Source organism: Scytonema hofmannii PCC 7110, assembly GCF_000346485.2.
GTDB lineage: Bacteria > Cyanobacteriota > Cyanobacteriia > Cyanobacteriales > Nostocaceae > Scytonema > Scytonema hofmannii.
The window spans coordinates 1-57,671 of sequence record NZ_KQ976355.1 but is presented as its reverse complement, the minus strand read 5'-3'; the positions used below and the strand labels follow the sequence as shown (position 1 = coordinate 57,671).

Here is a 57,671-nt window from a genome sequence, read left to right as displayed (position 1 = left end):
GATAAATTGTCTCAACTAGCTCGCCTTTCTCGTTGTAGACATACTCTGTCCTTCGAGCGAGCGCATCAATAACCGCAGTTTGCCGACCCTGCTTATCGTACTCGTAGGTCGTAGTCCGGTTTTCGGCATCGGTCATTGTTCTGAGGTGTCCCTCTTTATCATACGTCCACTGAGTTAGCAGTGTTTGCACGCCAGTCGGTGTTGTCCTTGTCCTGGTTTCAGTGAGTTTGTCTCCGTTGACGTTGTAGGTGTAGGCGGTGACCTTATTGAGTGCATCAGTTACAGTTTCAACATTTCCACTCAAGTCATACGTAAACCGAGTCGTTTGTTGAAGTGCATCTGTAACCGAGAGAAGCTGACCTTTTAAGTCATAGCTGTAGGTTGTGATTTTACCAGTTGCATCGGTAGTTGAGAGCAGATTGCCACTCTTACTGTAGGTATTAGTAGTTGTGCGACCCAAGGGATCGGTTTGGGTCAATAATCGACTGTTAGCACCATAGGTATAACGAGTGATATTACCTAATGAATCTTCTTCAGTGAGCTTGTTACCTTGATTGTCATAGGTAGATTTGGTGGTAAAGCCATTCGCACTAGAACGATCTGAGATGACTGTTTCTTCGTAAGCATAATTGTCATCATTGTATTTGCGATTGACCATCTTACCAAGCGCATCGATTTCAGTAACGATGTTGCCCCGTGTATCATATACGTATGTTGTGGGATTACCTAATTGATCCAGTACCGTCTGCTTGGAATTATCGGATTCGTATGTTATCTCCACTTGCTTGCCATTAACATCCACCATGGACTTCAAGCGACCTGTGAGTTCGTTGTAATTATTGCGAACTCCAGTCCTGCCAAGGGGATCAATGATATTATCGAGATAATGTTGCTTTTTGCTGCCGTACTCGAAACGAGTTGTATTGTTCTCCCTGTCAGTAACAGCAATCAAATCTCCTTTGGCATCATAGTCATACTTGATGAGGTAGCCCATCGGATCTTTAACTGACGCAATCCGCCCCTGTGCATCCCTCTCGAAGGTAATTTGCTTGCCAGTGGAGCTATAAATCCCCCCATCCGTATAGGTCAGTTTATTACCATTGGTATCCGTAACTGTCAACAAATCGCCCGTATTGGCATCTATTTCATAAACAATCCCCTCTTTAGTTGTCAACACATAAATGCCACCATAGTTGACATCAGCAGGGTTATAAGGCACTCCACCATTTAAACCAACGTACTCACTCGTACCAGCTTTATGAAGAATTTTGGCATCTTTCACTGTTAAAGTACTAGTGACACCTTTATCGCCAACAAAAGCAGGACGGTAAACAGCCGCATCCGGATTTCTAGCAATCGCCGCCGCGAGTTTAAAGATTGGGTCTAGAGTCGGTTTAAAGGTAAACGCCTCACGCTTGCCTCCTGGCAAGGTAATATACACACGAGTCCCATCTTTGAATGCGCTTTGATACCCTAACAACTGGTCTTCCTCACTAGGAGGTCTCAACGAAGTCCGCAAGTCGGTATCCCTAAACTCCATCCTCCAACCATAGCCAAAGTCGTCAGTGGTGTTGTCGGTCAGGGTATCGTAAGTACGGGTTAGAGTAATGGGGATGCCAGTCACAGGAACTGTGAGGTCAGTGAAAGACAAGCGGAAGTTACCGAGTTTCAATTCGCCCGCAACATCAATTGTTTCTTCGACAACTCTGCCATTGCCAGAAGCATCATAAGCACTGAGGCGCAGTCGGTAAGTGTCGTTTTGCAGCAGTGAGGGGTCAAATTTCCCCAAAACGTTGTTGCTAACTGTCGTGGTGCCGCTTCCAATTGTCTTAAATTCGCCCCCCGCAAGTGGTGCTACCTCTAGAATGTAATTGATGAGGTTATCATCGCTGACTGTACCGATGATGTTAGTCGGTGCAGTCACGATGCCGTTGGGAATGTTACTTAAGTTCAGGCTAATGTTGGGTGGGGGATTGTTGGGGTTGGGATTGGTAACCAAAACGTTCCATGTAGCCGATTGTCCCTCATTCAATGCCGTGTCAGTTGCTTTGGCTATGGCAGAAATATTTCCGGTTTGGGTCATTTTTACCTTTGCCATGCCGTTGGGATCGAGTTGGACAACTGTGCCGTTCACCAACAGTTGCAAGGAAGCAACTTTGATATTATCTGTTGCCTTAGCAAGGAATGTGACTTCTGACCCAACTTTAGCAGAGTCTGTATTGGCAATCAAAGTGGCTTGAGGTTTGATAGTATCGGCAGCAACAGTTATGTTAAACTCGTGCAGTTTGCTACCACCATTATCGTCACTGACGGTAACCGTCACCTTATGGGGAGTGGTGGTGGTGATTTGACCTAGTGTGGGAGTCCAGCGCAATCGACCGAATGCATCAATCTTCATGCCCCTGTCAAGGGATGCAGTGTCAAGGGAATAACTTAAGCTATCTCCCTCTGCATCCGTGGCTTTGATATCGTAGGCATACAAAGTATTTGGCGTTGCACTAGTAACAGGCGTCGAGGTCACATTTGGTGCAGTATTAGACCGTGAAATCAGGGGAAAGCGTTGTGCAGCACCCATTCCACCAGCATCCCGCACGCCAACAACCACGTCGTAGGTAGTAGAGAATGGACTCGCCCAAGTTATTAACCCAGTTGTTGGGTTAATTTTCATTTCAGTGCTGGGTCTGGATATCAGTTCGTATGTCAGTGTGTCGCCTGCATCTGGGTCAGTCGCTTGGACTTGATAGCTGTAAGGTTTGCCAACTCCCGCTTTAAAAATAGGTGTGGAAGTGATGCTTGGAGCATTGTTGATAGGTGATGTACCTACCATTATGCTGAAAGTTTGGCTGTTGGTCGCACCATAAATATCGGTGACGATCGCTTCAACAGAGACGGGTTGTGCGGCTCCTGGAGTCCATTGAATCACACCTGTGTTGCTGTCAATGGTCATGCCAGTTGGTTTGTTATTGCCCAAACTGAAAGTGAGAAAGTCATCTTCTGGGTCGGTGGCAACAACTTTGTAAGTGTAGGGTCGATTGATGGCAGCACGGGTGATGGGAGTAGAGATAATTTGCGGTGGTGCGTTAACTCCTCTTGTTGTGATGCTAAATTCTTGAATGGAGAAACCGCCAAGTGCATCAACAACTTGTACCACTACCTCGCGTTCTCCGACTTGGTCAAGTCTTGGCGTCCAAACCAGAATGCCGCGTTCTGAGTCAATGGACATTCCCTCTGGAGCTTTATCGAGTTTCCATGCCACGGAGTCGTTGTCGGGGTCAAGAGCGGTTAAGTTGTACCGATAGGTTGTGCCAACAGTTGCGTCTAATGGGGGGATGGAGGTGATGGTTGGTGCATTGTTGGTGCGGTTGGGAGTGCTGACGACATCAATACTAAAAGATTGGGTTTGGATACCACCACGCCCATCACCTATCTGAACCTTAACTGGGTTAGCACCAAGTGGGTTGACTTTGGGATCTGGAGTCCACAAAATTTTGCCCGTGCTGTCGATGGTCATCCCAACAGGGGCAGTTGCCAAGGTGTAGGTCAGTGGGTCATTGTTTGAATCGCTGGCTTTGACCGTGTAGAGGTAAGATTGTCCCAAAGCAACGCGATTTCTTGGCGTGGAGGTGATGATAGGAATTTGGTTAGAAGTGCTGGAGACGGCAGTGAGACTGAATTGATGCTTTGTGACTCCTCCTTTCCCATCGCTAGCAACAACAGTAAACGACTTTTGACCGAGCGCGGTTGGCTTCCAGGAGAAAACTCCCGTTTTTGAATCGATAGTAGCACCGTTAGGGCTTTCCAAGGTGTAAGTAATTGGGTCTCCTTGAGCATCGATAGCAGCGAACTGGTATTGGAAGAAATTGTTAACGGTTGCTGTCAGTTCTTGAGTGGGTGTCAATGTAAAGACTGGGGCGGTGTTAGCTGCAATGACCTGCAATTGGAATGCCTGCAGCACAACACCACCGTAGGGGTCTTTTGCTTGCAGCACAACATCCACAGTACTACCAATTAAAGCATGAGTCGGTTGCCAACTCACAATGCCAGTGCTCTTGTCTATCGTGATGCCTTGCTGATTCCCGACAACAACGTTGTAGGTTATGCCATCACTATCTGGGTCCTTTGCTGCAGCTTCATATTTGAAAACTTTGCCTGCTTCAACCTGAGTCACGGTCGGTTGAGTCGTAAAATAAGGATTTTGATTGAGGCTGCTGTCTTTCGCTTCAAGAGTGCCGATATGATTGTAGAGAATTTGCCCGCTACCCAAGATGACGGCTCCAATTCCTCCAGTGACATTCCAGCCATCTTTTGGTTCTATACCTATTTTGTAGCTGCCGGATGCAAGATTGGTAAACTTGTAGTTCCCGTATGCATCTGTAACAACAGAAACTTCTTCAATGTCACGGAAGTTATTTTGGTTTTCATCGATGTAAACCGTGCGACCGGATTGCGCCACTTCACCAGTGTTTTGAATTCCATTCGCATTGGCGTCGCGGTAAACAGTGCCTCTAATTTCTCCTGGATTGCTGGGAGTTATATTCAAGTTAAAACTTTGAGTCGTAACACCACCACGTCCATCTGTCACTTTGACCGTAACTTTATGAATCCCTTGCTGGCTGAGCTTGGGTCGCCATTCTATAACGCCATCCTTACTGACAGTCATGCCAAAGGGTCGTTCGATCAGTTCGTACTTTAAGGAGTCCTTATCTGCATCAGCGACATTGAGCTTGTAAGTGTATTTAGGACCAAAATCCAGGCTGGTCTGCATTGCGAAGCCCGAACCATATGTATGGCGTTCGGCAAAGAATAAGTCAAGAGTATAACTTTCACCTTTAATCAACCCAAGAGTATCTAGTGCTACTGATGCCGATGCTGGAGAATGAATTCCACCCAAGTCGATGACTAATTTGTCGTTGATAAATACCCAGACATCATCATCGCCAGTAAAGTTAAAGACTTCTCCTCCCTTGTATGTGAAGTTGACGTGACTTTCTAAGGTAAAAGCGTAGTTGTTAGAGTAACCTTGGTTTCCAAAGCCCAAGTTATCTATTGGGAAAAAGAAGTCGTTCGCATACTGCCAAACTCCCGAACCTGAGGCTGTTTCTGTCAGCGTCATCGGGATATCAATTCTAGAGTTTACCCCCGCGACATCGCGATACCACTGCTTAAAGGTTTCAGCGCTGGTTGCACCATATCCATTTGACCCAATGAAAACTGGTGTTCGGTCAGACCCAATGGTCTGACTGACCATATTTTGATAACTACTTGTAAAGGTTTCAAAGTCAGGGTGACCGCCATCAGTCCCATACATCCGAAAATCTCGGACTATAGTACTGACAGTAGAGTTTTTGACTGTATTCGTGTTTGTGATGCCAAATTGTGTAATCGGGTTGCCGATAATGATGGGCGCGTGATTACCCGGCTCCATCTGAGTCTTGACTTTAAAGACTTGCTGTGCTGTTCCAGACTTGCCATCCGTTACAGCTAAGGTCACGTCATAAGTGTCCAATTGATTGCCATTGGGAGTCCAACTCACCACTCCCGTGCTGGGGTTGACTGTCATCCCCTCTGGCTTGTTGACCAGTGAAAAGGTCAATGTGTCGCGATCGGCGTCAAAGGCGATCGCCTGATAAGTGTAGTTTGTATTAATTGCTGCATCGACTATAGGAGTGCTCGTAAAAACAGGGGGTCGGTTGGGAGGTGCATCGATGACCGAGAGCGTGAACTGTTGCGTTGTCACTTCACCACGACTGTCGTTGGCTTCTACCAATATCGTGTGGTTGCCTTTGTTGGTAGTGAGGGTGTTCCAGGTAATCAGCCCAGTTTTTGAGTCAATTGTGGTGCCAACAGGAGATGACAGCAGTTTGTAGGTCAAAACGTCGCTATTGGGGTCAGTGGCATCTACATCATAGCGGTATTGCTGACCACCAATAATTTCTGTTACGGGTTGGCTTTGAATTGAAGGTTTTTGATTTAACTGCGCCAGTACCACCAAGTCATAAGTAAATTGCTTGCCTTGAGGGTTGTAGAATGTTAGGGAACGTTGGTTAGTCAGTTCTAGGGGTTCTACTTTGCCATCACTAACCAGTTGGCTGAAATCATAGTAAGGAATCCCCTCTGGAGTAATTCCATCGGGTTTGTGTAGCGTTACAGTGGGGTCGCTAATGTGGGTCACGCCAACAAGCAACGGACCATCAACGCTGTATTTGCCAGTGTTGCGAAGGGCAATGTCTGTATGCAATAACTTGGTGTCAGCGTTAAAGCTCGTGCGATGGTATTCAGCTAGGAAGCTATTGGAGACATCTGCCAACACGTTAAAGTTAGGCGTTGTTGAAGTGCTGGGCAACGCCTGCGTATCAAAATCTTTCTGGACAGCTTTTAACGTGCCAACTGGTGCGGGGTTGATGGCAAAACTCGTGATGCTGACGTTTGTTGTCGTATCCTTATCGTCGTTGACCAAGCGGAATATCAGTTTGGCGTTGGTCAAAGGTTTAGTACCAGTTAAGTTCAAGCTAACAGTACGGGTTGTACTGTTGTAAGTCGTACCCACACCCAAGGCAACGGCTTCACCTTCCGTCCAGTTGAAGAAAGCATCTCTCCCACTAGAAACAGTATGCACCAAGGAATTGCCTGCTTCATCGACTAAAGCCACCTCAAAAGCATCTTTAATCGAATCTAAATCCTTGGTGTCGAATTGGGGATTGATGTTAAAGCTGATGAGGGAAGGATTGGTCGGGATTGTGAAGGGAATCGTGTGCGTGGTTGCAAAGTTCTTTCCTTCTGCCAGGGTGATGTTGGGAATCACCGAAATGGGGAACGATTGAATTGAGGAGGCTTTCCCAACGTCTTCTACTTTTAAATCAACATTAAAGATCCCATTGGTGGTAGGAGTGCCGCTTAAGGTGGCAGTGCCGTTGCCGTTATCCACTAACTTGAGCCAGCTTGGAGGGTTAATAGCGGTAATTTTGCGAGTATCTCCCGTATCTTGGTCGGTGGTGGTGATGCTGTATGAGTAGGCGCTACCCACAGCACCCGTGTATGTGGAAGGTTTGCTTGTAAAAGTGGGAGCTTCGTTAACGTTAGTGACGTTAATGGTAAAAATCTGACTTTTGGTTAACCCATCAAGATCGGTACTGCGAACTTCAATACTGTGCTGCTTGAGGTTTTCAAAATTGAGTAACGTATCGTTAGCGACTTGCAATTGATTCCCAACAATTTTAAAGCGCCTGCCCCCATCGTTGACCAAACTATAAATGTGGTTGTCTCCTACATCCGGGTCAGTGCTGCTCAATTGACCGATAACGGTTCCAATGGCACTATTTTCTGCTACCGTGTTACTGGTTAAGTTAATGGCAGTAGGTGGGCTAATACGTTTGATTGTGGTGGAGAAAGTTTGTTGGTTACCTGCTTTATCGGTTGCCCGTACCGTGAAGGGATTATCTCCTATTGTCAAGGAGACATTGGTGAAGGTAAATTTGCCAGTGCTATCGGCTGTGATTGTCGCTCCCGTTTGCTCCAACTTTACGCTCGCGCTGGCTTCGGTTTGACCGACTAACGTTACCGTACTAAAACTGGTTCTCTTGTCGCCAACCGTACCGGAATCAGACGCCGCATCTAGATTGAATGCTGGTTGAGGGGGAGGAGTCGTGTCTTGAGTAAAAGTAAAAGGTTCTTTAGATACTGAAACGAATTCTCCTTCGTCCCGTCTTGTTAAGAGATACAGGACGTGTGTGCCATCTGGTAAGGAACTGCCATAAATCGTATTGAGCGCTGTGCGGTCAAAGATTGTGACGCCGGTTGATTGCAGATACGGCAAAATATTGACGTAGTTGGCTTCAGGAGTGTTATTAAAACCTGCTTTCCACTCATAAATTTCTTCAGGATAGGGGACACTCACTCTGGTTGTTAGGTCAGAGGTAATCTTGTCAGTATTCGTAGTTCCACCAGGAGCAGTATCGTTAACCAAGGCAAACGAAGTGATCCTTGGTGGTTCAAAACTTAAGGAAGTGGAACCCGTGCTTTCATCGTATGCACCCGCGCTCGAAGTTGACTTCGACCGCTGGTTGGTATTGGTACTTGTTAGGGTATCCGCTTGCGAACTGCTGATGAGTGGGCTAGCGTTCTCACCACCCGTAAGAATATCTTTTTCCTTATGACTTTTAAACTTCTTACGTTGGGATGGAATGTGATAAATATATGGCTGTTGTTTGAATAGTAGCGGTTGGTCGAAGGGATTGAGAGCTTGAGTGTTGGAGTTAGTTATATCCTCTGTATTGTCGCTTGTCGTGTCTGCTTTCTTTTGGCGGTCTAATTGGGAGGTCAAGAGGTCTGCACCACTGGGAGTCTTAGGCGTTTTTTGCCAATCCAGTAAAAATGAATTGTCATCTAACGGTGCAACTAAAGATGCACTTTCTAGGAGAGATTGTGGCAGCAAACTATCATTATTGTGGGATGCACCGTTGGTGAAAAAGCTGACAGGACGAACCATAACTAACCCTTTGCTAGTAGGAAATGATTTTGTGTTAGTAGTTAGACTTAATATGAGATTTCCGCTTATTTATGAGCTGGAAGAGTCAAGCACGGGTGCTCTTTTCCTCAAGCCCAAACAGACAGCAATGATACCTGCTAATGAATCAATGCCTGATTTTTCAGCGTTCTTGTCTTTCTTAGCACGCAAATCTACACTGGATAACTGTAAAAGCTTATCCGATTTATCAGTTCCAAATGTTTGACACTTGAATCCGATCATGAGTATTATATTGCGGATACAGTTGGGTAAATAGCCAGAAAGCTTGAGATATTATCATTATTATTATTTATAAATTCAAAACGATTGAAGAGCAAGTGCAATTTCAAGAAATTCATTCAGATTCCAAAAATTCAGTAGAAAAACTGAAGTTAGTGAAGTTTTTTTTTAAACTTTTTAAACCCTTTATAATGTTTTTTAAATTTTAAAAATAGAGGTAATTTTGTCAAGAACGTGTAAAGCGACAGATGTTTTGACAGTCCGGCTTTTCTCCTGAGGAAGGCGTTTGCGATCTGCTCGCGTTTGTCTAGCGTGCTTTCGTTCTTACCTAATTTTAACTGTTAAACTAAAAAACCCCGGCTGAAGACCGAGGAAAGTTACTTTAATCAAGAGGGAAAAATGAACAGCAATCAAAACTTAGGGAGCAGGAGAACCAAACGGTGTCGCGAATAGACTAAGATCGTAGCTGCTGGCATTAGTTCCACTGGAAAAGACACGCACGTAATAAGTACCCGCAGTTAAGTCAGCTCCCGGAAACTCAATAGTATCCGCATCACGAACGCCGACACCCAGCACCTCACCATTGTCAACAATGCCGTTGGTATTTCTATCCGAAATCAACTGAAAGCCTAAGTTCTGTGTCACGTTGTGAAGGACCATATTGAAATCACGACTGTTAGCAACACTAAAGCGGTAGTAGTCATTGGTATCTTGGGGTCCCACCCAGTCACTATAGGTTCTAAAGGTAGAATCGACAGTAATGTCACGAGCACCAGACAAACTATTTCCTGCAGAATCTATAGGAACACCAATTATTGGATCTGCCGAAACTCTCAAGTTGTAGTAGGTGTTTTGAGTAGACGTATATGGAAAAACCTGAATAAAATAGGTTCCAGCATCTAAAGTGAACGAGATGGATTCAGACAAATTGCCAGATCGAATAGAACTAGCAGTAACCTCACTACTGTCAACTCGTCCGTTGTTATTGGCATCTCTGATTAATCGAACATCGGCGTCAGCGCTCAAGCCGTCTAATGTCAAGTTAAAACTGCTGCGTTCAGTCAAACTAAAACGATAGTAATCCCGATCGAGAGCACCCCCGGCAGAGCCTACCCAGTCTCTAACAGTTAGAGGATTGGGCGTAACTTTCAAAGCTGTGGCTGTACGTATGGTATTGCCTGCATCGATAGTCATAAATTCCTCAAAAACAATCAAGATGAAAAGTGAATAAAATAATTGCTCCTATGGAAGTGAAAAAGCCATCTGATTCGGGTTAGATTTTAGCCTCCCCAACAGGTCAGGGACAATCGCACAAACATGTAGCTTCAATAACGAATTCCATATATTTGTTGAGATCAGGAAAAAGAGCAAGTAAAGGCTTAATAAATATTCTTTGTTGCTCTAAGACCTCAGGCTTGTCAGATAAATTGCACATATAGTAATAAAGACTTTGGTCATCAATTCCTTGCTTAGATAGCGTTTTTACTAAGGATTTAGATAACAATCCCCTTAATTCTACAAACAGATAAAATAGAGTCTTAAACATTTGATAGGTTTTGCTGTCAGAACCGTACATCTCCTTAAAAATTTCAGAGAAAATAACACATTCTCTCATAAACCTCCTCAAATACTGTCCTAAGTATTGATGTTCCTCAAGCAAAAAGCCTTTATTTTTACGCTTTGGTTCTTGAGCAAGAACCATAAACTCTGAAGCATCGTGAAGAGTTTGAAAAAAATAAATGGCTATATCAACACTAGAATCTAAAAGAAAATCGTCATGATATAGATTAATCAGTTCTTTAATATGCTTAAGAATTTGATATAACTTACCGTATATCCTTGAGAAGCGACCATAAAGACGCTGAGAAATAATGGAGATGGAAGAAGTAAAAGAATAATATGTAGCTAAAGACTTGCATACATACTCATGTTGGATTTGCAATTGGATGTCTACTGTTAACATAAGCACCTCAAAGAAAATTTGAAAAAAGAGCGAAAAATAAAAATCTAATTTTTTGGAAGATAGTTATTGCGATAATTGGTTTTGATTAAAGCTCCAGCATATCTTTTAGACCATTGTTTTACTTTTGTGACAGGCTCTACATGAGCCAACTTAGACTGCAAGGAATAATTAAGAGTTAATCGTGCAATAGCATTAGCTATAAAGCGACAACAACGTTCAGGCTGACTCGACACCTGTTCTTCTGCAAATCGAATGACAACCCAACCTGCATCTACAAAACACTTGTTGCGGTAATCGTCATCCCCAATACAATGAGTGGGTTCACCAGTAGAAAAAGAATTGGGTTCGTCAACTTCAATATCAAAATGTAACCCTGTCGTCGGTTCGACAATCAAGAAGTCAGCAGTATAAGGTCTCTCATGGTTGGGAGGCAGCATTTCTTGCTGAGGTTTCACCCAATCGCCGAAATGATGCTTTAAAATATTGCCAAATCTTTCTTCTGATGCTCCAACAGGAGCAGTCCCACTGCCTGATGGATGTACTGAAGGCGAAAGATTACCTTCAGTAAGTTTTGGCAAGACAACAATAGGATAAACAGGGGTTGAACTTGAAGTTTTCTTTGCCATTAGAAGGAGATTCTACAAAAGTGATTTAATGTATTCTGTTGAGCTAGCCAACAAGCTGACTTTTACAGTAGTAAATGCTTGTATTAATTCTTTTCCCGATTTATCTCTTTCTCAGAACCAAATGCATGGTTGTTCAGTTGAAAAATAATCAACGGGATTGGTCAACTCAAAATTCATGAGATTAGTCTGAGTCTGTTCTTCAGGCTGAATCCATCTGTCCGTGATGCTCATTCCATACTCGCACTCTCCCTTAAGTACCGCAATCGAACAACCTGCTATATTTTGCGGTTTATACATACGAAAAAATTCTTAAGAAAGCGTATGTCCAAAGATAAGAAATTCGTTAGATGGCATCAACGAAAATCTAGATGTATTATTTACGCAACTCCCTTCGTTGAAATTGCTTGTTCCAAACCTGATTACAAGAGCCAACAACTTTATTGCAACTCCCTTCCACTCAAGAAGCCCTGTTTATTATGTACTGCAAAACTTTCGATACGCTAAAAGAACTCATTCAAGACAGCACGCCTCTTATCGCCTGCGAATCCCCACTGCAAGAACGATACCGACTCTTGCTCTATGTTACTCGTCTCTGTGCCTCAATCGGTCAAAAATGCTACATATGGAACCTAGGGGAAGACAGCGCCAAAGAAGTCACCTGTGATGAAACGGAGAACTTGGTTGTAAAAGAGTTCCAAGGATATCAGCCAAAAGCGACTAAAACCAAAAAAGAGGATTACTTCGATATACTTTCCTTTTGGAAGGAATATAACGAAAAAGGAGTGCTAATTATTGAAAACATTTATCCTTGGATTAAAGAAAATGCTGCAAAAGAAACAGAGTTCTTCTTACTATCAGAATGGATTAAATCCTCATTGTTAAATATCAAGCTGTACAACAAAAACACGAGTAAAATAGCTATTCTGCTTGGTCCCTCTGCCGAAATATCGAGTGATATGGCAGCAGAAATACCGCTGGTCGTTCAAGAGTTGCCAGATATACAGGAAATTATAGAATCCTTACAAAATACCAATACATTGCCAAAAGGCTTTGATGATGTCGATTGGTTGAATGTTGGCAAAGCTGGTATGGGATTGTACATATCTGATATTATTACAGGCTTAAATTCCATTAAAAATCGAGAAAAAATTGACGCTTCAGAAAAGTTAGTCCAATTTCTTTTAGAGTACAAAATTTCACTTCTTAACAGACTTTATGATATTGATTTTGTCTTACCTCCAAAAGTAAAATTGGGAGGACTCGAATTGATGCAAGAATCATTTAAGAAGTTCAAAAGGCTACTGACTCCCCTAGCTAAACAATATAACTTACGAGTTCCCAAAGGTATTATGCTAGTTGGTCCACCAGGGACGGGTAAATCCCACTCTGCAAAAGTGTGCTCTCAAATCATGGGAGTTCCCCTGATCGTGGTAGACTGGGGAAACGTTAGAAGCTTTGGAAACGAAGCAGAAGCTAAATTAAAAAGACTGCTAAGATTGGTAGACAGAATTAACCATCTGATTATCTATTTTGACGACTTTGACAAAGGTTTCGCTGGCGATGATGACTTGAGCAGAAGATTGGCAGGACAGTTGTTGACTTGGATGCAAGAAAGAACGAGCGATGTCGTTGTCATTGCCAGCGTCAACCGCATGGAATGGTTACCACCAGAACTAACCAGGGCAGGTCGTTTCGACTATCTTTATAAAGTGGATTTACCCAATAATGGCGAGCGTCACACTATCTTTAAGCTTCATGCTGCTAGGTTTGACAAACGCTTTCAAAATGGCGGTGACCCATTTAATGAAGAAGATTGGAGACGCCTGCTTAAAGCAACAAATCGCTGTGTTGGTGCAGAAATTCAAACAATAGTAGAAAGATCAGCCGCAACTACTTTCTGCAAGATGTTTGAAGAAGATACTTTTAGTGGAGAAGAACTACCACCACTAGAACTGTCAATTCCAATTCTCTTGGAAGAACGCAATCTAATAAACCCTTTAGCAATAAGAGAAGCCGATCGAGTTGAATCAATGCGAAATAAAGCCGATGCCCAAGCATCACCTTCATCCAAGACAGATGATTCTATATACGCACTTGGCAACGTAGACATTTTTGGTTAATCTTCATCAACAATTAAGTTTTTTACTGGCGCTTGGTAATAAATTACGATTCTTATCAAGTGCCAGTTTTTCATAAAATCCCACCCATATGAATGAACAACAAAAGTCATTTCCTACATTCCACCATAAAAGTATAGAAGAAAGAATACTCTATGTACTTAACAAAATAGGACCAATCGCAGCTATAGGAACTGTAGCTTTTCCGATAGCGATCGCCTTCATTCCACCTTCACCACAAAATTTGCCAATAGGTGCCATCATGAAGGTTCAAAATCAAGCTATAGAACTAGAAGTGGCTTCATCTCCAAACCAATTAGCCACAGGGCTAAAAGAAAGACATTACTTGCCACAAAATAGAGGCATGCTCTTTGTTATTGGCAAACCGCAGACTGTGAAAATGTGGATGAAAAACGTAAAAATTCCGTTAGATATGGTGTTCATCCAAGACAACACTGTGAAAACAGTTGTTGAGAATGTCCCACCTTGCGCCAAGATCGACAACTGCCCATATTACGATTCTGTTTATCCAGTCAACAGAATTGTTGAGCTAAGAGCAGGTCGTGCAAAGATACTGGGAATCAAACCAGGCATTCAGTTGGAAATAAACTTTATTTCGCAAAAATCACAGTAATTAAAGGCGGAAGCCCACGAAATTGAGTTTTTGCGCCGAGCTTCAAAACTCAATTGTCCTTAAGGCGTGGAAAGAGGAATTTGACTTGGATCTGGGCGAATTACGGGTTGGAGTCGGTCCTAGCCGTGGGCGTAAGGCTGACGAGTATTTGGTTGGTCGGGTAGACAAAGGATGCTTTCTTTACGCGTCTCAAGATCCGCCAGTTGCACAGAATCAACAGGTTGTAAAGCGTATCGAAATTGTCGCTCGCGTGAAGAAACCGTATGCAGTTCTCCTCAAGAATTAACTGGATGATACATATAGCAGAGTTCCAGTCACAGCACGCAAGTCCCTAATGTACGAAGCGAGCCCCTCTTGCACTGACTCGAAAGCGGCGGCAGCGGTTACGCCAAACACAATTCTCAGTGCTATATCGACATCCGGTTTGGATCTCACGCACTCTTGGACGTGAGCGTTCTTGTTGTTCAACTAAGTGTAAGAACAGTACTTCCATCGACACCACGCGACCGGCCAGCGCATTGGAGACTTGAGCAACAGAGTCATTAGTGCAAAGCGCTATCAGAGAGCGCTTGTCACCTGTGATTACGAGCGTGTCCCCGACAGTAGCGCCCACTGCGAGCAGCAGGGCTTCTCCAGCGTCGATATTCTGAACGGCGTTCAGCGCATCTAATAGATCCGGGTCGGCCAATCCAGCGTCCAGCGGCTCAGAGGTTCTGAGAAATGCTTCCAGCCTTGCTGCACTCTGCTCATCTTTACAGAAACGCAACCGATTCTTAGCGGGCAAGAGCGAATATTTCGCGGTCGCAAGTACGCGCACATTGGTGGGAACGCAACCGAATACAACTAAGGACTCATCAAGCAGGCTGTAACGCGCAAGTTTAAGTAAGGCATCGTTATCAATCAGAATCAGCCGAGCCACGAACGACCTCACTTACTATGTGAACCAGTGCTGTGTGAATCAGTAACCCTACTAAGGAATTCTACAGTGTCCGGTGGTAGTACTTCAGAATCGATGCCGCCCCACATCGCTGAGTTGATGACCATCGGTGCAGGCGGATTCTCACCCTGCAGAACCTTGGCCGCAGCATAACCAACTTTCCAGTTTCCGGACTGATTCGCAAAATTCAACACAATGTGCCCAGGATCTATATGGTGTGCCTTACCAAACTGAAATGCCGACTCTGCTAGCTCTCTAAAGTTGACCTGATTGTCTGATGAGGTGTAAGTCGCGTTTGGTTTACCGTTTAACAGCTCGAGCGCGAACATATCTGCCGCACGCTCGTCCAAGTCGATATCTTTCGATGCGTAGGAATCTTCACTCAGTTTCTCATCGACCAATATTTCGTCGGGAGCCACATGCCCAAGGGCCACGTGGGCGACTTCGTGGGCCAAGATAAAGAGTTGCCATGCCCAAAGCGACGATACTTTTGACAAAATGATGACTGGCCGACTGTTTGTATAAACCACCATGCCATCCATTTTCGCCACACCTTTGCCAAGCTCTGCCAGATAAACTACGGGTACACCGTGTGACCAGCAGGCCATTAACAAATTCCTCAGTCCTAGCCAATTACCTGGAAAAGAAGCAAGCACCTCTGTGCGGAGAGCATCAGCACTGCCTACAAACGACTTGAATTCTACTAGAGTTGCCGATGCAATAGATTCGGCAACGCTAACAGCAATTGATGTCGCGGCTGTTAAGTTCCTCGACAAGTTCGGAATCGAGCGTTTGTACTTTATGTCACGTCGCCGAAGCGATTCAACTCGCGGGCTAGCAGCGAAAAGAGGACTCGCACGAAGACCCAATCGCTTTGCAAGAATTGTCGCGAGTTCCGATGACGCGGCAGCATCCGATAGCACTTCCGGGGTGACCCACTCTGGCAGCAACATACTTTGCAAGCTGCGCGGGAAGCCAGCAGACTCCAGTGACCCAAAGATCATGTCAATCTGGCGATTGGGTGTAGTCAAGTCAATCTCCTACTAAGTTATCTGGTTTTCGGTTTAGCTCTTTCACCTACCTCCGTCTCATACCTCAATAATAACGTCCCGCCGCAACTTACGCCGTATCTCTAGAGGGACAAGCAACATACCTCTGAGTTTCAACAGCTTGATAAGCAACTGCCATTAATGCTAAAGAAGATTTTAAAGTCTTAACATATTCCTCGCAAAAAGGAGCAACCCTCAGCCATGTAATACATCGCTAAGGATACACAGCTTTATGAATCACATAAACGCAATTTTGTCAAGACAACACTTTGCTAAAAAAATACTGATTTTTGAGCCAAAAAATAAGAAACGTTGGAGCTTCAAAAATCAGAAATTTGTTAGGTGCTATTTCGAGGGTACTTAAGTAAAAATAGTGTTCAAGGAAATTACGCAACCAACTGATTTCAAAGTCTCACTACAGAATAAACCAAAATGAGAACTCATTACGAACCCGGATATGATAGAGACCCCGTTTCCACATATGAGCAAGAATACGGTTATCCAGTTGCATCCAAAAGAGGCAAAAGCATAAAAGAAAAAGGTTCTATCGCTATGTTAATGGTAAGTGCGGCAGGGCTGTTAATCGTGGATATCTCCATTCACAACCTCTTTATGTCCAGCCTCATGTTCCTGACAGCTATTACCGTTGCACTGCCCAAAGAAACCAACGCACTGCTTTTCAACTTTGAAAAAGTGCAAAAACGCATGTCTACTAAGTTGCTCGGCAGCCTGGTTGGGATACTAGCAACAATCTTTGTCCTGTCCTTTGCAACTGCACCAGCAGAAGCTCAGTTTATGAACCAAGCACAAACTTGGTTGACTACTGCAATTCCCGGTCTTAACGCAGAGGTCACTGCGCTCTTCTTCAACGTGTTACGTGCCCTCTTTTTAATGTATTTAGGTGTTTCTCTCATCCGTATCGTTAACGCGGCACGTCAAGATGAAGACTGGCAGCAGTTGGCTAGGACACCCTTAATACTTGTAGTTACCGTAGTCGTTGGCGACCTAATTGCAGGTATGGTTACTGGTGGAGGTGGTGTTGGTGGCTAATTAAAAAAAGACATTGAATAGGACAATATCGAGCATATAGGGGGTGGTTAAGAATCACTCCCACATCAACAAATATGACCAAACAACAGAAAGAATTTCGCACGGTTAACAGAGTTCTGGGAGAACAACCAAGAATCGGACCTTTCCCAGCAGACCAAGTTTTCCCCTGGACAGCGATCACTCTCATCATGTACATAGTCGTCAAAGGATTTCTGCAACAATCGTGGTTGGCAACAGGAATAGCGATCGCGTGGGGCTGGGCGACTTGGTGGACGCTAACATCTAATAAAAGTTGGTTGGGCAAGTTTGTAGGAGTTCCCCGCATCACCAGAGGTTACAAATCTTACATTTCCTTAATAAATTCACCATTACCGGAAAAGCCAAAAAAAAGAAGCACCCGCCAACAACGCTAGTATTTCAAATGTATCGGGCAATTCAGTTTAAACAAATCTAGAAAAGTTAATTATCAAAAATCATGACTTCGACTAAATCTACTGCGAAGCCTAGAGAAAAAATTGGTAAAAAATCAATAGAAGCCAGTCAGTTAGCAGTTGTTAAAACTCTTACTCCTTTTGAAGATATTACCCATTTAGCAGGCATTACAAGTATTTCACTGGCTGGCAGAAAAAATATCGGGGCAATGATTTTACAGAAAAAAGAAGATATTCAAATCAAATTCTGCTTTGATTGCCAAGGAGTACATCCTTCGCTACCGTCCGAGCAAATCCAATCCATTTTTACTGGAATAGAAGGAGGACTCAAAGAACTTCCAGAGAAAGAAACATTTACAATTCATTTCGGGTCTTTTACTAACGACTATTTCAGACAGCAGGAACTCAAAAATATTGAAAATAATTGCGACTTAGAACAACTCACACTTTTAATAAGAGCCGAACGCCTTAGAGTCAAAGATATAACACAATACGGTATTCGTAAAAATAAGTTTATTCGTCTTTGGTGTACTTATACAGTTGCAGCTTCAGAAGATGAAAAAACTAGCGACTTTGTTGAAAAAGCTATCTTGCAAATGAAAAATGTTTGGGATCAATTCACAGGTCAAATTCATGAATTCCGGCATCAAAGAATAGAAAATCTTTTGAGAGATAGCTTTTCTACAGGATATCAGATGTGGGAACAGATTATCAGCAACAAGATGGGGTTAAACATTAAACCCCTAACGGCAGAGGACATCTGGGAAGTCTTGTGGAAACAATTCAACACAAGTTCACCTCCAGAAATTCCCAATCCATTGATTTTAGATGAAGAGGGATTGAGAGAAGTTCAAAATAGTGACTTCCATATTCGCCATCTTCTCTTAGAAAAAGAAAAATCAATTCCTATTTTAGATAGGGCTTGGGTGAACCTACAGGGAAAATATATAGGAGTTCTCAATTTTACAGAAAAACCTGCTGGATGGGTTGATGAATACGCTCAACTCAGATATTTATGGGAGGTCATTTCTAAAGAAAAAATATCTGATACAGAGATAATATGCCAGTTGTCTAAAGCCAATCAAACACTTGCAAAAATAGCATTACAGAGAATTACCAAACAATCGATTGTCTCTTCAGCCATGTCTGCTGAAAAAAATAGTGTTGACGTCAAAGCCAGCATGAATATTGAAGAAGCAGTCAAAGCACAGGAGACTATTTTAAAAGGCAGCGTCCCTATAAACACAGCAGTCGTTTTTTTAGTTCACCGCAAAAACAGACAGAAACTTGACGAAGCTTGTCGATATATTTCTAGCTGTTTCCTGCGCCCTGCCGTTGTCGTTAGAGAAATGGAATATGCTTGGAAAATCTGGCTGCAATGCTGTCCTATAGTTTGGGAGAACGTACTGACGAAACCATTCAACCGTCGCCTGCCTTACTTTAGCAGTGAAGCTCCTGGATTAATGCCATTGGTGCGAACAGCAACAGGCGATAAAAAAGGATTTGAATTAATAGCAGAAGAAGGAGGTACACCAGTTCATTTAGACCTTTACAACCAACACAAAAACCTTGCAGTCTTCGGGACCACCCGAGCAGGTAAATCCGTTTTAGTCGCGGGACTTTTAACACCAGCACTAGCTAAAGGGATTCCCGTTGTTGCCCTCGACTATCCCAAACCAGATGGAAGCAGTACTTTTACTGATTATGCCAATTTTTTAGGAAGTGAAGGTGCATATTTTGACATTTCAAAAGAGTCAAATAATTTATTTGAGTTACCTGACCTAAGGGGGCTAGAATCAGAAAAAATCAAAGAAAGAATGACAGATTTCAAAGAGTTCCTGAAATCCACTCTCATAACAATGGTATTGGGAACTAACCAAATAGGAGTTAGCCCTACTATGGTGTCAAATATTGAAAGTATTTTAACACTAGCTATTGAAACCTTCTTCAATGACGATGACATCAAAATGCGCTATAAGTTAGCGATAGAAAAGGGATTGGGAACACCAGAGTGGAATGACACTCCCACACTGCAAGACTTTTTCACTTATTGTTCACCTGGGTACATAAACTTAGACTCAATTGCGAACAATAGTGAAGAAATTTTAGAAGCATTAGACCAAGTCAAATTGCGGATCAAATTCTGGTTAAACTCCCGCGTGGGACAATCAATCAGCAGACCGTCCAGCTTCAGATCTGACGCCAGATTGCTCGTATTCGCACTGCGATCGCTATCAAGTGAAGCTGATGCAGCAGTACTTGCATTGAGTGCTTACGCTGCTGCATTGCGCCGCGCTCTATCATCAAAAGCCTCAATATTCTTTCTGGATGAAGCCCCAATTCTATTTGCATTCGAGTCCATCGCCGACCTGATTGGCAGATTGTGCGCTAACGGAGCGAAAGCTGGGATACGGGTAATCCTATCAGCACAAGAACCAGAAAGCATCTTCCAAAGTAAATCAGCACCAAAGATATTCGCTAACCTGACAACTCGACTTATTGGTAGGATTCAAACCAGTGCAGTAGACCCCTTTGTTGCTCGATTTAAATATCCCTACGAAATCATCTCCCGCAACAGTACAGAAGCGTTCTTTCCCAAAAAAGAAGGCATTTACTCCCAATGGTTGCTTGACGACAATGGCAAATTCACTTTCTGCCGATATTATCCCGCACACTGTCTCTTAGCTGCTGTTGCCAACAACCCTCAAGAGCAAGAACTAAGAACGTTGTATCTAGAGCAATATAAAGATGACCCCATGTTAGGAATGGTACGTTTTTCAGAGGTGTACGTAAAGATGATTCGTGGCGAAGAGTTAACAGGCGAAGCAGCAGAATTATTAGACAAAGCCAAAAATAAAGTTAATTCCAACATTTTAGAAAAAGAACTAAATAAGGTGGCATAACAATGCTTCGCCGCCGCAAAAGCAACATTTTCAACATTTTAGTGGGTTAAATAATTATGATGAAAATACCCAAAAAATCAAAAAGAATTCCCCAAATTTTAGGAGGATGCTGTATTGCGAGCATTATTCTTTTATGCAGTACTCCCAGCTATGGGTTCAGTATCAACGATTTCTTTAGTGACGTACTGGGCGAACTCAATGGATACTTTGAAGAAGCCAAAAGCCAACTAAATGCAAAAGTTGATGAAGTTTGGGGTTCTGTTAAAAGCGACGTTCAAGCTGCTATCAACTCGTCGATTGGCGAGATGGATTTACCAGACCCGGTAAAGGGGTCCGATCAAGTCCAAGAAAAGCTAAAAACTAAAGGCATCGCTGCTGAAACCAACACGACAGTTGGAGCGTCAGAAGCAGCCAAACAACTCGAAAGAGAAACAACCAGAGCAACGATAGCTAGCGTTCTGGGGAAATATGGTCAAGAGCGGACGGCGCAAGAAATTGAAACTACCAAGAAAACTGTGGATGAAGCTAAATCTCTGGCTGACCAAGCACAAGGTATGGATGCTTCTCAGAACATCCTCAAGGTTATTGCTGCCCAGAATGCTCAGATTGTCTCAATGCTGGGACAAACAAGAACAGATGGTTTGCAAGCACGCCATGATGCACAGCAAACAAATCTGATGCTTGCTCAAATTGCAGAACAACAAGCTTCCCAACAGCGCAAAGCCCGCCTGCAAGAAACGGCGGCTATTTCACAACAAGTAGGGATAGCAGGCTGGAGCCGTCTCGATCCTAGTTACGTTCCGTCCCCCTAATAACTAGAACGCCTTAATCTCACAACCAACTGTCCCCAGAGGGGGACAGCAAGCATTGAAAAATTATGGTAGGCATTTCTCAATTAACAATAGCAGCAAACAACTTTGGCGGAAACGATCTCCTAGAAAATGCTGCGGCTGGCGCACAACTTGTTGCAGAAGGTTTCAACGAACTTTGGGAAGAAACCCTTGATGGCAATTTGTACGTTGCCATGTGTAAAATTGGTGTTTTGTTCGCTGTTGCGACTTTAACCCTATTTATGGTGCAGTGGGGGAAGCATATGCTCAATGGCGAAGAGCAAAAAGCTTACCCAGAATTGATATGGCCTCTAATAGTGATAGCTCTTTTAGCGAACAATGGCAGTTTACTTGCAACTGGTACTTTGGGTGTTAGAAACTACATCAACAGCGTCAACAATTTTGTCTTAGAATACACAGCAGCTGGTGCCAATTTAAGAGCTGCATACAACCAAGCGATCGCTGACACTAATGTGCAAGCGACTGTTGGCAACGTTATTGAACAATGCCGTTCGACACAACTGAGTAACGAAGAAAGCATCCAGTGCCTAAAACAAGCCGAAGCAGAACTAAAAGCTAGATTTCCGCAAATATTCAGAGACCCAGACACTGGCAACCCTTTTGCAGATTGGGTTTTTAAAGGAATCGACAAAATCGACCAAGCAGTCGATCGAGCAGAAGGCTCAAACCCAATCGAAGGTGCTATCAACAAAGCCTTCTCGGGGTACATGGCGTACATCGGCTCTGTCTTCACTTCGTTTGCAACAACCATCTTACTAGCACTCAATAACGCCTATCAGTGGGGCATTGAACTAACTATGCTGCTGACTGCACTGTTGGGACCGCTTGCAGTTGGAGGTTCCTTGCTTCCCTTCGGTTCAAAACCAATCATTGGCTGGTTAACGGGGTTTTTTACCGTTGGAATGGCAAAGCTTTGTTTCAACATTATTGTCGGTCTGGCTGGCCAACTAATTTCCAACGCCGAAGCCAACCAACCAATGATTTTTCTACTATTTATCGGTATCGTCTCTCCACTCCTTGCAAGCGGACTAGCAGCAGGTGGTGGCATAGCCGTACTCGTTCAAATTACCAAAGCTGTTGAATGGGTGGGAAGCGCCAGTGTTGGCTTATCAGTGGATGTAGCCAAATCCTTCATTACCAAAAGAATCGGTAAATAAGTTGTATGGTTAAAAGTAAATCATCTGCTAAACGGGAACCATTGCGCCTGCTTAGCTACGGTCAATCTGTCTCTACTCCCACAGGTTTAGCTGCTGTAGGCGGTCTAGCATTAGGCACTTTATCCCTTCTTCTACAAATCATCAACTACGGAGCTACCTCAACACTTGCACGTAAAGAAGCACCGTCACTAGTACAACTGGAAAATGGAGATACCATCCCCGTAAAAGCTGTTGAGCCAAAAGAACGTTCAAAGGAAGTTATCAAAAAATTCGTTTCCAATAGCATGGTGAAAATGTTTAATTGGGACGGATTGATAACATCGGTAGATAACAATGGTGACTCGATAACCAACCCCGATAAAGGAGTTGAAATCAAAACCGAAAAGGGTGGTTACGGCAAAGTGACAACGAAAGCCTGGGAAGCCGCCTTTGCTTTATCTGAGAAACAAGACTTCAGAGCTAGCTTTCTTAAGAAATTAACTGAAATAACACCTTCAGGTATATTCTCGGGGAATATGCAAATGACTCTTGTTCCTCGCTATATATCCGATCCTCGCAAAATTAAAGAAGGTAAATGGGAAATTGATTTAATTGCAACTTTGGTCAGATTTGACAGAGATGATAATTCAGGAAACGGGATAGCTTTTAATAAAACCATAACTGTAGAAGCTGTATCGACCCCTCAATCTCCTCCTGATGACACTACAGAACTGGCCAAAAAAATTTACAACATTAGACAAGCAGGACTGGAAATAACTGAAATCGTAGACACATCTTTAATTAAGAAAAACTAGATATAGTAGGAATATCTTATGAGTGAACTTAGGCTTGAAGACGAAAGTGAAGAGAAAAATAATAAGGTCAATTCTCTTCTAAAAATTGATGATAACGATGAAGAGGAGCTTGAAGGTGAAAATAACTCTGACGGTGAAGGGGATGATAATGAAATCACAGAGGTAGAAGAAGACCCTGTAACAGTACAGACCAAACATTCAATAATTGACTCTCCATTTTCAAGGTTGGGTGTTGTCGGCGGTGCTTTTGGTGCTGGCTTTTTAATGGTATTTTTAATGTTAAATGGAGTTTTTAACAACCAAAGTACAGTTAAAAAAGACTCCATAAAAACAGCAGATTCCCAGGAAGAAAAATCCGTCTTTCAAGAGGAAAAAGATGGGAATGTTTATGCGAAATTGGCACTAGCCAAACAACAAGAAGAACTAGAAAAAATCAATAAATTGAAATCAGAAAAACCTGAAAAACCAAAACAAGAGGCTGTTACTCAAACACCGAAACCTGCTGCTACCCCCACTCCCCCAACTCCTGCCGCACCACGCCAGGTGGCAAGATACTCCGAACCACCACCACCTGTACGGAGGCGAACTAGAACAACAATTGTAGCAGCAGAACCACCAGCACCAGTACGGCAAGTCAGAACAACGCCAAGAATAGTTCGACCGTCGCCCCTGGTAGCAAGTCAGATTCCAAGACAACAAACTTTACCTCCATCTCCACAAATAAGACAGCAACCAGTTGTTGCAAGTGAACCTTTGAAAGACCCCATAGCCGAAATCGAAAGATTGCGAGGTATGGGAAGCGTGGGCAGGGTTGAGTATGCTTCTGCGACATTCGCGAACAGCACATCCATAATTTCTAGGAGAACAACTGAAGGCGATGGGGACAACCAAGAGAGCACGCCAAGGATAAGACTGAGAACCAGAACTTCCCCAAATGTTAGCCCAAGTGTGTCTCCAAGCATCCCTACAGACGATGGTAACAATGGAATAGAGGAACTAAAACCAAAATGGGATGTTCCACAAACCGCTGTTGCAGTCTCGAACAAACAGGGCAGCAGCACCTCAGCAGACCAAAACAACGTTTTTTACGTAAGTTCTGTAGTAGAAAGCACACCGCCACTTCCACAAGTTTATCCCGATCCCGCGAGCCCTCCTTCAGCGCAAGAAACCTCTGTCACATACGACTATTTGCCAGAAGAAGCACAAATTATAGAAGGAAAGCAACCACAGTATCTAGTTGTCGGCTCTTTTGTCAAAGCGACACTCGTTACACCTCTGGTATGGTCGCAAGAAATACGGTCTACAGCACAAAACAGCAACAAACCACAAACCAGGTTTGTCGCTAGGTTAGAAGAACCTTTGTTGAGTAACACTGGGGAAATAGGAATCCAAGCTGGCACGCTTGTTGCAGTAGAAATGGTCTATGTGGATGGCGCATCCCGTGCATTTGCAGAAGTTACCGCCATAATGAAAGACCAAACAGAATATCCGGTACCCAATGGTGCTATTACTGTGGCAGGTCTTGGCGGCAATCCCCTCATCGCCAAAAAGTTCCACGACAAAGGTGGGGAAATTGCCCGATACGACATGACTGTAGGGGTAATGGGCGGTCTGGCAAAGGTGGGCGAAATCATCAACCAGCCCGATATTGAAGACGAAATCGAAGACGAGCGTTCGGACGGCACAATTCGCAGACGCACCAGGAGAAACAATTCAAAGCGCTCGTGGCAAGGCGCTTTCTTGGAAGGAGCGTTTGGAGAATTGACAGAGGTTGTAGGAAAAAGAGCCGAACGTTCTACTAATGAAATCCTGTCCAGAGCCAACATTTGGATAGTTCCCAAAGATACTCCCATCGTCCTCAAAGTAGACAGGTCTTTAAAACTCCCATGAAGAGAGCAAGTATTCTTTTAGTAGGAATTCTCAGTGGAATTGCGCTAGCCAATTTTCCCAACACCGCACTAGCCAACACTATACGCACTATCAAAACCTCCCAAGTGTCAGGAGAAAATGCCCAACTACAAACAGTGCAAGTCTGGCCCGGACATGGTGTGTCAATTTCTTTTTTTAAAACAGAAGAAACCATCAAACGCATATGGCTCGATGACCCTTCCCGGTTCCTCATAGATGTTGATGGCTGTTTGGAAGGATTATCGCGTAGTAACTGTAGAAATCCGGGTGCTGGCATGGTCCACATCAGACGAATTAATGACGTTAAGATACCAGGAATGCCAAAAGCCACAAACGGCGCGCATCTTACTATCGTCACAGAATCGTCGGGCGGCAAGCGATCGCACTATCACTTCCGTATCGTACCTGGCAGTGGCACACCTCAGTACAGCAGCCTTGAAATTGTTGGCGATATCAAGGAAGAAACGCAACAACAGCAACTGCCAAAACCTCAACCCAGTCCGACAGCCATCGCTAACAGCTCTCTTTTAGCCAGAGGAATGCAAGTCGCCCTCACCAATAACTGGATCGAAACTGATAGCCCTCTATGGCAAAGGCTCAACACCTTAATTGAAAATTTGCAATCCGGTGAAGACATGACCATAGCCGCAACTAACGCCGGAGTATCCATGCGGTTGGTTAGCAGGTTGATGCAGCTAGGAGGCTTCAACCCATTGCCTGCACCAAAACCTTCTTTACTCAAAGTACCACCAACAACGAGTCCTTACGTTACTAACACATCTCGATAAAAAGGTTTTTCATGGACATCAACGACACCCAGCAAACATCTGCTCTTACTATTATTCCCGCAAACACTGCTAATGACGCTGCCACGCAAAAACCACGCGCTGCCACTAATAGAAAAGCCAAAACAGATACGTTAAAATACTTAATGGCTTTAGGATTGGGAGTCGGGCTTTTCTTGCACGGATTGTTACATTCTAGTCCCAGTCACTTTGGGTTTATCGTAGGCGACCAAAAAGCAGTTGCAGCCACATTGCCCAAAGCTTCACCGCTTCCTACAAAGCTCATGAATGGCATCCCCATTCCCGACTGGAGCAAAATCACCTTCAAAAACATGAAGTTCTCCTCTCCCGGAAGCGTGCAATTTCCCAACATCAAAAACCCAGGCATGAAAGAGCTACGCAGTTGGGTTGAAGGTCAGGGATTGGATGAAGTTATGGAGTTGGGCGATTTTGAGGCAACTGAGTTCGGCATCGAAAACCTGTCTCTCAAACAAATTAGCCAAATAACTGGTATAAAACTAAACAAAATAACTTTGGATAAGTTTGAACTGACAGACTGGCAGACTGTTGGTGACTTGATGAAAGCTATTCCCAAGTTAGGTGACCAACTTGTGGAAAATGTACCTCCCATCAACGACCTAATCGCTGCTGCCACTGGTTCTACTGTAACGGGTCAAACAGTATCAGACGCACTCTCTTCATTTCCCGAACTAAAAAATGTTGAGTTGGGATCTATCGACCTATCTAAGTACAAACTAACGGATATCCCCGGTATTGAAAATTCCCCAATCAAAGACTTCCATAACTGGCAAAATAACACCATCAACAATGTACCGGGATTGTCGAATGTCCCATTTAGCGAGTTCCCCGGTGTTCCCGTACCTGACTTTAGCTTTGTTGGTAAAGTAGACTTGCCATTGCGAGAAGTGGAAGCCAATCGCTGGAAGTCGATCTCAGGCAGTTACCAAGAAGGATTTAACGTTCCCTGTACCAAAGACTGCGCTCACATTGAACTTGCTCTTAGCAGCACGCTCACCGGAGCACAATGGATGAGTGGCAAATTCCAAAAAGTTAAAGGTGGCTTCGGGATACTGGGTAAACTCAACGGTGGCAAAGAACCTACCGGTCGTCACCCATTCGGCAAAGCTTTCAAGCAAGCCGTTTGGGAAATCAACGAAGCAGATGGCAGCATAACAACATCTCTGTTCTTCCGCATATGCAAGCGCGGCTTCCCCGATTTGGGATGCAGCCCCTACTTCATTGGTCCCGTACCCTTCTTCACTTACAGAGAAATGGACCCAATTATTCTAGGCGCACCCGTAAAAGTCCCCACAAAACCATAATGCCAAATAATTTACAAGCACTTAAAACATGACTCAGCAAAGTAGTTCCATAAAACAGAATACTAATTTCGTTCAAGAACTGCAAAATCCTCAGACACCTGTTGGGAAATACACGAGCTTTTTATTTTCATCCCAAGGATTGACATTAATAATTTGTTTGGGAGGATTCCTCTTATTACAAATATTTTCTGGCAATAAAAAAGGTAAGTTAGCTACGAGTTACTTCGGTGGAGGGAAAGAAGCAGCTAAAGCTAAAAACAAAGCTGTCAAACAAATTCTTAAGCCTAAATGTGATAGCGCTGCATTATATATTGGCAGACACAAATTCAAGGATGGAAGAACAAAGGGGGAGAAGGGGACAGGGGGGACACCGCTATACATCCCCGATGTGCAAAGGGGGACTGCTGTTATTGGAGCCCCAGGAAGTGGTAAATCTTTCTCTGCCATCAACCCCATGATTTACTCTGCTATCGACCAAGGCTTCCCCATTGTCTTGTACGACTTCAAATATCCCACTCAAGCCAAGGTCGCCAGCTACGCTAAAAAGCAGGGCTACGAGGTTCACGTGTTTGCTCCGGGATTCCCCGAAAGTGAAGTTTGCAACCCGCTCGATTTCTTGCGGGATGCTACTGATGCCGAAACTGCCCGCCAGTTAGCAACCGTTATCAACAAAAACTTCAAGATGATGGCATCGAGCAACGAGGATGCCTTCTTCGGTCCTGCGGGCGACCAGCTGACGGAAGCTATTCTGATGCTCACAAAGGAGACTAAGTATCCAGACATTATGACAGCAGCAGCCATCCTATCAAGTGAGAAAATGGTAGAGAGATTGATGGCAGCTAACCTCAACCCGTGGATTAAGATTTCATTCGGTCAGCTCTTCAGTTCGGCAGGAAGCGAGAAAACTGTGGCAGGTATCGCCGGTACTGCTTCATTGATGTTTACCCGATTTATGAAAAAGAATACTTTGGGGTGCTTTGTGGGCAAGACCACCCTTCCCTTAGACATCAAAAAAAAGCAGATGGTTATTTTCGGTTTGGATAGAGAACGTAGAGATGCCGTTGGCCCATTGCTATGTAGCATTCTGCACATGACCGTTGCTAGAGCGATCGCCAAAAAACGTAAAGATCCCCTTATCGTTGTACTAGATGAAGTTCCCTCTCTTTACTTGCCTGACTTGTTTAAATGGCTTAACGAATCGCGAAGTGAAGGATTCTGCGGTATTTTGGGTTGGCAGAACATGGGACAACTTGAGAAATACTACGGTAAGGAAGTAGCCAAAACCATGCTAGGTGCTTGCGGTACCAAATTTATCTTCAACCCCGGTGAAGACGAATCTGCACGGCTTTTTTCCTCGTACTTGGGAGAAGAAGAAATTAAGTACAAACAAAAGTCTCGTTCAACTGGTGGTGGGAAAACTAGTACTTCCATATCAGACCAGGAAAAAACACGCAAGCTGTTTGAGCCTGCCCAATTTTTGAAACTTCCTCCAGGAAAATGCATTTTCATTAACCCTGCTTATTCCAATAAAAATGAAGCTTCCGTGCCTATTTTAAAGGCGATTAAGGTGCCAAAAGCCCTAATAAATATTGAGAAAGAAAATGACGGTGGTTGGGAAAAGCTAATAATTAGCTTGACTCACAAAAGTACTCAAAGACGACCAACTCAAGAAGACTTAGACACAAGGATAGCTGAAGTGGAAAGATTGTTTCCCGTGCCACAAGCCCCCGTACAAGCTGGAGCCGCACCTCTGCCGTTAGATGCTTACCAAGGATTTTTCTAATGATACAAGTGTCCCAAAAGTTAATCAATGAAATTCAAAAGTATAAAGGATTTCGACGTTGGTCGCACAAATTCCCTCCCAGCGTGGAAAAGCATTATTTTGATGAAATTATCGTTTACTCGCATAACAGGATTTTTAACATAACCTACAGCGACACCATGTTTTTCGGATCTACAAAACCTACACTAATTGTCGTGAGATACGACGAACAACTCGTATTCGTAAAACATCAAAACTCAGTCCTACTTGATAGATTACCAGCCCCATCACCATGTTCGACCCCAGAGCAACCCAAATAGCATCTTCTTATCAAAATGTATTTACTGAAACTGCCACCAAGCTAGGAGAATTAGCTAAAGTTCTCGTAGAACTTGCCCTCAGTAAACTTGAGGATAAAGAAGAAAAACTCTCAAAAGCAAGAGTCCAGATTGGCAGCGATGACTACGTACTTTCGCAAGACCCTGAATGTCCCGGTGCTTGGAAATGGGAAAAGGTCGATTTAACTAACAACGTCAACCAAACAAACGACCAAGCAGCAAGTACACAACTGAGCGACTTTCAAGCACAAACTCTTGGAACCCGGTTAGTCCTACATAAGCCAGAAACACTTAATATAGATGTCGTTTCCAATTCTGAACCTGCCATTAAAATAGTCGCCTATACAGATTCTGGAAATGAAATCGATATCTACAAACAAAACGCTGATGGAATATGCACCAAAAACATAATTACCGAAAATCTGTCAGATGAAGAGATTATTGACGTAGCTTACGAACCAATGAGGAAACTGCTTTTACCTCCTTCATCAATACTTGAAAGCTCGTCAGAGCAAAATCCAGAAACCTCAAAATCCGTATCTGACATACAAACAGAAGAAGAACTTTCTTCTGAAGAAGTTGCTCAAATTATTAGAAATATGCAAAATCAGCTTTCTGGCGCTACGGAACGAGAAAATCCTGTAATTCCTGATGGAGAAAATGAAGAAGTCATATATCCTGACGACCAAACAGTTCCCGTGAAGGCAGAACAGTTTGATATGACCGATGAAGATGACGAAATCCTGGAATCTGACAAAATAGAAGATATCATCACAGAACTTCTGACACAAGTTATAAACAATGTGGAAACCAGCGAGAACGTCGCAGAAAATTCAGATTCCGATCCCTATTCCGACTTCCCAATGCCACCCGAAGACCAAGAATTTATAGGTTTTTTGGAAGACATTCCTATAGGAGATCCACCCGAAGAAGACTTTCCACCGGATATAGAGGAAAATTCTCAACTAATTTTAACAGACATAGAAGTTGAGCAACATCAATCCAATCCGACCTTGACAACTCAAGCTGTTCTAGTTAGAGAGCAGACATCTGAAACAAGAGAAGAAACTACAATACCGTCAAGTCAGTCTGTTCTAGTAAAAGCTGAGATTCAAAATACTCAGCAAAAAGGGGAAGAAACTGAATCTAGCAAAGAAACTATTAATAGAAATTTCCAAGTGATTCCCACTGTAGAAGAGATTGATAATAACCAAACAAATCACAAAAAATCAAAACCAGCAGGTGCTTACACTTACGAACAAGTAGCAGCTTCTGAAAACGTTAGCACCGAAACAAAGCGCTGGGCAAAACAAGTCGAAGTCCCAATCTACGCAACCAGTTTATGGAATTTGGGAGAACGCAAGCGCATCAATGCTGAGAATGTGAAAATCGCTCTTGCTGCCAAAGAACTGTTAAAATCCTACGGTAGCATAGAACCAGACGGGTCTAGAATCTACAGAAGCGATGCCTTCGTTGTCAAAAAAGATGGCGAAAACTTCACCATTCATCACCGACGCGACGAACTCAATGGATTCAGCAATTCATTGATGCAATTCAAGCTCGATAAAAAGGGCAATGTAAAAGTTCAAAGTCCCCCCAAAGAAATGTCACCAGTGGAAAGACAAGAATTTCTTATGGTGGTAGAATATTTAGAAGAAAGCAAAAAACTGCCATCCCTTAGAGATAGCGATCTCAGAGATGTTGCTAACAAATTGGGATCGCTAGCTCCTGCTGGGACATTCAAAACTTTAGAAAGTTTCCGCCAAACTGAAGTTTTGGAAATCTTAAATTCTGCATTACAGAGAGCCAATACCGACCAGCTAACTATTGGTGAATTTACTATTGCTCGCACACGGGAGCTAGAGAACAACAAAGCTAACTTAATACTATCCAAAACAAGTGAGGAGCAAGGTCGCCAAGAACTTGTCAATTTTGAACTACAAAAGACAGAGAACGGTATCACCAAAGAAGTTAAAAAGATGAATATTTCCGATTGGGATTTAACTCAACTGAAATTCATCAATCAAAATGCTAAGGCATTCGACCTAGACAAATTCTTTCAAAAAGATATAATACCTCCACAACCAGAACCAAAAGCAGTACCTACAGAATTACAACGCCCTCGTGAAATACAAAATGTAGGTGAAATTCCTGTAAAGATACATCCTTACATTGCAGAAGAATGGAAAAATATGCAAAACTCAAAACAGTACTGGTCTGGGGCTGCCAAACAAGGTAATGAAGAATTGAATCAGAAACTTCAAGAAGGCAACGGCAAGCTTCCTATCTCCGAACAAAGAGAAATGTACTTCAAAATCATGATGTACAAAGCCGCAGAAGCTGACTCAAAAGGAGAACAATTTTTTGATTTTGCTCCATTGAAAGAAGTCATGAAAGATTTAGAGGCTTGGAGAAAGGAAGAAATAATAAACCAGTTTACCCCTAAAACAGAAATTAGCACTCAAGAAAAAGCTAGCGTGAAAACAGCACCATCTAGAAAAGAACAAATGTCACTGTAGAAGCAACCTGCATTTATTGTCTCCTCAGTTAAATACAGACAACTCTTCAACCACAAATCTCTCAGAATCCAAACACATATGAAAATCTTAATAATAGCACCGGAATACAATAGCTTGATTCAACGAACTTATGTAGAACTTGTCGAGCGAGGTCATGACATTTCGATTGAGTTGGCTATAAACGACCGAGTGATGATTGAAGCAACCGAACTGTATCAGCCTTATTTAATTATTGCGCCAATGCTAAAAACAGCGATACCAAAAAGCATTTGGAGCAAACACACGTGCATCATTATTCATGTTGGAATCAAAGGAAATAGAGCATCATCGCTATTGCAGTCGTCTTCTGACAAACAAGAATGGAATGTCACTGCACTACAAGCATCTGCATCAATAGATACAAGTCCTGTATGGTCAACACGTACTCTCAAACTACGAAGGTACAGCGAAGGCTTCCAGTATAGTGCTGAAGTGACACAAGCAGTCGTAAAAACAATAGTAGAGACAGTAAAACGATACCAAGGTAGTTCTTTTGTACCAATCCCTAATTCAGGTAATGCCAATGATTATCTAAGCCCGTACACAACGCAAAGCATTCGTACCATCAAATGGCAATTAGAGTCTACCAAAAGCATTCTGAAAAAAATCCGAGAAGCTGACAGAGAACAGGTTGTTCTGGACACAATAGAAGGACAGCAATACTACCTCTACGGCGCTCATGAAGAAACCAGCTTCAAAGGAAAACCGGGACAAATCATTGCAACTCGCAATGGTGCTATCTGCCGAGCTACGACAGATGGAGCTATTTGGATAACGCACTTAAAGAAAAAGAGCAATATTGCTACGTTCAAGCTCCCAGCAACACTGGTATTAAAAGATCACCTGCAAGGAGTCCCCGAAATTAAGGTACCCCTGACAATTCCCTCCAATCGCAAAACCTATAGAGAGATCTGGTACGAAGAGAAGGACAGTGTGGGATACTTGCATTTCGACTTTTACAATGGAGCGATGAGCACCGAACAATGCGAGCGTCTCAGACTTGCTTATGTCTGTGCTCGTAACAGAAACACAAAAGTCATCGTACTGATGGGAGGTCAAGATTTCTGGTCTAACGGCATTGACTTTAACACAATTGAAGCGGCAAGCGATCCCATCATGCAATCTTGGGACAACATCAATGCGATGAACGACCTTGTAAGAGAAATTATCACAACAAAAACACATCTCACTATTGCGGCTATGCATGAAAATGCTGTAGCAGGTGGTGTTATGCTTGCACTTGCTGCCGATAAAGTCTATTGCCGCAGTGGTATCATCCTCAACCCTCACTACAAGCAAATGGGCTTGTACGGCTCTGAATATTGGACTTATCTGTTGCCCAGGCGTGTTGGAGCACAAAAAGCATTTGAACTGGCAGAAACTTGTCTGCCAATAGGGACACGCAGCGCTAAGAAAATTGGGCTGATCCACGATTTCTTTGGAGAAAGTCATAGCACTTTCACACACCAAATTGAACTGATTGCATCCGAACTTAGCAACAGTCACGATTACCACGAACAACTCAGCTACAAAATTGCAAAACGTGCTCAAGACGAATTCTTCAAACCTCTTGAAAGATACCGTACTGACGAACTAAATAAAATCATGATTAACTTAAGAGACCCCGCTTATCACGATGCTCGCCGTAATTTTGTTTACAAAATCGCTCCATCACAAACACCGTTGTATCTTGCCAAGCACCGCTCAGAGTCGTCCCAAAAGTGTGTATTAATAGCCGCTTAAACTTTCACGTTCAATAGTCTAAAAACTCCCTTATCACTCAAATCCAGTATGAGCATGACTACAGCAACAAACCATTCCACAACAAAACAACATAATATTGGAAAATTTCTTCTACGTACACTACAAATAGTAGGACCAATAGCAGGATTTCTGGCGGCTACCTCACCACTGATTTACATTGCATTGTTCCACCATCCCCAAAAACTTCCAATCAGTGCTACTCTCACATCCAACAACCAAACTATAGAGCTAGAAGTCGCCAAACAACCTCACGAGCTGGAAAAAGGCTTAAGATTCCGTAAGGCAATACCTATGAATCGCGGAATGCTGTTTGTTCCACAAAACCCCCAACAGATTAACGTTTGGATGAAAAACATGAATTTTCCAATAGACATCGTGTTCATCCGTAATGGCAGCGTCAAAAGTATCATTAAGAACGTTAAGCCATGTGGGAAAGAACCCTGTCCCATTTACAGTTCGCAAACTGAAGTTGACAAAGTGATAGAACTTCCTGCTTCCACAACGAACAATCTCAACCTCAAGTCAGGCTCCAAAGTTAACATCAAATTTGTACAGCCACAAACACAGTAAACATTAAAAACGCGGTCACCAAAAAAAACTGCCGGATTATCGGCAGTTTTTTTTAATCCAATGGTATGCAATGCATGGACGTAGTGTTTATGTAATAAAAGTCACGTATGAAAGCAGGTTTCTACGTAGTAGTTGGGAACAGCGACTACTGCACCATAGAAAATCGCAAAATCCCAATCTGGGAAATGCTTGAATATCAACCTACAAGTTGGTTGTGCTCCTTATCTACACGCCCTGAAGTCATGCCGCCGCTCGATAAAGTCTACTCAGATCTACTCATTCGTTTCGCAAATCTATTCAACCGGAAAGATAGCGGTCAATCTTTCCTACCTTGAAGGGTTCACGCCTTCACAGACGGATGGAGAGAAGAACTCTCGTGCTTGTGCCGAAGCTTTGGAAACCCTAGATTTCCGGTGTTCGCCAAGCCTTCACCCGCAGACCCTGTAAGAGTAGGTGTACCGAACCAAGTATTACGAGAAGCTACCTTCAAGTAATACTTATTGAATCGCTGCCAGTGGGCAAAGACGTGCTGACGAGCTTCGGGGCGAACCGAAGTCTGACAGGCGTATCTCGCTGGCAGTTTCTCATAGTAAATTCCCATTCCACGACGAGCTAAAACTAGCCCTGCGGCGCTATCACTACCCATGCCATAACGACGCATATACTTGACCACGCCGATTTGGCTGGAATACTTGGGACTCACTTCGATAATTTTGATGCCTAGTTTTAAGCATCTAGCTCTTAACAATTCAAAGAACTTGGCATAAGCAAAACCAGATAGCATCCGATTGTACTTGCGACCACGTTTGAATTGTTTCTTCTTCTCACAGAAGTCTAATTTCTCAATGACAATTGGCTTTTTAGTTGCTAAGGCTCTGGCTGTGATTTCTGTCACGGCATAGGCTAATCGAGCTTCTGTTTGCTCAGTTGAGCACGAATGCAAATCTAAATTAACTTTCCCCCATGCTATAGGATTCCCGTGACGATTTGTCGCACACCAACCAATAGATCCAGGATTAATGTCTAAGCCAATACAGCCCCATGATTTGTCATGACTGGTAATAGAAAAGTTGACTAAACAAGTGATAGCGACAACCCACTTACCTTTTTTATTTTTGCTAAACACATAGGTGAGAGCCTTGTTTAAGGCCCAAGCGGTAACTATATTGCTATACCCCCGCTCATTGATTTTATGAAGTCTTAGGGTACAATATTCCCCAAATGTAGACTCTAAAAAATAAGGAACCCGAATTTTTAGACTTGGGATAATATCAGGTGTTAGCTGACATATTTGATTGCTGTTAGTTTCGTTGGTACTTCCGACAAATGGAACCTTGCCCAAGGAACCCAAATTCACTTTGATGCCGCGTTTGATGACCTTAGCTCTGCGGTCTAGATACATCCGCAATTGACGCTTTTTTTGATGTAACAATTGCTTAGCTAATTGTAAGTAAGTCTTGCCGTGCGGCTTGCCATTCACGGGACAAGCGTTATCAAACTCCGGCGTTTTCTTTAGTAATGGTACTTTCTTCGACTTTCTGGCTTGAGTGTTTTGGGGATACTTAATAGCTAAATTCCACTTCTCTAAGGCTTGGGCATACTCTCGGTGATTCTTGAGTCGTTTGTTCAATCGCTCAATCTCTGATTTAACTAATTTGATTTTGGCATCTAGTATATCAATATGTCTTTTATAGCATTGACGAGCTGACTCTAACTCACCTGCCACAAAATTAATCACACTATTGGCATGTCGCTTGTTGACCCCAAAAGTGTTTTGAATATTGGAGTTTAATTTCTCCTTTTTCATATCACTTTGAAGACCATTCAATGCCATAGCAGACATCTCTGCTGCTACAGGAGAGAATTGCTCTAGCATCTCAAGCGTCTGTGTTTCACTCGTTAAATTATTATCAATCTGAGTCACATAAGTTTGATAAATTTGAGGCATTTGCTTCACCACATTTGACCGATTCGTTGAACCTTTAGTATCCCCAATAGTCTAACATAAAAATATCTAAAATCGCTGAAAATTCTTTAAAGATTCTGAAATTCACTGACATTGATTTGACAAGAAGTAGAGGCCATTCCTTGAAAAATGAGGGGAGATATGTCACCAAGAATTCGTAATTCATTAATTTGGAATGCAAGCCCCAAATTAATGAATTACGAATTATGAACTACCAATTGTTAGAGGTTGTTTGGGACTGGATTAAAACTTTACCTGAACCGGGTGGCAATAGCCAACCCATACTCAAAAACGATGACCAATGAGCAGGTTTGAGCAGAAATTATCTAACAGTTACTAGTCCCCATGCAAGGGTTGGGCATAGGATCGCAACTTGCCTGGATCAAACGCCATTTGCCTAATGTACAAATAACACTGCCAATATGACTACCTCATTGCGGCAATAAGAGATAAACAACAGATCTTTATTATGACCATAAAAGAGCAAATCCATAGATCCCGAATAGTGGCTACGCCATTTTCATAGCGCTTTCGTTAACCGGAACGCCCAAAAACTAAAGACGACCGCCCAGCCTAAAAAACTAGCGATCGTCTTTCGCCCAAATTAAGGGACTGTAACTATGGTACAAACAATAAATCCCACCGAATTTCTAAAAGACGCTATTGTTGAAAGTTACAACTTTTCAAACCTTAACAAAACACGAATACGGTTCAGGATTCAACTTAAAAAAATCACTAAAAGCAATGCTCCAAAGTGGACTGATGTGCTGTTGGCAGATGACAACGAAGAAAATTCGGACTTAATCAAAGTTAAGTCGTCTGAAGTAGGACTTAAAGGCATCAAAGTATTTAAAGCTCTGGATGAAGCAGCAAACAAACTGCGGCAAGAAATTGCATCGGTACAAGAGTGGATGTCCCCCGACAATGGGGATTGGGTCTGTCCCATCGACCTCGCCCCCCTAGTTTGGGGTCAGTTGCTCAACATTCGGGATACGATCGCCCCGAGCCTTCGAGCGCAATTGAAAACAGAATACACAGAAGGTTTAGAAGATTACAAACGGCGAATCCAAAACTTCATCTCGCTCCAAACTTGGGAATTATCTTCAGATAAGCAAGAAGAAGTTAGAGACAATCTACTCAAAGCTTTTCCCACACTGGCTGAGCTAGAAGATTTCTTACAGGTAATAATAGCACGACCTGTAATTATTCCCGCACTATCTGAACAACTCAACCAGCAACAAGCTGAATGCCTCAATCAAATCACTCAATTCATCCAACAGTACGACCAGAATCTAGAACAACGGTTGAAAGAAGCAGCTATTACGGGGGGTGAACAATTAGCAGCACAGTTGCTTGAAGAGTTAGCTGATTGGGAGCCTGGGAAGAAACCAGTCCAATTCAAAAAGAAGATGGAAAAACACTTCCAAAAAATACAAGTCTTGTTGGCAAATGCGTCACCAGAAGCTGGAGGTAGCCTAAAATCTATGCTGGAGAATTTGGACTCAATCGTAAATGACCCAAACATTGAGTCTAAGAACCTCAACCAAACTGGCAGATCGCAACTTCAACAAAAAATCGAAAACATACGTACTAAGCTTCTGGATGAACAGCGAAATTTACAGGAATTAGCCAACAGCGAGATAGGGCTAACAAAAGCCACTGTCAAATCCTTTAAATTCCGGTAACCAAGGGTGTAATGCAAATAATTTAACTCACCAGCATTACACAAAGAGCCAATATCATACATCTCATAAGGAGAAAATATGTCACATTTTTCAACGATCGCGACTAAACTCACCAACCGTGTGTGCTTAATAGAAGCACTGAAAGACTTAAAGTTATCACCGGAAGTTCACGAGCAGCCACAACCACTAACTGGCTATTACGGTGATTCACAGGGGCAAAGTGCAGAAATCATAATTCGCGGACAAACAATCAAAGCCCGTGCAGATATCGGATTCCGGTGGAATTCAAGCTCTGGAGTGTATGACATAATTCACGACGAATATGAAACAATTCCACGTCTCGGAGAAAACTTCTTCAGTCATCAGTTAATGCAAACCTATGGAAAACGCGTAGTTTTAGCTAAAGCAGCCGAACTACGAGAACAATTTGGCGAATGCACTATTACTGAAACGACTGAAGGTCAAAGACAAACTCTACGCTTAACTTTCAGTGGGCATCAGGAAGTCAAACAATACGCTAGGAGATAACTAATGGAAAGGTCAATATTAATACATTTCAACAATGAAACTGGTGAAATTCACGTAGAAGCCGAAGGATTTGAGGGACTATCTTGCATAGAAGCAACGCAACCTTTTGAAGAAGCTTTGGGAATTGTGGACAATCGCAACTTTAAGGCTGAAGCGCAAACACAACAAGTTCGGACTACTTCATCTACTCAAACTCGCTTACGTCAGTAAATAAATCAATTGGGGGAATACCTTCCCCCTTACAAAAAGCATGAACGAATTACCCAAAGAATATCCCATGCTGCGTGTTTACGGGCAACAAAAAGCCCAGCCAGCTACGATTATAGGCAACATCGAAGGTTTATGCGCTCTAATTGGCGCTCTAATTAACGCTATTGCTTACAAAGAAGGAAAAACAGAAGTTTTTGACAGCAATGCAGAAACACATGAAATCGTCGTGAAACTCGCCAATACTCATGATGAACTCGAAATCTATCCTATACCACCGTACAAAGAACAATGAACCTCTTAAATCAGATATTCAGCACATTAGACTCACAAATACCCATCGTAGCGCTGGAAGTCCTAGCACCTGAGGAAGCCACAATCATCCAATCACTATGCACTCAAGCACAAGAAAAACTAAATAGTCCAACATTTTTTTGGAATCTGGGTGTTTCTAGCTTAGAACAATGCTTGATAGCACGAGATGGTGGGCTAGTATTCAAACCAATACCTGAATACAAAAGACCAGCACACACAGATCCATTAATATTCATATTTGACTATATCAACAACTTCGATGGCGTAGGCGTATTTATTTTAGGAGATGTCCATCCCTTTGTAGGAAACTCGCCCCAGTTATCCTGGGAAATACTCACAAGAGTAAAAAATCTTTACCACCGACTCAAACCCACTGAAAAGCGGATTGTACTATTAGGTCAGAATATCGCGTTACACGAGTCGCTAATTCGGCTAATTCCTTATTTTGAAGTACCACTCCCAACTATTGACCAAATTCAGGAGCATATAATCTCATACCTACGATTCCTATCAGAGTGCGCCACTGAAGAAAATATACTCTTTAAAGTCGAACTGACTGCTGAAGAAATAGAATCTTTGGCACGAGCAGCACTAGGACTAACACTAGAGGAAATTAGTGATTTCCTAAGGTTAATGGTTAAAGAATGCCTCAACCACAAAGGTGTCGTAATTGATAGTAGTGTTATTGCCAAAGCGGTCAAGTACAAAACTCGCCTACTCTCCCAAATGGGCATTGAGTTGGGCAAGCCTGCAACTATTCCATTCGGTGGTCTCGATTTGTTACGCGAGTGGTTACAGCGCCGTCAACGATTATTTACAAAGGAAGCACGAGCGCTCAACCTACCACAACCGAAAGGGGTGCTACTAGCAGGGCCACCGGGGACAGGTAAATCAATAGTAGCGAAAAACATCGCCAACATCCTCAATCTTCCACTACTTCAGCTTGATATTGCTTCAATGTTAGGTTCTTTAGTAGGGGAATCTGAGGGTAACGTCCGCCGCGCACTCAAAACAGCTGAAGCCATCGCCCCGTGTGTCTTATGGATAGATGAGATAGAAAAAGCTTTATCAGGTCTTGGCGATACCTCCGGAGTGTCCCAGCGCATTCTAGGGAATATCCTCACATTCATGTCGGAGTCAAAGGCGGGAGTATTCGTTGTAGCAACCTGTAACGATCCATCAGCACTACCCAGCGAGCTTAAGCGCAAGGGAAGGTTTGATGAAAACTTCTTCGTCGATTTGCCCACTGAATCTGAAAGGGCGCAAATTCTCAGAATTCATCTAGAAAGATTTGGCATCACAATTGCTGAGGAGTACCTCGAAGCGATCGCCAGCAACACTGAAAAGTTTTCGGGTGCAGAGCTAGAGACACTGGCAAGCGAGGCAGCGCTACTAGCATTCGATCGAGAGCGACCGCAACAAATCAACCTTAGGGATTTAGAGCTTTGCCGAGAAAGCATAACCCCACTTGCTATTCAGGATGCAGCCGCTGTGGAAAGAATGCGAGATTGGAGCAAAACTGCAAGAGCTGCTTCCAGTCCTCCTGTGGAAAAAACAAAATCCTTGCGGACTACACGATTACGCAATTTCAACTAAATTAATCCATCAAAATTAATCGCTCCTGCTATGCAGAGGCGATTACTGAATCATTCCTCCTTCTTTTAAGGCATTATCCATCATCTTAGGGTAATGCCTAATTAACGAAAAAATTATAAAAATTCAAAGGAGAGCGAAATATGGAAACATATCTTATTTTTGTTGATGCAATTCGTAACAATAACAAATTCTGGAGTGCCAAAGTCGAAGGCACAGAATTAACTGTCGAATGGGGGAGAGTTGGATATACCCCTCAAAAAAAGGTACAAACTCTGCCCAACATTCAAGCAGCTATTTCAAAATATCATAGTTTGATAGCAGAAAAGAAAGCTAAAGGCTATCAAGAAAGCCAACCCCAAATAAGCGAGCGCCCCATTTCTGAAATCAGACGCGCAATAAATCTGCTAAATGTAATACGCCCTTATGTTACTGCCAGAAATTTCAATGAAAATTACATGACTGCCCTCAATGAGTATTTAAAAATTATTCCTACACCTCTAGGAATGCAAATAGATCCTTGTAAAATTTACCAAACTGTAGATGATATTGATCGTCAAAAAGAATCTCTCAACAATTTACTATCTCCCAGTTCCATACCTTTTTCTCAGACTGCAGAAGTGACAAAATCTCAGGTAGAAACTGTAAGTCTGAAATCCCTTTCCAAAGGATTTTGGAAACACTTTTAAGGATGACTGCCAAGCTATAAAATCAGCTTGGCAATCAAAACATTCACTAAATTCCATAAATAAAATCACTCAAAAAATTTCAGAACACATAGCACAAAAACACACAATGCCTACCAAAAGTTTGAGCAAAATCTATGTACCATATTTTCAAAATAGAACCTACAAAAGGGCTTCCAACTTGGAATCTAGTAGCTATCTTCTTTTCCTACGAAGAAGCTAAAATCTTTACAGAGTATCTCAATCAGGAACAAAGTGAATTCAAATATAAGCTAACTGGGAATGGATGGGGATATTTTAATCCCCTGTCTTATATTCCTCCGTATGTCGATAAACCAGGTTTTTAATAAACGAGACAAAAGTAAAAAGATTGCTTGTCGAAGCATCCTATATGCCAGTACTGATGAACTGTTGAATGCCTTGAATACTGGCATCTGCTTCATGCCGTCGCGATTCATAAAAACCAAGAAGTTGCTACGCATTTATAGCCGAGCGTGCAGATACAAGCAATAACAATGCAGATATTAGAGAGCAAAATTAATTGAGTTTTAGGATGGCACAATATACCATGAGAGAAACCAATGAGTATGTAATTCTAGCTACCAAAAGCCGCATTTTATGGAAAGAGCGAAAATCACAGTCAGAGGACGGCGACATCTATGTAGAATTCTGCGATGATGGCGTTGCTAGGGTCGTCTTGTACCACTACAACATGATAACAACAGAGATTCTAAGCGCGATCGCATTAGGTGAACTTGGAATCAATGATGTGGTCATTCCCCGCATTCTCCTGCACGAATGTGTCCCAGAATTCCAAATTGGAGATGCGTCGGTTTCGGTTAGGGGCTTGACTCCAGAACAATGGTTTCTGCTTAAGGAGACAGCACAGAAAAATATAACCACGCTCAAATCCTACCATGCAGAAAGAGCAATTCTAGAGCAAAAATTCAAGCTAGCAATTCTATCCCGGCATCCTCCAGGCTGGAATTATGTTTAAAATAACGTGCAATTTAGAACAAACAAGATAAGAAAATGCTGACACATAACTGAAAGGGCGAAAAGTTAGCGCAACCCCTGCTGTGAATCCCCGCAACTAAAGTTCGGGGAGAGGCTCAAGAAACCGTACAAAACATGGATGAAAACATATCCCACGTGTAAGTTTCGCAATAAAAATTTAAGAATTTTCCCCGAGTTCCTCACTTTTTGCGGGTAACTTTGAATGTGTAAGAAAGTAAAACCACCCCAGGCAAAAGTCTGAGTAACGCTTACGCAGTAGGCTTTTTGTCAATACATAAGTTCAATAGTCAATTTTTGCGTATATATCAATACATAATACTGGGGATTGACTCTTAAAAACTTTACAAAAATTAAAAGATTGGTAGAACTCCTGTTTCCTCGAAAACAACGCAAGACAGCACGGTGTAACAGAAAAGCCAACAAACTTGGTAAAGACACTGTAAAGATGACAAATACGCAGTTTTTCGCTGGTTACATCAAAAAATAATAATTATTTTAGATCTAGTGATATAGCTAGTTAATATGATGCTTACAGAAATGTTAGTACAGCCTGGTAAAGGCGAAATGTACTGGGTACTCGAAGATCTTTTCACATTTAAAACCGTTGGCGAAGAAACAAACGGGAGTTATTCGCTAATTGAGATTGAATGTATCGGCGAACACCCTCCGCACGTCCATACAAACGAAGACCAATTTTTCTATGTATTAGGGGGACAACTAGAAGTCTTGCTTGGTGAAAACACCTCCATAGCAACCAACGGTACTTTTATCCATGTACCAAAAGGTAAAAAGCACGGATTCAAAAACCTCTACCTTGAGGAACCAGCTTTGATGCTGTGCATGACGACTCCCGCTGGTAGTATTGAGAAATTTGTTCGAGAAGTAGGGACTGTAGCTAAAGATTTACATGTGGCCCGCCCTAGAGCAACTCGTGCCGATTATGAGAAATTTAGAGCCGCTGCGTTACCGTATGGCATCGAGGTAATACCATTTCTTTATGAAGATGCGCCTAATTAGCCAGCTTTGGCACCGAGCGTTTGTGTAGCCCCAGGATGGTTACCTGAGGGTGAATATAGCACAGCTTCACATAGAGTTGGTATAACTCCAAAAAAAGAAGTTCGCGCACTAGAGCAGGTAAGCGTATAACAGCAACTCCTCACGCTTTTGCTTAAAGCACCAGACTGCAATTGAAAAAATTGGAGACTACGCACAAAACTCTGAACTCAGTCCCCGTAACTGTAGGGAAACGGTCTTGTTGGAGCGCTTGACAAACAAGACCGTCACTCTACAACGGTAAAGACTATACCTGCAATGAAATCACAACACTTCACGCTCATTCACCTATCCAGACCCATATTCTTGCCTAAAAGTTAGGCAACGGCTCTATCTACGTTCTCTATAAATTAAGTGTTGCAAGAATTGCATGAAATTCGCCTTCTGAAGTAGCTTCACGCAAGAATAAACTAGATAATACCAGTTGTCCTTACTAGAGCGCCGGTCCAGTAGAAGATATTGACAAATCAGGCAGACTGTGTGTAGCAGGACAAGTCACATAGGTAGAGCAAATGTATTGGTTTGATAGCATTGAGAGCCAAGCATTTCATCTGCAAGTCTATTGCAATCAATATCAATAGAGTTGCATCTTGCACTTCTGGCCACAAACGAGAGACAACGTAAAAATATGAGCGATAATGCTACATTCTTGTGGGCAGCTTTTATCGCGCTGAGTCGCGGGATTGAACTGGATACTAAGTCATAAAATAACATTAATTTTCCTGATAGCATTCTGGCGAGTAGACACATCCAGATTTCCCTAAAATTGCCTAACAATTATAATTACCCACCTTCAGACTTCAACCAAAACTGAAAAATCAATATATAAATACTAGAAAAACAAAACAGAAAAGTGGAAGGCACATTATTAAAGCCGCGCTAACACTTCGAGTCGCGAGCGATCGCCGAATAAATGCTTGTGTTAAAAAACAAGTTATTCGTCAAACTTCTACAAAAATTGAGTCAGTAATTATTGACTAATTATTCCCCAAAAATCAGTATTAAACTAATGTATTGATTGGGATTTTCTAGAGTTAAAATACTATTTAGGTAGACAAGGTTTATAAAACATTAGAGCAGAGAGCGTTGTCGAGCGACATCCGAGCGAGAACGTGGAGATTATGAACAACTGCCATACGTCGAAGGTCAAAAAGATTCTAAAGCTGCCCACAAGAATGTAGCATTATCGCTCATATTTTTACGTTGTCTCTCGTTTGTGCCCAGAAGTGCAAGATGCAACTCTATTGATATTGATTGCAATAGACTTGCGGATGAAACGCTTGGCTCTCAATGCTATCGAACCAATACATTTGCTCTACCTATGTGACTTGTCCTGCTAGACACAGTCTGCCTGATTTGTCAATATCTTCTACTGAACCGGCGCTCTAGGAGTAAACGTAAACTTAGAAAATACTGCAAATTCTAGTATTATTTTTTTTCTTAAAGCATATTTTTTTCAAATAAAGAATATTAAAATCATCAAACCCATAGCCATTTATAAGAACTTACTCCAAGATTAAGCTTGTTCTCGAATAAAGTAGATTCCTAATTACTATAAGAGCGAGCGCACTCGAACAGTTCAACGTGCATGCTCTTTTCAAAAGCCGTCCTGATGGTGAAGAAGCTTCCGCGTCATAATAAAATGGCCCGCTAACCCAATTCAGTATCTCCTTTGTACGTCATTGGTCTGGGCTTAGCTTTTCTAGGCTTCATCAATGAGCTTTTAAGTGCTTGAGAAGGACGGCACTGTTCGCAGTACAAAGGTCGAGGTCCAAAAGTCTCGCGCTTTGTGGAAGTACCACACTCTTTACAAACAAAGTTAAAAACCCGCGTGTGAATTAGTCGTTTATGAGCCTTAACGGTATATTCCCTGACGTTAATGAGTTTGTTCGCCATCATCTTAAAACTTTCAACTACAGATTCTAGTTTAAGCCATTAAGGATTGGAGTATTGGTACGGACAGCCGTAACAAATGCGATCGCACTAGCTAATGCTATCAACATCACCAATACCAGTGATGTAAATGAACTGGTCATAAGCATTTTAGACAGAGTTATTACTGTATCAAACATCAAATACAAAAGTTCCAATGTGGCATCTAAACTCTTCACCAAACGGGTTGCCTCCGGAATTGGTATCGATCGAGGCATTATCCTCACAACTGGTGACACTTCAGGGGAAAGAGATATGAGATATAGTTATACTTATCTATTAAATTTTTGGCTACAAAGTTGTTTAAGTATGACAAAACGCCGAAAAAAGTCTGCTTTCAAAAAAAAGAAGCGCTCACTTTATCCTTGGGAACAAGAAGAAAACCTGGAAATTGTAGGAATAAAAGGTGATTTTATCAGCACGGATGCAGGTTGGGAGGAATTAACCTTTCTTCAAGCTTGCAACTATTTTAGCCCAGAGGAAATTAGAGATTGGTATCAGCAGTATTGGGAGGGGGCTAATACTGCTGAGTTATTAGATAAATTGGATGTAGATATCGACTTAGAAGATGAAAAAGCTGTAGATAAATTTTTTGAAACTTATGACTGGACACCGCAGTCGGTACAGGTAGTTGTAGCCAAAGCAGTGTATGACCATCATAAATGGACTCTTGTCACAGCAATATCTACTCCGTGGATGGAAGAACGATGTTTTGAGAACCACGAGTATACTGCAATAGAACTCGGAATACATCTAAGGCGATACCTGAATAGAGATAGCTTGCCAATCGTAAATGATTCTCAAGATGCAGTTAGGCGTGCGAGATGGCATTATAAGAACATTGGCTGGTTACCACGCAAAGCTGTGAAGGATGCTCATAACCTTAAACTACAACAAGCATCTAAAATTTACAGTAATACTTTATGGGAGCAAGAATATATTAATGAAATAGAAGACGATATCTTTTTAGATGATTGGCAGGAATAGAAAAAATACAACGCTCGTTGCTACGCACCAATAATTGTTGCAGTACCTTCATGCAAAAAGTCTGAGGTTTTTCTTGTACTGCCAGTTAACACAGCAAAGTGCATATAATGAGCGAAGATACATTGGAATCTAACAAAAAATCTGAAGGATATGCTGTTCCTACATGGCTAAATCTTCTATTACAAAAAAGTCATTTAGAATTGATAATCTGGGCTAATTCCCCATTAATTCGCTCCACCTACACGTACAAACTCCCCAAAGAGCCTTTAATGCCCTTATGTTGGATGCCAAATCTAGAGGCTAATTTAGTACTGGACATCGACAGCCCTGAATTCTGCATTCGCATAAAAAACACACATATCGATATGTTTTTGCATCAAATAGTAACTAACAATAGCGACCAAGAATTCATCGACAAACTGGAAAATCGGTTTTTTCCTTTAAATCACGAAATCTTTCGTCAGGAACTCGAATACCAAATATCGATAGCCAAAAAGTACTGGCAAGACCATTGCATCTTGCAGTTTTGATAGGATCGATGGGAGCAGTAATGTTCCACTCCTCCTATACGAAATCGGTCATATCAAATCCGGTAGCATCTGAGTGATAAAAAACTACAAAGACGCTGAGAATACAGAGGCAGAGGAAGAAATAATAAGGAAGTATTGACTGGGGAAAATGCTTTAAACTGCGTTGCTTTGTATACACAAACTCGTTAAAAGATTTGACCAAGTTTAAAGAAATACCGCAAACAATCCCATATAAAAATAAATTCACATAGGGAATTGTATTCAGCATTAAAACAATAGCCAAGGCTACGCCCATACATTCACGCAAAGAAAGTAACAATTTAAAAATTATGGGCTTGACAGCAGAAATTAACAACAAAAGCTCAGTTATATCAAAATGGTTCCAATCCAAGTTCAATGAAGGAGTTACCAAAATCATCCAAAAACACAACCAAGAATTAGCTAATAAACAGGCGATCGCGTCTCAAAACGGCACGGATATCAGGTTGCTTAAACCAGCAGCGTGCTACTTCCTGCGTAAATACATTTCACAGAAACTTCAAGACTCTAACTGGGTATACAACACGTTAGCATACACCGGAAACAACCCCCTAGATGTTTTGGGATTCGTTGAAAATAGTGCAGATTTTGGTAACTCTATTACCTCTGAAGCAATAAAATGCTTGGTTTTGTCTGCACTAGAACATCTAGGAAGGACAAAGCACAAGCATGAATTTATTAGACCACTTCTCAAGGCTAGCAAAGAAGATAAAAGCCTCGAAATCGATGATAGTTTCCGTAACAAATGGCTGACTACAATCGAAGAAACCGCAGCGATTGTAGAATTGATTCCCAGAACTTGGGAAAATTCAAACATCCCTATCACAGGCAAAGTCGTCTCCAACGCCACTTTTAGCTTAAGCAGAAGGATTGGTGGTGCTGATAGTGACATCATCGCGGGAGATATATTGATTGGGGTCTACACGACCAACGAAAAAGAACCCTTTAGATTGCGGCATTTTTATGAAGCAATCGCGTATTGCTTGTTAGACAGCGATGACATATACGGCATCAACCAGCTCGTTTGGTTTTACAGCCGACACTCACACGCTATTGTCTATCCTATTAACAAGCTGTTCAAAGATATATCAGCTTTGAGGCAGGAATTTAAGGAAATGATAGAGCAAAACTATGATTGCACTTCATTTGATAATAACGGTATAGACCTCGGAAAAAACTCAAAACTTTACCAAGATTAATACCTACAATCGTGCTCTCAAACACCCCCTTTTCAATACAAAACAACGAGCGGCTACGCCTGCACCACTAAAAATTTAGGGTGCATCGCCTACTATGTCTTCTTATCGAAAAACATGAATAACGAACATTATAACACAGAACAATTGAACCATTTCCTCACCGGAATAGGGAATTTCTATTGGACTGCAAACATGGACAAATTCTGCGAAATTTGCGGCTTTCGGAACGATTGGTATGGCGAAGAAAAGTGGAGGCAGTGGCAGGAACTCCATAAAGCCTTGACCTACTTTGACCAAGAAACACTAATGAAACTGGTACAAGCAGGTCACAGCAAAGAAAAACTCCCATCATAAGTTCTGGATATCTGACACGCAGTTCTGAGTTAATCACCTTCAACTGTTCCTTCTTGAGCCTTCTACTTGCACATTAGTTCTAATCGCTTCAGGTAAATCTACTTGAAGCGTTCCAATGCCTGTAACCATTAGATTAGCAAAAGCAAGCGATCGCGCTCAAAAATTTCATGCACTAAAATATGATGAATAACAATACACAAACACTCTCAAAATTTCATCCAGGAATGACAGTCAGCTACAGCAAGTTTAGTGGTTGCGTTATGCCAGGAGTCAAAGCAGAAATCATTTCAGGCTCATTCTGTACTGGGAGTGGTCTTAAATTGTGCCAAACAACCAATGAACTTGCAGTATTCAGAACTGCTCTTGAAATACATGGTTTGTGACTACAAACCAGCCTACGGGCATATTTGTGTTTTAAAACCGTTTACTACAGGTAAATAATAATGATTACCCAGAGCTTTTTATCCGATGCCGACGAACCGAATGCACCCGTTCTTAGTAAAGCCGCCGACAACACAACTCCAGGCAGAGAACCGCTCAAACATTTATTGATTGGTTCGCCCAAAGCAGTAACCAGCACAATTCACTACTTACAGATTCTTGGATACGCTAACGTTGGCGACTGGAGTCCCCTCTTGCCAAGCCCCAATCCAGGCGAGGTTATGAGTATTTTAAGTCGGAACATTCTGGTGCAATAGCCGCGCTCACCAAAATATGGGCGGAATAAATGTCCCCAACCTACTAGGGGTTGGGGGTTAGGCGCTTTTTTAGACCAAGTGTCGGCTACGCCTTTACATCTAGGCAAGGCTATAAAAAGAATATGAACAATAACAACCAGATCGGCAGGCTATTTCAGAAAAGAGAAGAAACCAAACTATCATCTCGTCCTCCTGAATGGCTAAAAGTTGGGAATATCATCTACTTACTATCCCACGGGTTTGGAAAAGTGGCGTCAGTCATAGGAAATTGTGCCATGACTACATTTGGTAAGACTTGCATTCCCATAAGCTGGGAGCAGGGATTGAGAGAAAATTCGATTATAAGTGGTGAAGCGATTCTCGCCAAAATCACGAATAAAAAATTTCTTGATTTCGCCAAACAACTAGGTGATAAAATCTTTTGGCTTGATGTGGTTCCAGAAAAACAAGCCACAACTTACCCAATACCGCAAGACCTGCCACAACCGCTAATCAACGCCCTAAAATCAATGGGTATCGAAAAGCTTTATTCCCATCAATTAGAGACAATACAAGCTGTCCGGACAGGCAAGGATGTTTGTCTCGTGACTCCAACGGCATCAGGAAAAACCTTATGTTTCAACATCCCTGGTTTAGAAATTATTCTCAAAAAACAAGGCGCAATACTCTACTTTTATCCCTTAAAAGAGTTGAGTAACGACCAAATCACCGAGTTACAAAAGACAACCTCATTGATTGTAGGTCGTCCCATATCCATTGCGAAAATAAATGGGGACGTGTCCAGAGAACAACGTAAAAACTTGTTTATCAACGGAGCACCCGATATTATTTGCGTCACGCCAGATACATGGAACCATGAAATATGGAACAAAAATAATAGAGAAATTGGGCAAAACTTCTGCAATTTCTTAAGAAGACTAGCCCTGGTTGTCGTTGACGAAATGCATACTTATCAGAGCGTATTTGGTGCCAACTACAGTCTTTTGCTAACAAGAACCAAAATAGCAGTTGATGCAGCAGGGGGATGTTCTGATTCCTTACAATTTATTCTAGCTAGCGCAACTATTGGGAATCCAATGGAAACTGCTAGAAAAATCACTGGCAGGCTTTGTCTAAAAAGGCTACAACTTATTGGGAACAGTGGTGCATTTGCGGCATCTAAAACTTTACTATCACTAAGAACTGGTAATGGTTCTTTTACAGAAACAGCAAGATTAATTTTACGGCTGCTTGAGAATGATATAACTGGAATATGCTTTTGCAACAGTAGAAACGAAGTCAAGCAAGTGCTAGAAGCTGCAACAAAGGAAGCACAAAAACAAGGAAAGGAACATCTCAGTCAATCGATATCAATTTTCATTGGATCGATACTGGAGGAACAGAGAGCACAAATCATTTCAGGAATTAAAAACAACAAGTTTAAATTCATTATTAGTACGAGTGCGCTCGAAGCGGGTGTCAACATCCCAGAGATAGACGCTGTAGTGATCCGCTCGTTTCCCGGAGACGTTTTATCCTTTAAACAAAGGATAGGTCGTGCAGGAAGAAAAAATGATGGATTAATTATATTTCAACCATGCGGCTACAAGTTAATCGACGAATACTACAGCAAGTTTCCAAAACTCTTGTTTAACGGAAATGCTGAAAACATTCAGTTCAACGAAAAGTATCCAGCAATTGTAGCCAAGCACATACTAGCAGCAGCTAACGAGTGCAATCTCATGTTAGAACAAATCAAGAAATACTTTGGTGAAGCAGCTGAAGAAATAGCAGTCACACTTCTTTATCATGGGCTATTAGAATATAAAACTAACGGACAAGTCTGGTGTAAAGTCAAATATCCCCAATCACAAATCAAAATGAGGGGACAAACAGATAAAGACATTAAACTGATTGACATATCTGATGGCAAGCAGTTTGAGGTTATTAGTACCAGTAGTGCCATTAGAGAAGTATTTCCAGGCGCAATATACACAGCCCACCAAAACACAACAGCTACACTGTGCAAATACCAATGCTCCAGTCTAGATCTAAATGACAAATATGAAGCGGCACTCGTTCAGATTGAAGCTGAATCAAAGCTGAAAACGATACCTTTCTACTCATTTATGGTTGACATTTTGCAAACAACAGAAACAAGAGAAATCTCTAGTATTACGAGTGAATGCAAAATAAACCTGTCTTTAGGGTGGGGTAAAATATCAGAAACTGTCTCTGGCTATTCAACATATAAACAAGACACAATTTGGGCTTGTATTAACAAGAAATACCAATGTCACAATCGTGAATTTCATCAAGATTTTCATCTGTGTCCTCAATGCGGAACAAAGCTTGAATTCACAGATATCGAAAGATTAATAGGTGAAAAAACTTTCGGAGTTCCTTTAAAGAACACCTATGAAACACAGGTAGTTCGTATGGAATTTCAAAACAAAGCAGAAATCAGAAAAATATCAAAACAACTTCAACAAGAGTATGAAAAAGCCAAAGAAGTTCTGCCAGAAACACTCTTAAAATTCGATAGTTCTGTAGTAGGTATGCACAGCATTGCACACCAACTCATCGCAGCCCTGCCATTAGTTCTACTAAGTTCAAAGAGAGACTTAGAGTTCGTGCTTGAGGATATACACGAGCGAAACACCGTTGTCGGCTACTTCTACGAAACTGTAGAAGGTAGTGGCGCTTGCGAAACTCTAGTCTCTCAGTTCGAGCAAATCGCGCAAATAGCAGTTCAGCTTGTCAAATCCTGCAAGTGCAAAGATGGCTGTGCTGAGTGCTTGTACATCCACGGATGCCCCGACAGAAATGAAGCACTAAGCAAAAATCTTGGAATTAGGCTACTAGAAACAATTCAATCAACCAAAAGCCTACCAGTCCATTAAATAGGAACCACAAAAATAGCTTGCACCAAGTGCAGGCTTGAGCGGAGTTGTTTCCTTCTTCAATTAGAACCAGGAAATAGCTTACGCTCCAGCTTGCATGGGTTGACACGCACCCAACCCTAAACGACCATTTTTTCGGGTCGTCACCATGCCCCATCCTTGACTAAATGCACCCGACTCCTCTTAATAACTTCATCGATGCTCTTTCTGCGCTTCCCCAACACTGGCACATTGTACCTACTGTAGGGAAACAACCGCAGGGGCATAACTGGGAGCAACACCCGTTTTCCCCTGAAGAACTGAGGCTTGAACTTGCCCGCAACGGAAGAGTAAAAGTGTTGGAGAAGTCTGGAAAAACAAGACAAGTTTACCCTACAGGGATTGCGGTCATCTGCGGTAAGAATTCCCAAGAATTCCTAATTGCTGTAGATTGCGATGGCATCAGTGCTTATCGCAAAATCACTCAGCTTGTCAATTCCCAAGAACCAGAAAAGAAGTTGGAACAACCCGAGTTCTTGACAAAACTGATAGCGCTAGAACATTTACCGCCTACAGTAGCCTTCACCTCAGGAAGACCAAACAGAACACAGTATCTATACCGAATACCCATAGCTAAAAACGGTGTATGGCATGACGTTCCGGAAGTTGACAGGCTGAAGTCGAGGAAAATCAGTACTGCCAAAGAAGAACTCTTGGAGTTGAGAGGACAAAACCTTTGCTCAGTCCTTCCCCCCTCCTTGCACCCCAACGGCAGTTACTACAAATGGCTCCCCGGTTACAGCATTCTTGAAAAACCTGTGACAAGAGCACCTTCCTGGGTTGTTGAACAAATGCTAGGGTCAGAAAAACGCAGAAAGCCAATTCCAACAATCAAAAAATATAAAGGTGAATGTCTACGTGTAGATATATGTCCCAACAATACCAACATCCAAACAGCATTGGTCTTGCTAGAAGTTATTCACCCACGCTTCGCAGACCAGTACGAAACATGGATTCAAGTGGGCATGGCACTCAAATCCGTAAGCCCAACACTTTTGAGAGATTGGGAAAAATGGAGCCAGCTATCTCCCAAATACAAGCCGGGGGAATGCGAGTACAAATGGAATTCTTTTAGAAAATGGGGAATTACTATTAGAACCCTGTACAAGCTAGCCAATTTGTCTTAAAACCCCTCGATCGCAACAGTTATTTTATGTCAAACCTTGAAGAACAAAGTGATGATGTTGTGCTTGAAGATTCAACAGATGACGGAAACGCCGATATCGAAGATTCAGATGAAGCGCTCTTAACTGACACCAATTTTACCGAAACTAAATTTGATTTTGACTCCTTAAGAGTCATCATCAACATACAAATTCTACCATGTAACAGTGACACAAATCGAACTGTACTGATAGCGATCGGAATCCCGGAAGAGACCCCTATTTTGAGCGTGGTTGAACTTTCTACACTTTCCTGTCCAGCCCTACAGCAAGCGATTCTAAAGCTAAAAGAAGAACTACCTAGCATGGCTGAAAATGCTGCTAAAAGAAAACAAAAAGCTTTGAAAGCAGCAAATACCAAAGCTGAGAATAAACACCAGATAAAAATCTCAGAACTCCCTACTTCACAAAATAAGAACCCAAGTAACCAATTGTCATTATTCCAGTAAGATTTTGTTATGAACTACATTTTGGTTATTGAAAACCAAGAAATTCCAATAGAAGAAAAAATAGCAGCCAGCGATGATGTGCTGAGACAAGCCATAAGCTCCTATTATCCAGAGCTAGCCCACGCTCAGATTCAGAGAAACTCTGAAGGAGAAACCGTCAAGATAAAGATGATAAAACAAGCAGGAACAAAAGGCTGCAACACACCAAACATAATTCAATACTTAGCTGAATCTTTAGATTGTACCAATCCCGCCCTACTGTTAAGTTGGCAATTAAAGCTAATGGAAATTAATGGAAATTTAAGTATAGAACAACTGATTGAATTGCAGCCTGTCATAGACAAAGCTGTTGAGGAAGGTGAAGTTTGGATTCAAGCAATACAAGCGACCCTACACTCTCTGACAAACGCTCCTTCCGTGCCTTCCAATCTTGCCGTAACAGGTTATTAATAACAAGAAAAGCAGCCATATATACTAAATAGCTGCTTTTTCAGGCAATCTCATGTTATATGTTTAACACCAAAATTGAACAAATAAGACTGTATCAAATTCCTGTAAATTTAGATTCATCTATTTCTTATTTGGAAGGATTATCAGAGCAAATTACATTGCTCGCTCTGTATCAAAAAATCTTTCCAGACGAGTGGTCAGAATCTATAATACCGTTCAATTCTTATTCTAACAAAAGTGCGTATACTGATAAAGAATTAGAATTTCTAAATTTGGTTAATGACAACCTCTTCCCCGTAGATTTTCTAGAATATGACGATACCGAACGACACGATGAAATTCCCATATATCCAAAATATTTTGATATGTGGGAGGAGAATATTGATGACCTAGAACTAGCAGAACAATTTCTGATATCACTTCTAGGGCAGGGATACGATCCTGAAGAATGGGAAGATCGTTTTGGATTTACACCTTCTTATGTCGTACAACTAGAAAACATTGACCAAGACAAGTTAGAAAACCTGTTTTCACACCAGGAAGAACCGTTGTGTTATTTCTGCGATACCTTATGGATGCTCGACAAATCGACAGAGAATATATGGATTGATGCCAGTACCTACACAAACGACTCATTGGAGTGGAGCTATGAAAACATCTTGTTCCTAGCAGAACAATGGCAGAACGCCACTTTGTATTTAAGCAATTGTTCGCAATTGTGTGAATGGATCGACGAAATCGACAACCGCCAAAAAGTTGTTGAATTGTGGAATCAATCTAAGAAGAAATCAACCAACACTCAGTCCAAAATATGCTAGTAGAATTCAATGCCCCAAACACTATTGATTTAAAAGCGAGCGATCGCTTGCAACTGCCAGAACTCAACCTAAGAGATATTGCTCGCTCTCTTGCCACACAAGCCCCTCAAGGACAGGTTTTAGCAACGCTACTGATACTGGAAGGGCAATTTCTCCTAGCACATAAAAATAACGGCGCACATGAATACAAATTCATCTCTCCCGCTCTCTTGAAGCAGGCATTTGCCTCAGAAGCTATCGATTCGCAATGGCTTCCACCTAACACCGTCAGATGGGGCAGAGGGAAAAAAGGCGAATGGCTAATGCAATACTATCCGCTTCAAAAGTACTGTATCCCTCTATTGGATGCCAATGACTCTACATTTGACATAACCATACCGATGCCGGGGTTGTTGTTTACCGGATGCGGCACTGATTATTACATCTGGGCGACAAAAGGGAGACAATTTGACCCAGATGCCAAACTGTATAAAGCCCCCCTGCCAAATACAGATGATGATGGAAAAATATGCTTTGGCGGCAACTCAAAACCTGTATGCAGCGCTGCAACCATTTTCCAAGCATGGACTCTCTTTTGGGCGGCACCTTTCAACAATCACATGGCAAACAGCAAATCCATTGCGTTTCCCCAGGATGTCAGAGAACATTTACTGCAACTACACAACAAAAAATCCAAACGCTATCCAATATCAGACTTAGTAGAAAGCAGCAGAAAACTTAATGACATTGTTAATTTCCTGTCTTAACTCAAAAAACCATGACCATTTTTATTCAAGAACCCTTTGTTAACTACGGTATTGCCAATGAATCGGCACTCCCTCCTTACTCCGGAAAGATGATAGAGTATTTGCTGGCTGGCAACGGTCTACTATTGCGATCGCATCGACCAGAGCTAGAAATTTGTATAAAATTATACAAGTATAACATTGGGAATTTACCACATATCGAACCTTACTTTCGCATGTTACTGCCTAAGGTACCAAAATCAATCGTTGAAGAAATGCTTGAAAAAGCAAGTAACATTGACCGGGAAATCTTATTCTACCTCGGCTATCACTCCGATTGCTGGCATCTGCACGTACCACCCCAGCAAGCAACTGTCTTACGCGTCACCTCCGGTTCCCCACCATTTGATTCAAGTTACGAAAATGCGATTATCGAAGTTCACAGCCACAGTCACTATGATGCATTCTTTTCGCAAACAGACGATGTAGAAGAAACTGGCAAATTCCGCATATTTGCAGTTTTAGGCAATTTACCAGAGCGACCAACCATATGTACCAGAGTGGGGATATACAATCACTTTAACCCCCTTGTTGCAGCCCAAATCTTTGAGATGCCAGAAAGATTGATAGATAAAGTCGAAGTTTACCATACCACCTATACAAGCTAAACCAAATCTCTTTACTGCTCCTGGTAAAGACGGGAAAGATTTGTGGAGTTTGATATCTAACCAAAGTACATCACGCATTCAATAGCGATCGTAAAAGCCTGCTTTTTAAAAGTATGCAGGCTTTTACGATCGCTATTGCACGATTTAAACCCACTTTTTACTTACCACATTGTTCAATTATGATACTAAATTTTTCCTATACAGATTCATGTCCCATAATCCCCACACCCCACAACGAGATTCAATTCTATGTTGTAGGCGCTGGTGGTACAGGCAGTTACTTAGTTCCTGGTCTTGCCCGATTGATTACTGAGATAAAAAGTAAAACTCATAAAAAAGTCAGTTGCACAATCGTAGACCCAGACACCGTAGAGGAAATAAACATCCCACGCCAAAATTTCCAAAAAGCAGACATTGGACTAAGTAAAGCGAAAGTCCTTGCAATGCGTTATGGCTTTGCTCTAGGGTTGGAAATTAAAGCTATCCCTAGCCGATTCACCAGCGAAATGGTGAATAGGGGATGGCGCACTTTGAACATAATCGTTGGATGTGTGGATAACGCAGATGCCAGAAACGATATAAGAAAGTGTTTGGACTACAACACCCCTCAAGAAGGAGCTAGCGTGTTTTGGCTTGACTGCGGCAATCACGAAGCATCCGGTCAAGTCCTGCTGGGTACTAAAAAGGATTTCAAGATATCGGAGGCATTCGATAACAAGGAAAATCCCTCATTATGCATAAACTTACCTTCTCCCACGATATTACATCCGGAATTGTTGATACCAAAACCAGAAGAAAAGGGAGAACCTCGCTTATCCTGTGCTGAAATTCAGATGCGTAACTTTCAAAGTCTATTCGTCAACCAAACGTGTGCAACTCATGCTTGCCAATATCTACTAGATCTGACTTTAACAGGAGGATTGAGGAAATTCGCCACTTATTTTGATTGCATCTCTGGAACATCAAAATCGCTTTATACTTGTCGAGAAACCCTTAATCAATTCAGCAATAAGCATCAGAACCACACTATAAAAAACCATCATGAAACCTTGTAATACATTTTAAGACAACGTGACCGCTATGCGCTTATTTTCTGTCATAAATGGAAAATAAGCCATGTCCAATATTAACCATCTAAATTTTCAAGCACTGGAAATGCTGGAGAAAAATCCCAATCATTTCCTCAGAGGAGCAAGCCAACATTTTAGCTACAAAACAGAAGACAATATAACAGGAGAAAGATTCCACCTTCTCATACAGCAGATGGGATTGGGACTCAACGTAGACCCACTCCTAAAATGCTATCCTCAAATGAAAGAATGGATTGAAAAACTGAAGCCTATAATTGGCATTCCTGCCTCTTCAAAGCGATGGGAAGCCGTCCTCCAAAAACTAATAGGAGAAA

The 57,671-nt window shown here is 42.2% G+C and carries 50 protein-coding genes and 1 pseudogene (1 of these 51 running past the window's edge); 42 read left to right on the top strand and 9 right to left on the bottom strand.

Going from position 1 to position 57,671, the window contains the following annotated elements; all coding sequences use genetic code 11:
- The 5 genes from WA1_RS57895 to WA1_RS49160 all read right to left on the bottom strand — a co-directional run.
- Positions 1 to 8,485, bottom strand: the 5' portion of a protein-coding gene (locus WA1_RS57895; protein WP_017741186.1) for a putative Ig domain-containing protein. The gene continues 2,786 nt to the left of window position 1, outside the view; 8,485 of the gene's 11,271 nt are visible here — the first part of the coding sequence; its start codon is at positions 8,483 to 8,485; its stop codon lies beyond the left edge, outside the window.
- 69 nt (positions 8,486 to 8,554) lie between these two features.
- A complete protein-coding gene (locus WA1_RS49175; RefSeq protein WP_017741185.1) occupies positions 8,555 to 8,746 on the bottom strand; it encodes a hypothetical protein in 192 nt (63 codons plus the stop codon).
- Between the two features lie 414 nt (positions 8,747 to 9,160).
- Positions 9,161 to 9,937: a PPC domain-containing protein gene (locus WA1_RS49170; protein ID WP_017741184.1), complete on the bottom strand. Its 777-nt coding sequence runs from the start codon at positions 9,935 to 9,937 to the stop codon at positions 9,161 to 9,163.
- 103 nt (positions 9,938 to 10,040) lie between these two features.
- On the bottom strand, positions 10,041 to 10,706 hold the full coding sequence (locus tag WA1_RS49165; protein ID WP_017741183.1) for a hypothetical protein: 666 nt from the start codon (positions 10,704 to 10,706) through the stop codon (positions 10,041 to 10,043).
- 44 nt (positions 10,707 to 10,750) lie between these two features.
- Positions 10,751 to 11,332 (bottom strand): PDDEXK family nuclease, encoded by a 582-nt coding sequence (locus WA1_RS49160; RefSeq protein ID WP_017741182.1) that lies wholly within the window; start codon positions 11,330 to 11,332, stop codon positions 10,751 to 10,753.
- A 476-nt stretch (positions 11,333 to 11,808) separates the two neighbouring features.
- On the opposite strand from WA1_RS49160, the gene WA1_RS49155 reads away from it, so the two are divergent.
- The 3 genes from WA1_RS49155 to WA1_RS49145 all read left to right on the top strand — a co-directional run bounded on the left by WA1_RS49155 (position 11,809) and on the right by WA1_RS49145 (position 14,369).
- A complete protein-coding gene (locus tag WA1_RS49155; protein ID WP_017741180.1) occupies positions 11,809 to 13,452 on the top strand; it encodes an ATP-binding protein in 1,644 nt (547 codons plus the stop codon).
- 88 nt (positions 13,453 to 13,540) lie between these two features.
- Positions 13,541 to 14,083, top strand: coding sequence for a DUF192 domain-containing protein (locus tag WA1_RS49150; RefSeq protein ID WP_017741179.1), 543 nt, complete (start codon positions 13,541 to 13,543; stop codon positions 14,081 to 14,083).
- A 22-nt stretch (positions 14,084 to 14,105) separates the two neighbouring features.
- Positions 14,106 to 14,369 carry a hypothetical protein gene (locus WA1_RS49145; RefSeq protein ID WP_017741178.1) on the top strand — a complete coding sequence of 88 codons (264 nt, stop codon included), beginning with the start codon at positions 14,106 to 14,108 and terminating at the stop codon, positions 14,367 to 14,369.
- 45 nt (positions 14,370 to 14,414) lie between these two features.
- Here the strand turns inward: WA1_RS49145 and WA1_RS49140 are convergent, their stop codons facing one another.
- The gene (locus tag WA1_RS49140) at positions 14,415 to 15,002 is read right to left on the bottom strand and encodes a hypothetical protein (protein WP_272819482.1); all 588 of its coding nucleotides are present in this window, start codon (positions 15,000 to 15,002) and stop codon (positions 14,415 to 14,417) included.
- Between the two features lie 8 nt (positions 15,003 to 15,010).
- Positions 15,011 to 15,628 carry an ImmA/IrrE family metallo-endopeptidase gene (locus tag WA1_RS61145; RefSeq protein ID WP_272819481.1) on the bottom strand — a complete coding sequence of 206 codons (618 nt, stop codon included), beginning with the start codon at positions 15,626 to 15,628 and terminating at the stop codon, positions 15,011 to 15,013.
- A gap of 52 nt (positions 15,629 to 15,680) precedes the next feature.
- Between WA1_RS61145 and WA1_RS61140 the strand changes: the two genes are divergently transcribed.
- From WA1_RS61140 to WA1_RS56345, 15 genes are all read left to right on the top strand, one after another.
- A complete protein-coding gene (locus WA1_RS61140) occupies positions 15,681 to 16,067 on the top strand; it encodes a hypothetical protein (protein ID WP_272819480.1) in 387 nt (128 codons plus the stop codon).
- Between the two features lie 434 nt (positions 16,068 to 16,501).
- Entirely contained in the window at positions 16,502 to 17,119 is a 618-nt protein-coding gene (locus WA1_RS49130; RefSeq protein ID WP_017741176.1) for a hypothetical protein, read from the top strand.
- Positions 17,120 to 17,193: 74 nt separating this feature from the next.
- Positions 17,194 to 17,532 carry a hypothetical protein gene (locus WA1_RS49125; RefSeq protein ID WP_017741175.1) on the top strand — a complete coding sequence of 113 codons (339 nt, stop codon included), beginning with the start codon at positions 17,194 to 17,196 and terminating at the stop codon, positions 17,530 to 17,532.
- 62 nt (positions 17,533 to 17,594) lie between these two features.
- Positions 17,595 to 20,453 (top strand): hypothetical protein, encoded by a 2,859-nt coding sequence (locus tag WA1_RS49120; protein WP_017741174.1) that lies wholly within the window; start codon positions 17,595 to 17,597, stop codon positions 20,451 to 20,453.
- A gap of 59 nt (positions 20,454 to 20,512) precedes the next feature.
- Positions 20,513 to 21,265 carry a hypothetical protein gene (locus WA1_RS49115; RefSeq protein WP_017741173.1) on the top strand — a complete coding sequence of 251 codons (753 nt, stop codon included), beginning with the start codon at positions 20,513 to 20,515 and terminating at the stop codon, positions 21,263 to 21,265.
- Between the two features lie 65 nt (positions 21,266 to 21,330).
- Positions 21,331 to 22,461, top strand: coding sequence for a hypothetical protein (locus tag WA1_RS49110; protein ID WP_017741172.1), 1,131 nt, complete (start codon positions 21,331 to 21,333; stop codon positions 22,459 to 22,461).
- A 5-nt stretch (positions 22,462 to 22,466) separates the two neighbouring features.
- Positions 22,467 to 23,255, top strand: coding sequence for a hypothetical protein (locus tag WA1_RS49105; protein ID WP_017741171.1), 789 nt, complete (start codon positions 22,467 to 22,469; stop codon positions 23,253 to 23,255).
- An 18-nt stretch (positions 23,256 to 23,273) separates the two neighbouring features.
- A complete protein-coding gene (locus tag WA1_RS49100) occupies positions 23,274 to 25,145 on the top strand; it encodes a TrbI/VirB10 family protein (protein ID WP_017741170.1) in 1,872 nt (623 codons plus the stop codon).
- Positions 25,142 to 25,951, top strand: a complete 810-nt coding sequence (locus WA1_RS49095) for a hypothetical protein (RefSeq protein ID WP_017741169.1) — start codon at positions 25,142 to 25,144, stop codon at positions 25,949 to 25,951. The genes WA1_RS49100 and WA1_RS49095 overlap by 4 nt, the downstream gene beginning before the upstream one ends.
- A gap of 11 nt (positions 25,952 to 25,962) precedes the next feature.
- On the top strand, positions 25,963 to 27,291 hold the full coding sequence (locus tag WA1_RS49090) for a hypothetical protein (protein WP_017741168.1): 1,329 nt from the start codon (positions 25,963 to 25,965) through the stop codon (positions 27,289 to 27,291).
- 28 nt (positions 27,292 to 27,319) lie between these two features.
- Positions 27,320 to 29,074, top strand: coding sequence for a type IV secretory system conjugative DNA transfer family protein (locus WA1_RS49085; RefSeq protein ID WP_017741167.1), 1,755 nt, complete (start codon positions 27,320 to 27,322; stop codon positions 29,072 to 29,074).
- Positions 29,075 to 29,345: 271 nt separating this feature from the next.
- Entirely contained in the window at positions 29,346 to 31,910 is a 2,565-nt protein-coding gene (locus WA1_RS49080; protein ID WP_017741166.1) for a hypothetical protein, read from the top strand.
- A gap of 78 nt (positions 31,911 to 31,988) precedes the next feature.
- Positions 31,989 to 33,692, top strand: coding sequence for an enoyl-CoA hydratase-related protein (locus tag WA1_RS49075; protein WP_017741165.1), 1,704 nt, complete (start codon positions 31,989 to 31,991; stop codon positions 33,690 to 33,692).
- 54 nt (positions 33,693 to 33,746) lie between these two features.
- Positions 33,747 to 34,283 carry a DUF192 domain-containing protein gene (locus tag WA1_RS49070; protein WP_017741164.1) on the top strand — a complete coding sequence of 179 codons (537 nt, stop codon included), beginning with the start codon at positions 33,747 to 33,749 and terminating at the stop codon, positions 34,281 to 34,283.
- Positions 34,284 to 34,390: 107 nt separating this feature from the next.
- The gene (locus tag WA1_RS56345) at positions 34,391 to 34,618 is read left to right on the top strand and encodes a hypothetical protein (RefSeq protein ID WP_148663076.1); all 228 of its coding nucleotides are present in this window, start codon (positions 34,391 to 34,393) and stop codon (positions 34,616 to 34,618) included.
- Positions 34,619 to 34,623: 5 nt separating this feature from the next.
- Here WA1_RS56345 and WA1_RS49065 read toward each other — a convergent pair whose 3' ends face one another.
- Complete coding sequence (locus WA1_RS49065; RefSeq protein ID WP_017741163.1) at positions 34,624 to 36,231, bottom strand: IS200/IS605 family accessory protein TnpB-related protein; 1,608 nt, start codon at positions 36,229 to 36,231, stop codon at positions 34,624 to 34,626.
- Between the two features lie 638 nt (positions 36,232 to 36,869).
- Here WA1_RS49065 and WA1_RS49060 point away from each other — a divergent pair.
- The 9 genes from WA1_RS49060 to WA1_RS49020 all read left to right on the top strand — a co-directional run bounded on the left by WA1_RS49060 (position 36,870) and on the right by WA1_RS49020 (position 43,297).
- A complete protein-coding gene (locus WA1_RS49060; protein ID WP_017741161.1) occupies positions 36,870 to 37,934 on the top strand; it encodes a hypothetical protein in 1,065 nt (354 codons plus the stop codon).
- A gap of 78 nt (positions 37,935 to 38,012) precedes the next feature.
- Entirely contained in the window at positions 38,013 to 38,462 is a 450-nt protein-coding gene (locus tag WA1_RS49055; protein ID WP_017741160.1) for a DUF1257 domain-containing protein, read from the top strand.
- A 3-nt stretch (positions 38,463 to 38,465) separates the two neighbouring features.
- The gene (locus WA1_RS49050) at positions 38,466 to 38,672 is read left to right on the top strand and encodes a DUF2997 domain-containing protein (protein ID WP_017741159.1); all 207 of its coding nucleotides are present in this window, start codon (positions 38,466 to 38,468) and stop codon (positions 38,670 to 38,672) included.
- A gap of 40 nt (positions 38,673 to 38,712) precedes the next feature.
- Positions 38,713 to 38,964 (top strand): hypothetical protein, encoded by a 252-nt coding sequence (locus WA1_RS49045; protein WP_017741158.1) that lies wholly within the window; start codon positions 38,713 to 38,715, stop codon positions 38,962 to 38,964.
- The gene (locus tag WA1_RS49040; RefSeq protein WP_017741157.1) at positions 38,961 to 40,580 is read left to right on the top strand and encodes an AAA family ATPase; all 1,620 of its coding nucleotides are present in this window, start codon (positions 38,961 to 38,963) and stop codon (positions 40,578 to 40,580) included. The genes WA1_RS49045 and WA1_RS49040 overlap by 4 nt, the downstream gene beginning before the upstream one ends.
- 140 nt (positions 40,581 to 40,720) lie before the next feature.
- A complete protein-coding gene (locus WA1_RS49035) occupies positions 40,721 to 41,266 on the top strand; it encodes a WGR domain-containing protein (RefSeq protein WP_017741156.1) in 546 nt (181 codons plus the stop codon).
- Positions 41,267 to 41,400: 134 nt separating this feature from the next.
- Positions 41,401 to 41,610, top strand: a complete 210-nt coding sequence (locus WA1_RS49030) for a hypothetical protein (RefSeq protein WP_017741155.1) — start codon at positions 41,401 to 41,403, stop codon at positions 41,608 to 41,610.
- Between the two features lie 206 nt (positions 41,611 to 41,816).
- Entirely contained in the window at positions 41,817 to 42,260 is a 444-nt protein-coding gene (locus WA1_RS49025; RefSeq protein ID WP_017741154.1) for a hypothetical protein, read from the top strand.
- A gap of 542 nt (positions 42,261 to 42,802) precedes the next feature.
- Positions 42,803 to 43,297 (top strand): cupin domain-containing protein, encoded by a 495-nt coding sequence (locus WA1_RS49020; RefSeq protein ID WP_017741153.1) that lies wholly within the window; start codon positions 42,803 to 42,805, stop codon positions 43,295 to 43,297.
- Between the two features lie 1,686 nt (positions 43,298 to 44,983).
- Here WA1_RS49020 and WA1_RS61135 read toward each other — a convergent pair.
- Complete coding sequence (locus tag WA1_RS61135; protein ID WP_081403191.1) at positions 44,984 to 45,229, bottom strand: hypothetical protein; 246 nt, start codon at positions 45,227 to 45,229, stop codon at positions 44,984 to 44,986.
- Positions 45,230 to 45,283: 54 nt separating this feature from the next.
- Between WA1_RS61135 and WA1_RS49015 the strand changes: the two genes are divergently transcribed.
- The 15 genes and pseudogenes from WA1_RS49015 to WA1_RS48945 form a co-directional block, all read left to right on the top strand.
- Complete coding sequence (locus WA1_RS49015; protein WP_017741152.1) at positions 45,284 to 46,252, top strand: choice-of-anchor L domain-containing protein; 969 nt, start codon at positions 45,284 to 45,286, stop codon at positions 46,250 to 46,252.
- Positions 46,253 to 46,359: 107 nt separating this feature from the next.
- On the top strand, positions 46,360 to 46,782 hold the full coding sequence (locus WA1_RS49010) for a hypothetical protein (protein WP_017741151.1): 423 nt from the start codon (positions 46,360 to 46,362) through the stop codon (positions 46,780 to 46,782).
- A gap of 329 nt (positions 46,783 to 47,111) precedes the next feature.
- A complete protein-coding gene (locus WA1_RS49005; protein ID WP_017741150.1) occupies positions 47,112 to 48,020 on the top strand; it encodes a hypothetical protein in 909 nt (302 codons plus the stop codon).
- Between the two features lie 114 nt (positions 48,021 to 48,134).
- On the top strand, positions 48,135 to 48,374 hold the full coding sequence (locus WA1_RS49000) for a hypothetical protein (protein ID WP_017741149.1): 240 nt from the start codon (positions 48,135 to 48,137) through the stop codon (positions 48,372 to 48,374).
- 179 nt (positions 48,375 to 48,553) lie between these two features.
- Positions 48,554 to 48,757: a hypothetical protein gene (locus WA1_RS48995; RefSeq protein WP_017741148.1), complete on the top strand. Its 204-nt coding sequence runs from the start codon at positions 48,554 to 48,556 to the stop codon at positions 48,755 to 48,757.
- 60 nt (positions 48,758 to 48,817) lie between these two features.
- Positions 48,818 to 49,072, top strand: a complete 255-nt coding sequence (locus WA1_RS48990) for a hypothetical protein (RefSeq protein WP_017741147.1) — start codon at positions 48,818 to 48,820, stop codon at positions 49,070 to 49,072.
- A 122-nt stretch (positions 49,073 to 49,194) separates the two neighbouring features.
- Positions 49,195 to 51,954: a DEAD/DEAH box helicase gene (locus WA1_RS48985; RefSeq protein WP_081403180.1), complete on the top strand. Its 2,760-nt coding sequence runs from the start codon at positions 49,195 to 49,197 to the stop codon at positions 51,952 to 51,954.
- 167 nt (positions 51,955 to 52,121) lie between these two features.
- Positions 52,122 to 53,120 carry a PriCT-2 domain-containing protein gene (locus WA1_RS48980; RefSeq protein WP_017741145.1) on the top strand — a complete coding sequence of 333 codons (999 nt, stop codon included), beginning with the start codon at positions 52,122 to 52,124 and terminating at the stop codon, positions 53,118 to 53,120.
- A gap of 26 nt (positions 53,121 to 53,146) precedes the next feature.
- Positions 53,147 to 53,605 carry a hypothetical protein gene (locus tag WA1_RS48975; RefSeq protein ID WP_017741144.1) on the top strand — a complete coding sequence of 153 codons (459 nt, stop codon included), beginning with the start codon at positions 53,147 to 53,149 and terminating at the stop codon, positions 53,603 to 53,605.
- A 9-nt stretch (positions 53,606 to 53,614) separates the two neighbouring features.
- Positions 53,615 to 54,055 (top strand): hypothetical protein, encoded by a 441-nt coding sequence (locus WA1_RS48970; RefSeq protein WP_017741143.1) that lies wholly within the window; start codon positions 53,615 to 53,617, stop codon positions 54,053 to 54,055.
- A gap of 59 nt (positions 54,056 to 54,114) precedes the next feature.
- Positions 54,115 to 54,873 (top strand): hypothetical protein, encoded by a 759-nt coding sequence (locus tag WA1_RS48965; RefSeq protein WP_017741142.1) that lies wholly within the window; start codon positions 54,115 to 54,117, stop codon positions 54,871 to 54,873.
- On the top strand, positions 54,867 to 55,619 hold the full coding sequence (locus WA1_RS48960) for a hypothetical protein (protein ID WP_017741141.1): 753 nt from the start codon (positions 54,867 to 54,869) through the stop codon (positions 55,617 to 55,619). The genes WA1_RS48965 and WA1_RS48960 overlap by 7 nt, the downstream gene beginning before the upstream one ends.
- 11 nt (positions 55,620 to 55,630) lie before the next feature.
- Positions 55,631 to 56,266: a Mov34/MPN/PAD-1 family protein gene (locus WA1_RS48955; protein WP_017741140.1), complete on the top strand. Its 636-nt coding sequence runs from the start codon at positions 55,631 to 55,633 to the stop codon at positions 56,264 to 56,266.
- Positions 56,267 to 56,445: 179 nt separating this feature from the next.
- Entirely contained in the window at positions 56,446 to 57,321 is an 876-nt protein-coding gene (locus WA1_RS48950; protein WP_066613527.1) for a PRTRC system ThiF family protein, read from the top strand.
- A gap of 61 nt (positions 57,322 to 57,382) precedes the next feature.
- A pseudogene (locus WA1_RS48945) lies at positions 57,383 to 57,671 on the top strand (hypothetical protein); the annotation flags it as partial.

Coding starts and splice junctions, on each gene's coding strand:
- WA1_RS49175 (WP_017741185.1), bottom strand. CDS start 8,746: ATGATCGGATTCAAGTGTCAAACATTTGGAACTGATAAATCGGATAAG.
- WA1_RS49170 (WP_017741184.1), bottom strand. CDS start 9,937: ATGACTATCGATGCAGGCAATACCATACGTACAGCCACAGCTTTGAAA.
- WA1_RS49165 (WP_017741183.1), bottom strand. CDS start 10,706: ATGTTAACAGTAGACATCCAATTGCAAATCCAACATGAGTATGTATGC.
- WA1_RS49160 (WP_017741182.1), bottom strand. CDS start 11,332: ATGGCAAAGAAAACTTCAAGTTCAACCCCTGTTTATCCTATTGTTGTC.
- WA1_RS49155 (WP_017741180.1), top strand. CDS start 11,809: ATGTACTGCAAAACTTTCGATACGCTAAAAGAACTCATTCAAGACAGC.
- WA1_RS49150 (WP_017741179.1), top strand. CDS start 13,541: ATGAATGAACAACAAAAGTCATTTCCTACATTCCACCATAAAAGTATA.
- WA1_RS61145 (WP_272819481.1), bottom strand. CDS start 15,628: ATGGCCTGCTGGTCACACGGTGTACCCGTAGTTTATCTGGCAGAGCTT.
- WA1_RS49130 (WP_017741176.1), top strand. CDS start 16,502: ATGAGAACTCATTACGAACCCGGATATGATAGAGACCCCGTTTCCACA.
- WA1_RS49125 (WP_017741175.1), top strand. CDS start 17,194: ATGACCAAACAACAGAAAGAATTTCGCACGGTTAACAGAGTTCTGGGA.
- WA1_RS49120 (WP_017741174.1), top strand. CDS start 17,595: ATGACTTCGACTAAATCTACTGCGAAGCCTAGAGAAAAAATTGGTAAA.
- WA1_RS49115 (WP_017741173.1), top strand. CDS start 20,513: ATGAAAATACCCAAAAAATCAAAAAGAATTCCCCAAATTTTAGGAGGA.
- WA1_RS49110 (WP_017741172.1), top strand. CDS start 21,331: ATGGTAGGCATTTCTCAATTAACAATAGCAGCAAACAACTTTGGCGGA.
- WA1_RS49105 (WP_017741171.1), top strand. CDS start 22,467: ATGGTTAAAAGTAAATCATCTGCTAAACGGGAACCATTGCGCCTGCTT.
- WA1_RS49100 (WP_017741170.1), top strand. CDS start 23,274: ATGAGTGAACTTAGGCTTGAAGACGAAAGTGAAGAGAAAAATAATAAG.
- WA1_RS49095 (WP_017741169.1), top strand. CDS start 25,142: ATGAAGAGAGCAAGTATTCTTTTAGTAGGAATTCTCAGTGGAATTGCG.
- WA1_RS49090 (WP_017741168.1), top strand. CDS start 25,963: ATGGACATCAACGACACCCAGCAAACATCTGCTCTTACTATTATTCCC.
- WA1_RS49085 (WP_017741167.1), top strand. CDS start 27,320: ATGACTCAGCAAAGTAGTTCCATAAAACAGAATACTAATTTCGTTCAA.
- WA1_RS49080 (WP_017741166.1), top strand. CDS start 29,346: ATGTTCGACCCCAGAGCAACCCAAATAGCATCTTCTTATCAAAATGTA.
- WA1_RS49075 (WP_017741165.1), top strand. CDS start 31,989: ATGAAAATCTTAATAATAGCACCGGAATACAATAGCTTGATTCAACGA.
- WA1_RS49070 (WP_017741164.1), top strand. CDS start 33,747: ATGACTACAGCAACAAACCATTCCACAACAAAACAACATAATATTGGA.
- WA1_RS56345 (WP_148663076.1), top strand. CDS start 34,391: ATGAAAGCAGGTTTCTACGTAGTAGTTGGGAACAGCGACTACTGCACC.
- WA1_RS49065 (WP_017741163.1), bottom strand. CDS start 36,231: ATGCCTCAAATTTATCAAACTTATGTGACTCAGATTGATAATAATTTA.
- WA1_RS49060 (WP_017741161.1), top strand. CDS start 36,870: ATGGTACAAACAATAAATCCCACCGAATTTCTAAAAGACGCTATTGTT.
- WA1_RS49055 (WP_017741160.1), top strand. CDS start 38,013: ATGTCACATTTTTCAACGATCGCGACTAAACTCACCAACCGTGTGTGC.
- WA1_RS49050 (WP_017741159.1), top strand. CDS start 38,466: ATGGAAAGGTCAATATTAATACATTTCAACAATGAAACTGGTGAAATT.
- WA1_RS49045 (WP_017741158.1), top strand. CDS start 38,713: ATGAACGAATTACCCAAAGAATATCCCATGCTGCGTGTTTACGGGCAA.
- WA1_RS49040 (WP_017741157.1), top strand. CDS start 38,961: ATGAACCTCTTAAATCAGATATTCAGCACATTAGACTCACAAATACCC.
- WA1_RS49035 (WP_017741156.1), top strand. CDS start 40,721: ATGGAAACATATCTTATTTTTGTTGATGCAATTCGTAACAATAACAAA.
- WA1_RS49030 (WP_017741155.1), top strand. CDS start 41,401: ATGTACCATATTTTCAAAATAGAACCTACAAAAGGGCTTCCAACTTGG.
- WA1_RS49025 (WP_017741154.1), top strand. CDS start 41,817: ATGGCACAATATACCATGAGAGAAACCAATGAGTATGTAATTCTAGCT.
- WA1_RS49020 (WP_017741153.1), top strand. CDS start 42,803: ATGATGCTTACAGAAATGTTAGTACAGCCTGGTAAAGGCGAAATGTAC.
- WA1_RS61135 (WP_081403191.1), bottom strand. CDS start 45,229: ATGGCGAACAAACTCATTAACGTCAGGGAATATACCGTTAAGGCTCAT.
- WA1_RS49010 (WP_017741151.1), top strand. CDS start 46,360: ATGAGCGAAGATACATTGGAATCTAACAAAAAATCTGAAGGATATGCT.
- WA1_RS49005 (WP_017741150.1), top strand. CDS start 47,112: ATGGGCTTGACAGCAGAAATTAACAACAAAAGCTCAGTTATATCAAAA.
- WA1_RS49000 (WP_017741149.1), top strand. CDS start 48,135: ATGAATAACGAACATTATAACACAGAACAATTGAACCATTTCCTCACC.
- WA1_RS48995 (WP_017741148.1), top strand. CDS start 48,554: ATGATGAATAACAATACACAAACACTCTCAAAATTTCATCCAGGAATG.
- WA1_RS48990 (WP_017741147.1), top strand. CDS start 48,818: ATGATTACCCAGAGCTTTTTATCCGATGCCGACGAACCGAATGCACCC.
- WA1_RS48985 (WP_081403180.1), top strand. CDS start 49,195: ATGAACAATAACAACCAGATCGGCAGGCTATTTCAGAAAAGAGAAGAA.
- WA1_RS48980 (WP_017741145.1), top strand. CDS start 52,122: ATGCACCCGACTCCTCTTAATAACTTCATCGATGCTCTTTCTGCGCTT.
- WA1_RS48975 (WP_017741144.1), top strand. CDS start 53,147: ATGTCAAACCTTGAAGAACAAAGTGATGATGTTGTGCTTGAAGATTCA.
- WA1_RS48970 (WP_017741143.1), top strand. CDS start 53,615: ATGAACTACATTTTGGTTATTGAAAACCAAGAAATTCCAATAGAAGAA.
- WA1_RS48965 (WP_017741142.1), top strand. CDS start 54,115: ATGTTTAACACCAAAATTGAACAAATAAGACTGTATCAAATTCCTGTA.
- WA1_RS48960 (WP_017741141.1), top strand. CDS start 54,867: ATGCTAGTAGAATTCAATGCCCCAAACACTATTGATTTAAAAGCGAGC.
- WA1_RS48955 (WP_017741140.1), top strand. CDS start 55,631: ATGACCATTTTTATTCAAGAACCCTTTGTTAACTACGGTATTGCCAAT.
- WA1_RS48950 (WP_066613527.1), top strand. CDS start 56,446: ATGATACTAAATTTTTCCTATACAGATTCATGTCCCATAATCCCCACA.